The 57,671-nt window shown below is 37.7% G+C and carries 56 protein-coding genes, 1 pseudogene and 3 other annotated features (1 of these 60 running past the window's edge); of the genes and pseudogenes, 52 read left to right on the top strand and 5 right to left on the bottom strand.

Annotated features, from left to right (window positions below; translation table 11 throughout):
* From ACQKIM_RS08770 to ACQKIM_RS08700, 15 genes are all read left to right on the top strand, one after another.
* On the top strand, positions 1–922 hold the 3' portion of the coding sequence (locus tag ACQKIM_RS08770; protein ID WP_427542078.1) for a hypothetical protein. The gene continues 755 nt to the left of window position 1, outside the view; the window shows 922 of its 1,677 coding nt (coding positions 756–1,677); its start codon lies off the left edge, out of view; it ends in the stop codon at positions 920–922.
* Between the two features lie 191 nt (positions 923–1,113).
* Positions 1,114–2,571: an S-layer homology domain-containing protein gene (locus ACQKIM_RS08765; RefSeq protein WP_427542075.1), complete on the top strand. Its 1,458-nt coding sequence runs from the start codon at positions 1,114–1,116 to the stop codon at positions 2,569–2,571.
* A 17-nt stretch (positions 2,572–2,588) separates the two neighbouring features.
* Entirely contained in the window at positions 2,589–5,513 is a 2,925-nt protein-coding gene (locus tag ACQKIM_RS08760) for a VWA domain-containing protein (protein WP_427542072.1), read from the top strand.
* A gap of 197 nt (positions 5,514–5,710) precedes the next feature.
* Positions 5,711–7,075 (top strand): glutamyl-tRNA reductase, encoded by a 1,365-nt coding sequence (gene hemA, locus ACQKIM_RS08755; RefSeq protein ID WP_427542069.1) that lies wholly within the window; start codon positions 5,711–5,713, stop codon positions 7,073–7,075.
* A gap of 203 nt (positions 7,076–7,278) precedes the next feature.
* Positions 7,279–8,106: a cytochrome c biogenesis protein CcsA gene (gene ccsA / locus ACQKIM_RS08750; RefSeq protein ID WP_427542066.1), complete on the top strand. Its 828-nt coding sequence runs from the start codon at positions 7,279–7,281 to the stop codon at positions 8,104–8,106.
* Between the two features lie 18 nt (positions 8,107–8,124).
* The gene (hemC, locus tag ACQKIM_RS08745; protein ID WP_427542063.1) at positions 8,125–9,057 is read left to right on the top strand and encodes a hydroxymethylbilane synthase; all 933 of its coding nucleotides are present in this window, start codon (positions 8,125–8,127) and stop codon (positions 9,055–9,057) included.
* The gene (locus ACQKIM_RS08740; protein WP_427542060.1) at positions 9,047–9,808 is read left to right on the top strand and encodes a uroporphyrinogen-III synthase; all 762 of its coding nucleotides are present in this window, start codon (positions 9,047–9,049) and stop codon (positions 9,806–9,808) included. Before hemC ends, ACQKIM_RS08740 begins: the two co-directional genes overlap by 11 nt.
* A complete protein-coding gene (gene hemB, locus ACQKIM_RS08735) occupies positions 9,805–10,785 on the top strand; it encodes a porphobilinogen synthase (RefSeq protein WP_427542057.1) in 981 nt (326 codons plus the stop codon). Before ACQKIM_RS08740 ends, hemB begins: the two co-directional genes overlap by 4 nt.
* Positions 10,786–12,078, top strand: a complete 1,293-nt coding sequence (gene hemL / locus ACQKIM_RS08730) for a glutamate-1-semialdehyde 2,1-aminomutase (protein ID WP_427542054.1) — start codon at positions 10,786–10,788, stop codon at positions 12,076–12,078.
* A 304-nt stretch (positions 12,079–12,382) separates the two neighbouring features.
* Entirely contained in the window at positions 12,383–12,829 is a 447-nt protein-coding gene (locus ACQKIM_RS08725) for a CoxG family protein (RefSeq protein WP_427542051.1), read from the top strand.
* Positions 12,830–13,028: 199 nt separating this feature from the next.
* Positions 13,029–13,721 carry a valyl-tRNA synthetase gene (locus tag ACQKIM_RS08720; protein ID WP_427542048.1) on the top strand — a complete coding sequence of 231 codons (693 nt, stop codon included), beginning with the start codon at positions 13,029–13,031 and terminating at the stop codon, positions 13,719–13,721.
* 281 nt (positions 13,722–14,002) lie between these two features.
* Positions 14,003–14,269: a binding site (T-box leader), on the top strand.
* Positions 14,270–14,389: 120 nt separating this feature from the next.
* Complete coding sequence (locus ACQKIM_RS08715; protein WP_427542045.1) at positions 14,390–17,035, top strand: valine--tRNA ligase; 2,646 nt, start codon at positions 14,390–14,392, stop codon at positions 17,033–17,035.
* Positions 17,036–17,298: 263 nt separating this feature from the next.
* Positions 17,299–17,697: a hypothetical protein gene (locus tag ACQKIM_RS08710; RefSeq protein ID WP_427542042.1), complete on the top strand. Its 399-nt coding sequence runs from the start codon at positions 17,299–17,301 to the stop codon at positions 17,695–17,697.
* A 177-nt stretch (positions 17,698–17,874) separates the two neighbouring features.
* Positions 17,875–19,167, top strand: coding sequence for a bifunctional folylpolyglutamate synthase/dihydrofolate synthase (locus tag ACQKIM_RS08705; protein WP_427542039.1), 1,293 nt, complete (start codon positions 17,875–17,877; stop codon positions 19,165–19,167).
* Positions 19,164–20,417 (top strand): bifunctional folylpolyglutamate synthase/dihydrofolate synthase, encoded by a 1,254-nt coding sequence (locus tag ACQKIM_RS08700; protein ID WP_427542036.1) that lies wholly within the window; start codon positions 19,164–19,166, stop codon positions 20,415–20,417. The genes ACQKIM_RS08705 and ACQKIM_RS08700 overlap by 4 nt, the downstream gene beginning before the upstream one ends.
* A gap of 172 nt (positions 20,418–20,589) precedes the next feature.
* On the opposite strand, the gene ACQKIM_RS08695 is transcribed toward ACQKIM_RS08700, so the two are convergent.
* Positions 20,590–20,838, bottom strand: coding sequence for a hypothetical protein (locus ACQKIM_RS08695; RefSeq protein WP_427542033.1), 249 nt, complete (start codon positions 20,836–20,838; stop codon positions 20,590–20,592).
* A 456-nt stretch (positions 20,839–21,294) separates the two neighbouring features.
* Complete coding sequence (locus ACQKIM_RS08690) at positions 21,295–21,654, bottom strand: SRPBCC domain-containing protein (RefSeq protein ID WP_427542030.1); 360 nt, start codon at positions 21,652–21,654, stop codon at positions 21,295–21,297.
* A gap of 251 nt (positions 21,655–21,905) precedes the next feature.
* Between ACQKIM_RS08690 and ACQKIM_RS08685 the strand changes: the two genes are divergently transcribed.
* The 20 genes from ACQKIM_RS08685 (at position 21,906) to ACQKIM_RS08590 (ending at position 36,605) form a co-directional block, all read left to right on the top strand.
* Positions 21,906–22,550: a hypothetical protein gene (locus tag ACQKIM_RS08685; protein ID WP_427542027.1), complete on the top strand. Its 645-nt coding sequence runs from the start codon at positions 21,906–21,908 to the stop codon at positions 22,548–22,550.
* An 88-nt stretch (positions 22,551–22,638) separates the two neighbouring features.
* Positions 22,639–23,232, top strand: a complete 594-nt coding sequence (locus tag ACQKIM_RS08680) for a Maf family protein (protein ID WP_427542024.1) — start codon at positions 22,639–22,641, stop codon at positions 23,230–23,232.
* A gap of 34 nt (positions 23,233–23,266) precedes the next feature.
* Positions 23,267–23,938, top strand: a complete 672-nt coding sequence (gene radC / locus ACQKIM_RS08675) for a RadC family protein (protein WP_427542189.1) — start codon at positions 23,267–23,269, stop codon at positions 23,936–23,938.
* A 539-nt stretch (positions 23,939–24,477) separates the two neighbouring features.
* Positions 24,478–25,497, top strand: coding sequence for a rod shape-determining protein (locus ACQKIM_RS08670; protein WP_427542021.1), 1,020 nt, complete (start codon positions 24,478–24,480; stop codon positions 25,495–25,497).
* A gap of 12 nt (positions 25,498–25,509) precedes the next feature.
* Positions 25,510–26,424, top strand: coding sequence for a rod shape-determining protein MreC (gene mreC, locus ACQKIM_RS08665; RefSeq protein WP_427542018.1), 915 nt, complete (start codon positions 25,510–25,512; stop codon positions 26,422–26,424).
* Positions 26,424–26,948, top strand: a complete 525-nt coding sequence (gene mreD, locus ACQKIM_RS08660) for a rod shape-determining protein MreD (protein WP_427542015.1) — start codon at positions 26,424–26,426, stop codon at positions 26,946–26,948. The genes mreC and mreD overlap by 1 nt, the downstream gene beginning before the upstream one ends.
* A 27-nt stretch (positions 26,949–26,975) precedes the next feature.
* Positions 26,976–27,644 carry a septum site-determining protein MinC gene (minC, locus tag ACQKIM_RS08655; RefSeq protein ID WP_427542012.1) on the top strand — a complete coding sequence of 223 codons (669 nt, stop codon included), beginning with the start codon at positions 26,976–26,978 and terminating at the stop codon, positions 27,642–27,644.
* A 1-nt stretch (position 27,645) separates the two neighbouring features.
* A complete protein-coding gene (gene minD / locus ACQKIM_RS08650) occupies positions 27,646–28,443 on the top strand; it encodes a septum site-determining protein MinD (protein WP_427542009.1) in 798 nt (265 codons plus the stop codon).
* A gap of 252 nt (positions 28,444–28,695) precedes the next feature.
* Positions 28,696–29,250, top strand: a complete 555-nt coding sequence (locus tag ACQKIM_RS08645) for a peptidoglycan DD-metalloendopeptidase family protein (protein ID WP_427542006.1) — start codon at positions 28,696–28,698, stop codon at positions 29,248–29,250.
* A complete protein-coding gene (locus ACQKIM_RS08640) occupies positions 29,240–29,851 on the top strand; it encodes a site-2 protease family protein (RefSeq protein WP_427542003.1) in 612 nt (203 codons plus the stop codon). Before ACQKIM_RS08645 ends, ACQKIM_RS08640 begins: the two co-directional genes overlap by 11 nt.
* Positions 29,852–29,896: 45 nt before the next feature.
* Positions 29,897–29,971: a sequence feature (ribosomal protein L21 leader region), on the top strand.
* A 14-nt stretch (positions 29,972–29,985) separates the two neighbouring features.
* Positions 29,986–30,294, top strand: coding sequence for a 50S ribosomal protein L21 (gene rplU / locus ACQKIM_RS08635; protein WP_313373082.1), 309 nt, complete (start codon positions 29,986–29,988; stop codon positions 30,292–30,294).
* A 16-nt stretch (positions 30,295–30,310) separates the two neighbouring features.
* A complete protein-coding gene (locus tag ACQKIM_RS08630; protein ID WP_427542000.1) occupies positions 30,311–30,667 on the top strand; it encodes a ribosomal-processing cysteine protease Prp in 357 nt (118 codons plus the stop codon).
* Positions 30,664–30,963, top strand: a complete 300-nt coding sequence (rpmA, locus tag ACQKIM_RS08625) for a 50S ribosomal protein L27 (protein ID WP_427541997.1) — start codon at positions 30,664–30,666, stop codon at positions 30,961–30,963. Before ACQKIM_RS08630 ends, rpmA begins: the two co-directional genes overlap by 4 nt.
* 465 nt (positions 30,964–31,428) lie before the next feature.
* Complete coding sequence (locus ACQKIM_RS08620) at positions 31,429–31,776, top strand: hypothetical protein (RefSeq protein WP_427541994.1); 348 nt, start codon at positions 31,429–31,431, stop codon at positions 31,774–31,776.
* A 123-nt stretch (positions 31,777–31,899) separates the two neighbouring features.
* Positions 31,900–32,427, top strand: a complete 528-nt coding sequence (locus ACQKIM_RS08615; protein WP_427541991.1) for a Spo0B domain-containing protein — start codon at positions 31,900–31,902, stop codon at positions 32,425–32,427.
* 5 nt (positions 32,428–32,432) lie between these two features.
* Positions 32,433–33,722, top strand: a complete 1,290-nt coding sequence (obgE, locus tag ACQKIM_RS08610) for a GTPase ObgE (protein ID WP_427541988.1) — start codon at positions 32,433–32,435, stop codon at positions 33,720–33,722.
* Positions 33,723–33,746: 24 nt separating this feature from the next.
* Entirely contained in the window at positions 33,747–34,202 is a 456-nt protein-coding gene (locus tag ACQKIM_RS08605) for an ACT domain-containing protein (RefSeq protein ID WP_283868916.1), read from the top strand.
* Between the two features lie 197 nt (positions 34,203–34,399).
* Positions 34,400–35,278 (top strand): prephenate dehydratase, encoded by an 879-nt coding sequence (pheA, locus tag ACQKIM_RS08600; RefSeq protein ID WP_427541985.1) that lies wholly within the window; start codon positions 34,400–34,402, stop codon positions 35,276–35,278.
* A 21-nt stretch (positions 35,279–35,299) separates the two neighbouring features.
* Positions 35,300–35,689, top strand: a complete 390-nt coding sequence (locus ACQKIM_RS08595) for a thiol-disulfide oxidoreductase DCC family protein (RefSeq protein WP_427541982.1) — start codon at positions 35,300–35,302, stop codon at positions 35,687–35,689.
* Positions 35,690–35,822: 133 nt separating this feature from the next.
* Complete coding sequence (locus ACQKIM_RS08590; protein WP_427541979.1) at positions 35,823–36,605, top strand: hypothetical protein; 783 nt, start codon at positions 35,823–35,825, stop codon at positions 36,603–36,605.
* A 49-nt stretch (positions 36,606–36,654) separates the two neighbouring features.
* Here the strand turns inward: ACQKIM_RS08590 and ACQKIM_RS08585 are convergent, their stop codons facing one another.
* The gene (locus ACQKIM_RS08585) at positions 36,655–37,188 is read right to left on the bottom strand and encodes a transcription repressor NadR (protein ID WP_427541976.1); all 534 of its coding nucleotides are present in this window, start codon (positions 37,186–37,188) and stop codon (positions 36,655–36,657) included.
* 142 nt (positions 37,189–37,330) lie between these two features.
* Here ACQKIM_RS08585 and ACQKIM_RS08580 point away from each other — a divergent pair, with 142 nt between their 5' ends.
* From ACQKIM_RS08580 to ACQKIM_RS08545, 8 genes are all read left to right on the top strand, one after another.
* Positions 37,331–38,395, top strand: coding sequence for a LysM peptidoglycan-binding domain-containing protein (locus ACQKIM_RS08580; protein ID WP_427541973.1), 1,065 nt, complete (start codon positions 37,331–37,333; stop codon positions 38,393–38,395).
* Between the two features lie 190 nt (positions 38,396–38,585).
* Positions 38,586–39,263, top strand: coding sequence for a phosphotransferase family protein (locus ACQKIM_RS08575; RefSeq protein WP_427541970.1), 678 nt, complete (start codon positions 38,586–38,588; stop codon positions 39,261–39,263).
* Positions 39,264–39,375: 112 nt separating this feature from the next.
* Positions 39,376–39,996 (top strand): Holliday junction branch migration protein RuvA, encoded by a 621-nt coding sequence (gene ruvA, locus ACQKIM_RS08570; RefSeq protein ID WP_427541968.1) that lies wholly within the window; start codon positions 39,376–39,378, stop codon positions 39,994–39,996.
* An 18-nt stretch (positions 39,997–40,014) separates the two neighbouring features.
* On the top strand, positions 40,015–41,019 hold the full coding sequence (gene ruvB / locus ACQKIM_RS08565; protein ID WP_427541965.1) for a Holliday junction branch migration DNA helicase RuvB: 1,005 nt from the start codon (positions 40,015–40,017) through the stop codon (positions 41,017–41,019).
* A gap of 18 nt (positions 41,020–41,037) precedes the next feature.
* Positions 41,038–42,078, top strand: a complete 1,041-nt coding sequence (gene queA, locus ACQKIM_RS08560) for a tRNA preQ1(34) S-adenosylmethionine ribosyltransferase-isomerase QueA (RefSeq protein WP_427541962.1) — start codon at positions 41,038–41,040, stop codon at positions 42,076–42,078.
* A 57-nt stretch (positions 42,079–42,135) separates the two neighbouring features.
* Entirely contained in the window at positions 42,136–43,281 is a 1,146-nt protein-coding gene (tgt, locus tag ACQKIM_RS08555; protein ID WP_427541959.1) for a tRNA guanosine(34) transglycosylase Tgt, read from the top strand.
* 198 nt (positions 43,282–43,479) lie between these two features.
* On the top strand, positions 43,480–43,743 hold the full coding sequence (gene yajC / locus ACQKIM_RS08550; protein ID WP_427541956.1) for a preprotein translocase subunit YajC: 264 nt from the start codon (positions 43,480–43,482) through the stop codon (positions 43,741–43,743).
* Positions 43,744–43,888: 145 nt separating this feature from the next.
* Complete coding sequence (locus ACQKIM_RS08545) at positions 43,889–44,524, top strand: DUF421 domain-containing protein (RefSeq protein ID WP_427541953.1); 636 nt, start codon at positions 43,889–43,891, stop codon at positions 44,522–44,524.
* Here ACQKIM_RS08545 and ACQKIM_RS08540 read toward each other — a convergent pair.
* Entirely contained in the window at positions 44,521–46,038 is a 1,518-nt protein-coding gene (locus ACQKIM_RS08540; protein ID WP_427541950.1) for a putative polysaccharide biosynthesis protein, read from the bottom strand. The two genes, ACQKIM_RS08545 and ACQKIM_RS08540, sit on opposite strands and share 4 nt — an antisense overlap.
* Before the next feature lie 93 nt (positions 46,039–46,131).
* Between ACQKIM_RS08540 and ACQKIM_RS08535 the strand changes: the two genes are divergently transcribed.
* Positions 46,132–46,440, top strand: coding sequence for a post-transcriptional regulator (locus ACQKIM_RS08535; protein WP_427541947.1), 309 nt, complete (start codon positions 46,132–46,134; stop codon positions 46,438–46,440).
* Positions 46,441–46,770: 330 nt separating this feature from the next.
* Positions 46,771–49,038, top strand: a complete 2,268-nt coding sequence (gene secDF, locus ACQKIM_RS08530; protein ID WP_427541944.1) for a protein translocase subunit SecDF — start codon at positions 46,771–46,773, stop codon at positions 49,036–49,038.
* A 113-nt stretch (positions 49,039–49,151) separates the two neighbouring features.
* On the opposite strand, the gene ACQKIM_RS08525 is transcribed toward secDF, so the two are convergent.
* Complete coding sequence (locus tag ACQKIM_RS08525; RefSeq protein WP_427541941.1) at positions 49,152–50,840, bottom strand: methyl-accepting chemotaxis protein; 1,689 nt, start codon at positions 50,838–50,840, stop codon at positions 49,152–49,154.
* Between the two features lie 319 nt (positions 50,841–51,159).
* Positions 51,160–51,452: a binding site (T-box leader), on the top strand.
* A 101-nt stretch (positions 51,453–51,553) separates the two neighbouring features.
* Here ACQKIM_RS08525 and ACQKIM_RS08520 point away from each other — a divergent pair.
* The 7 genes and pseudogenes from ACQKIM_RS08520 to ACQKIM_RS08490 form a co-directional block, all read left to right on the top strand.
* Complete coding sequence (locus ACQKIM_RS08520) at positions 51,554–52,927, top strand: chorismate-binding protein (RefSeq protein WP_427541938.1); 1,374 nt, start codon at positions 51,554–51,556, stop codon at positions 52,925–52,927.
* Positions 52,927–53,958: an anthranilate phosphoribosyltransferase gene (gene trpD / locus ACQKIM_RS08515; RefSeq protein WP_427541935.1), complete on the top strand. Its 1,032-nt coding sequence runs from the start codon at positions 52,927–52,929 to the stop codon at positions 53,956–53,958. Before ACQKIM_RS08520 ends, trpD begins: the two co-directional genes overlap by 1 nt.
* Positions 53,955–54,746 carry an indole-3-glycerol phosphate synthase TrpC gene (trpC, locus tag ACQKIM_RS08510; protein ID WP_427541932.1) on the top strand — a complete coding sequence of 264 codons (792 nt, stop codon included), beginning with the start codon at positions 53,955–53,957 and terminating at the stop codon, positions 54,744–54,746. The genes trpD and trpC overlap by 4 nt, the downstream gene beginning before the upstream one ends.
* Positions 54,743–55,357, top strand: coding sequence for a phosphoribosylanthranilate isomerase (locus ACQKIM_RS08505; RefSeq protein WP_427541929.1), 615 nt, complete (start codon positions 54,743–54,745; stop codon positions 55,355–55,357). Before trpC ends, ACQKIM_RS08505 begins: the two co-directional genes overlap by 4 nt.
* Positions 55,357–56,568, top strand: a complete 1,212-nt coding sequence (trpB, locus tag ACQKIM_RS08500; RefSeq protein WP_427541926.1) for a tryptophan synthase subunit beta — start codon at positions 55,357–55,359, stop codon at positions 56,566–56,568. The genes ACQKIM_RS08505 and trpB overlap by 1 nt, the downstream gene beginning before the upstream one ends.
* On the top strand, positions 56,565–57,356 hold the full coding sequence (gene trpA / locus ACQKIM_RS08495) for a tryptophan synthase subunit alpha (protein WP_427541923.1): 792 nt from the start codon (positions 56,565–56,567) through the stop codon (positions 57,354–57,356). Before trpB ends, trpA begins: the two co-directional genes overlap by 4 nt.
* Positions 57,357–57,456: 100 nt before the next feature.
* Positions 57,457–57,671 (top strand): annotated as a pseudogene (locus ACQKIM_RS08490) (IS1182 family transposase); the annotation flags it as partial.

Below are 57,671 nucleotides of genomic sequence, written 5' to 3'. Positions count from 1 at the left end.
GGATTTTTCATCAAAGGTGCCAATTTATGTAGGGAATACAAAAGTTGATAAAGGTCAGTTGAAAAACTATATTGGCAGTGAAGCATATTATGCTACGGTTAAACAATTTGGTAAAGAAGTGATTGAGAAAATTGTTGTCTTAAAAAATAACGAACGAACTTACTATGAGCCTATGCTTTCTGTGGATACAAAATATCAATTATTAAAACTTAAATCTGCTGGTACACTGTACTTCCATGATGGCACAATTTTAATTCGCAATGGGCGTTTAATCGAACCTACTGGCTTATTAGCTTATGGAACAGCCTTTGTTATCTCGGACGGTGCTGCACGTGATCACTATGCACAGGTTGTCCAAGTGACAAGTGATAGCTTTATGTCTCCGAACTTAGCAGGTCATGAATTATACTACGGTCGCCTATCTCAAGCGGATGGCTATCTAATTGAAATTGATGATGCAATGAAGATTGACTCAAATGTCTTTAAGAAAACAGAGCATACTGTTTTATCAGTAAGTAATTCAACCAAGGCAATAGTGGATGATGGGAAAAAAGTATATAGTGTTATCCCTGATATTGAGCTTCATTTATTTGAAGGTGATTATGGCTACTTCTATGTGAAAGATGGACATATTCAGGCTGTTCATATCCTTGATAACGCTAAGCCAGTTGCACCATTAATGCTGGCAGGTAAGCTGCAATCAGTAAAATCAACATATCCAGCTGTTATCAATGTAAAGAGTGTCAGTCAATGGCAGAAAGGTCGTTGGTATGAGGCAGGAGAAATGGTTGATATGAATATTGATCAAACTACCCTTATAAAAGCTGGTAAAGTTATTCAACCAGCGGATTTAAAGCCTTCTGATCGTTTAGTAGTATTATCAGATCGTTTTGGCAAAGCTCATTTTATTTTAGTAGATTAATTCAATAAAATTTGTGAGTCTCTTGTGAGTAGAATAGATGAAAGATAGGCTATATGCGTTGAAGTGAGTGTATACTTATTCTTTTATAATGATACTTGCAGGAGACATGCGGATTTTAAGCTTTTTTATGCATGATTTTTGGCAGCCCCTATATAGACGTGCATGAAATGAAAGAGAGGGACAAAAAACGAATGCGAAAACATTTATCTAAAATAATGTTAGTAGTTTTTGCGATAGCTGTATTTGGCGTTACCATCCCGCAAAATACATTAGCTGCTTCATTAGAAACTACAGGTGCTGTAAAAAATGAATATACATATGAAGAAGCTGTTTTCATTACAGGAACACCAATTATTTTTAAAGGGACAAGTAAAGATATTAAAATTACTGAAAAAGAATCAAAAGGAAAATTAACAGAGACCTATAGCCTTAAGCTGATAGCGAGTAATGGGGCTACATTAACACGAAATATTGCCTACGAATCAGATGTTGTCGATTATGCAACGATTGGTCAAAAAACGTCCAATGGTGTTGTGAAAAAGTATGCTGAAAAAATCGTGATTGGTAAAACTACCTATACATTAGTAGATTACCAATTTTCTCAAGGTACGGTGACGGACAATCGTGCTGCTTCGGATTATTATTCTGGTAATGTAATTTCTAGAAAAACCTATTCCTTCCAGTCAGGGACGGGGAAAAATGCAGTTCAAAATACAGTAACCATTGATACTGATAGTCGACATGCTGGTTATGAAAATTTCTGGGGAGCAACAGAAACACAAATTACAGAAGCGGTTTATTCTTTTAGCGATGGCAAAACAAGCCATGTGAAAAATCGATTATCTACAAGTAAATCACGTGTATTAAACTATGAACAAAATCTAGGAAGCTTAGGCAGTTTTGATGGTGGATATGCAGTTGTAAGTGAAAAAGATGTTATTTCTGAATATACGTATAATTTAGCCTCTGGACAAAAGGGAACGTTAGACTTAGATACAGAATATATGCCAACTATTGAACGATTAATCATTCCTAAGTTTAGAGATTTAAACAATCATTACGCGAAGGAAGCTATTGATAAATTATACTCTTTAGGTATATACACAGATACAAGTAACTTTTTCTCTCCGAATACACCAATGAAGCGTTTTGACTTTACAACAGCGATTGGTAAAGCGGTTGATTTACGTGTTATGCAAGAAAAAGAAAATAAATCGAAAAAAACTGCATCTACAAGTGTTTTTAAAGATGTGAAGCGTACTGTAAAGGATTATGCCTATATTGAATCAGCTGTCAAGAAAGGAATTATTAAAGGAGTTACACCTGAGTATTTTAAACCAGATAGTCCGATTACACGTGGTCAAGCTGCGACGATATTTGTGCGTGCCTTAGGACTTGAAAACAAAGCACCAGACCCAGGCTATGTAACTAAATTTACAGATGATGCTCAAATTCCAAATTACACAAAAGACGGAATTTACATTGCTAATGAGTTAGGCTTAATGACAGGTGACCCTGTAACAGGTAGATTTAACCCTAACCAGCCATTAACGCGGGCGCAAGCATCAGTAGTGCTGGAACGTTTCTTGAATTATTTAGAAAATGATCTAAAACAAAACTATCGTGATGACATATTATTCTTCAATTAAAGAAAGGACTGAACTACATGGCACATGCTAAAAAAGCATTGTTATCACTGCTTTGCTTTGTACTAGTATTTATGTCAGCAGCTCCTGCTGTTACTTGGGCAGCCACGACTATTCAGGATGTACCGACGAATAATAGTAAATACAAAGCTATATCATGGGCAGTTGATAATGACTTACTATCATTGAATGGCGCTAATAATTTTTTACCAGATGAACAAATAACTGAACAAGAGCTTGTAGTTATGCTCGCAAAGCTTGATCGTAATTATGCATTAACGTATAACGAAAGTGTAGCATATAACTTCTATAGTGATTTCTATTTACCTTTTAATGGTACACATGCAACAGCGAATCGTTCCAAAGCAATAACACGTGGTCAATTTGCACGGGTATATGCAGCCTTTAAAGGTTTAGATTTAGATGAACCTCAAGCAGTACAATATTTATATACAAATGATATTTCAACAGGTAATACAGGAAAGAAAACATTTGCTGATTTTAATCCCTCTACAAAATTAACTCGTGGGGATATTGCAGTATTTTTATATCGTGCTGTACAAAATGGTTCCTTAAGTGTTCAAGGATTAAAACGTGCTGCTGCTGGCCGTGATAATGATAAAGTTACTTTACCAGCAGGCTTTATGGGCTCAGGTAGTGCAGATTTTGAAGAACCAAAGGATAATTCTAATGATTTTACTGGACCAGAATATGTAAATAATGCTTTACAAAGCATCGATGTTGAAAAAACAGATTTAGTTGCAAATGGAGTTGACTCAACGCTAATTACAGTATCGTTAAAAGCTTGTAATGGTGATCCAATTGCAGACGATAAATCTTATACATTCCGTGTAACTTCATCATATGGTGCAACAATTGTGGATACAGCAGGCGATCCAGTTAGAAACGTACAATCTGATGGCTCTACAGTGACAGCTATAGTAAAAGCACCAGCATTAACAAAGTCTGTCCGTGACACTATTTCTTTCGAGTTGATTAACAATACAGATCCAGGTATGAAATGTCTAGTAGGTGAAAAATTAAATGCACAGGTGCGTTACTCACCTCAACCAGAGATGCGTATTGATTACCAAGTGTATGATCCAGCCAATACCGATGATGATAATGGAAATGTTACACCTCCATTTAAACCTTACGAAAAATTGCCTGAGTTCTTTACGGAAAATATCATTGATGTTTACAATCCAGTTCCTTTAGACAAAGATGCAGATAAAAAGCTGTTTAGTATTGGTCAGCAAACGAATGTAACAGATGCACTTGGAAATGTGCAAAATACGTATTTAAGATATGGTGGTTCTGATCCAAAATATCCTGCTTTAGGTTATGAGAATGCCATTTTACAGTTTGAAAACTATGATATTTCCGTTTATTTATTTGAAGAACTATTAAATCGACGTTTGAAGGATTCCGTGACAACACCAGCTAAAACAGAAATTATGTATATGATTTCTGATGATGGTCGTCCTATATATCGTGTGCAAGGAATTGACGATGCAATTGCTTCACAGGTAGAAAATATAAATCCGGTTGGTTCCATTATTCAGCTGATGAATCATATGCCAGAGGAAAAGAAATTAACATTAGAGCATTATGATAGTGTCATGAAAATATATGCTATTCTTACGAATTTGAGTAACTATGATCGAACAGTTCTATTAAAATATCAAGGCGGTAAATTACTTGGTCAGGTAGAGGCTTATAAAAAGCGTGTAGAAGCATTAAAAGAAAGCGCAGAGGCAGCATCTAGACCATCTGGTAAAGATCGTTATACAAAAGTAATGGTTACATTAGTAAGAGCAGGTGGGGAACCAATTACTGATTATCAAGGAACTGTAAAAATTAAATTCGATGGTGTAGAAAAAACGGCTTCATTTGTGACAAATACCTCGGATTATTTAGACAAAACAGGGGGACCTGGAACAGCAGTAGCTTACTTTGATTCTATTATTTATGGGAAATCTAAAGTAGAAGCAACCCTAGTCAATAAAATTGATCCGCGTTATACCACAATATTAAAAGACCTGACGGATAAAACGATTACTAAGGAAATTTTCACAAATCCGTATTTCAGTAAAAATTCTTGTTCATTAGCAACAGAGGTCGCATTTGTGGTGGATTACTCAGCATCCATGAAAGCCGCTGATCAAACAAATTTCCGTGGTAAGAAAACGTTGGAAGCTATAAATCAAATTAAGGCAAAAAATAATATAGTGGTTGAAACAAATACAAAAGCTACTGTACTAGCAGAAGGCAGTACGGAGAATGTATTGAAAAAAGATCTCTATAAAACATCGAAAGAGAAGGGTGCTACTGACATCTTTGCTGGCATTGAATTAGCCCTTACGAAATTCTCAAACGATGCGAAAACGTCAAAAGCAATGGTTGTTATATCTGATGGCAAGACAAGTAAATCGAAAATGACAAAAGTGCTGAATGATGCGAAAAAGCAAGGCGTTAAAATTTATACAGTAAGTATGGGTAAAAAATCACAAGTCAATGATGCCATTTTAATGCAACTGGCTTCAGAAACTGGTGGAACTTATTATCATGCAATCGATAATTTACAGTTACATCAAGTATTCCAAAAATTAATTGATGCGATTTTATGTAAAACAACTTCTTCAAGCTGTATAAACCCTGATAATCTATTTGAAGAAGCATCTGTTACATTACGCAAAGGGAATATTACAATGAATGCTAGAATCGATGGTAATTGTTCAAATGTTGCGAAGGTAAATGTGCGCTTCACCTCTGTAAGCGGAGATGTACAATTTGAATTAAAGAAACGTAGTGATAATGTTTATATGCTGACAAAAACAGTTCAAACTATGCAAGACTTCAAGGTGAACAACGAAATAGAATTTGTAGCATATGATAAAGAAGATAAAATCATCACGTTAAAGACTGTAACAATCACTAATTAATAGATAAAACTGCTCCTACTCATGGGGCAGTTTTTTAATTTGAAACAGGACGTATAATTTGTTACACTTAGTTTATAATAATTCTAATGTAGATGACGAATTACAGTTCTTCATGACATGTTCACAAATTATAGATGAACTTCTGTCGAACTGTGCTATAATGAGATTTGTGAATTAGAACGTGTGAGGTGTTATTCATGCATACCATCGTAGTAGGCTTGAATTATAAAACAGCGCCTGTTGAAATTCGTGAAAAGTTATCATTCATAGAGAGTGAACTGCCACAAGCAATGGAAGCGCTGCAAAAACAAAAAAGCATATTAGAAAATGTTATTGTTTCAACATGCAACCGAACAGAAATTTATGCTGTAGTGGATCAAGTGCATACGGGACGTCATTTTGTAAAACAATTTTTAGCAAATTGGTTCGATTTACCGACGGAGACATTTTCTTCTTATCTAACAATCCGAGAAGAAGATGAGGCAATCGAGCATTTATTCAAAGTGACTGCAGGAATTGATTCTATGGTTCTTGGTGAAACGCAAATTTTAGGTCAAGTAAAGAAAAGCTTCTTAAGTGGACAAGAGATTGGAACAACAGGAACGGTTTACAATCAGCTATTTAAACAAGCAGTGACATTTGCGAAGCGTGCACATAATGAAACGGCTATCGGTGAGAACGCGGTATCAGTTTCTTATGCAGCAGTTGAATTAGCGAAGAAGATATTCGGATCCTTACAGCGTAAACATGTAGCCATTTTAGGTGCTGGAAAAATGGGGGAACTTGCTATTGAAAATCTTTACGGTAGCGGTGTAGGAAAAGTAACCGTTATTAACCGTACATTTGAAAAAGCAGAAAGCCTGGCAGCTAAATTCCATGGTGAAGCAAAATCGATGAAAGAGCTGCAATGTTCTTTACTGGAAGCGGATATTTTAATTACGTCTACAGGTGCAACCGATTATGTAATTGACTATGAACTAATGCAATTTGTTGAACGTTTACGTAAAGGTAAACCATTATTTATGGTAGATATTGCAGTACCACGTGATATTGATCCACGTGTTGGAGATTTACCAAATGTTTTCTTATATGATATAGATGATTTACAGGGAATTGTAGAAGCAAACTTAGCTGAGCGTGAACGTGCGGCAGCTGACATTACTACAATGATTGGCAAAGAGGTTCTTCAATTTAAAGACTGGGTTGCAACTCTTGGTGTTGTGCCAGTGATCTCGGCGCTACGTAAAAAAGCTAATCATATTCAAGAGGAGACAATGATTAGCATTGAAAATAAAATGCCTGATTTAACGGATCGTGAACGTAAAATTTTAAGTAAACATACTAAATCTATTATTAATCAGTTGTTAAAAGAGCCCATTTTACAAGCAAAAGAAATGGCGAATTCACCAAAAGCAAATGAACAGTTACGTTTATTCCAACAAATTTTTGGTATTGAGGAAGCTGTAGAAGCTGAGGTACATGCAATGACAATGCAAGAGCTTGATCGTAAAGAGCGTGTGCAATCATCACAAACTTCTACTGAACCAAAGTACTCTTTCTAAGATGTCTATACGTTCGTATTGAAGCATGAACCAAATCTAGGATTGAGCAAATCCATGATTTTCTCACGAACGAGATTTTCTACTGATATTACATGAGGCGTTTTCGTATCTGTGTGGTAAACTAAGGATACGAAAACGTTTTTCTTTTCTAGGCTAAAGTTGAATACTTCTTTAGCAATTTCGATACAAAGAAGGGATGTCTATTGGCTGATTTGACAATGACAAGGCTTTATGAAGTTATGATCGTCTTGTATGCGATCAGTCTAGTATTTTACTTTACTGATTACTTTTATAAACAAGTACGAGCAAGGCGAATTGCTTTTTGGCTTGTTTCATTTGTATGGGTAATACAAAGTGCCATAATTTTATTAACCTTTGTGGAAACCAAGCGTTTTCCGATTTTATCCTTGTCTGAAGGAATTCTATTTTATTCCTGGCTGCTCGTTACATTATCTATTATTCTTCACTGTATAGCGCGAGTAGATTTACCAGTATTTATTATTAATATACTAGGGTTTTTATTCGCTAGTATTTTTACTTTTATGCCTAAAAGACCAACCGGAGCAGTTAGTGATACTCTAATTTCGGAAATGCTTTTTATTCATATATCATTTGCAATTTTATCCTATGCAGCATTTACGCTAACATTTGTTTTTGCGATATTGTATTTAATTTTATATCGATTGCTTAAAAAGAAAAAATGGTCATATTTATGGACAAGGCTGCCATCTTTGCAACAAACGAGTAGCTGGATGAATATATCATTTTTTATTGGAATTCCTATGTTATTTATAAGTTTAGTTTTAGGGTTTGAATGGGCACTATTAACGTTAGAGAGTCTTTCGATTTTTGATGCAAAAATCATTGGTTCCTTCATTATCTTAATTTTGTATTGCTTGATATTGTATGTGAATCGCAAAAGTAAGCTAACAGGTACAACTTATGCATGGGTACATATTTACGCATATTTATTAGTTGTTGTGAACTTCTTCCTAGGAAGTAGTTTATCGCGATTCCATTTATGGTATTAGAAGAAAGGTTGGAGACTGTTGAGAAAAATTATTGTAGGTTCTAGGAGAAGTAAACTGGCATTAACACAAACAAATTGGTTTATTAATGAGTTAAAGGCAGCCGGAGTATCATTTGAATTTGAAGTAAAGGAAATTGTTACAAAAGGCGACCAAATTTTAGATGTGCAGCTTTCAAAAGTTGGAGGGAAAGGGCTTTTCGTTAAAGAAATTGAACAAGCATTGTTTGATAAGGAAATTGATTTTGCTGTTCATTCGATGAAGGATATGCCCGCAGTACTACCTGAGGGATTAGTGATAGGCTGTATTCCACCACGTGAAGATGCACGTGATGCATTTATTTCAAAAGGACATGTGAAATTTGCTGACCTCCCTGCTGATGCTGTAGTGGGAACAAGTTCACTTCGACGTAGTGCTCAGTTGCTAACAGTCCGCCCTGATATAGAAATTAAATGGATCCGTGGAAATGTAGATACACGTTTGGCGAAACTTGAGACAGATGAATATGATGCCATTATTTTAGCGGCTGCTGGACTAAAACGTTTAGGCTGGAGCGATGAAGTGGTGACTGAGTTTTTACCTGTTGAGGATTGTCTTCCAGCTGTAGCGCAAGGTTCTCTTGGGATTGAATGCCGTGGTGATGATACTGAACTATTAGCTGAATTAGGCAAATTAACTGATAGCATTACTTGGCAAGAAGCACATGCAGAACGTGCTTTCCTTGCAGCTATGGACGGTGGCTGTCAAGTACCTATCGCAGGATATGCTAAATCGAATGGGGAAGAAATTACGATAACTGGCCTTGTTGCTGCACCAGATGCCTCGGTTGTTTATAAGGAGACAGTAGTTGGCTCTGATGCGGAAGCAGTTGGCAAAGAGCTTGCTGAGATTTTAACGAAGCAAGGTGCCTTTGAATTAATTCAACGCGTAAAGGCAGAGCAAGATGCAAAGTAATTTACCTTTAGAAGGTAAAACGATTATTTTGACAGGTACATCTAAAACGACAACAATTATAGATGATATTTCAGCTTTAGGTGGATATGCTGTTATTGCCCCATTGATTGAAACTTGCGAGTTGATTGATAGAAATGATGATATACAAATAGAGTTTGCGCGTCAATTTGAATGGCTTATTTTTACAAGTCAAAATGCTGTAGATGCTTTTTCCAGTAAAATGCAACGATTTAATTTAAGCGCAAGGCATTTCCAAGGGAAGATCGCTTCTATTGGTACTAGAACAACTACAGCACTAGAAAAGCTAGGATTCCATGTAAGTTTTATGCCTTCCATCTTTAGTGCAGATGTATTTGTTAAAGAATTTCCTGAAGTAGTAGGCAGTAATCCTAGTTGTCTATTTATTCGTGGAGAAAAAGCGAAAAGCACACTGAAGGAAGGTCTGCCCTTTAAAATAAAGGAATGGACAGTGTATGAAACGATTGAGCGTCATGACCAAAAACAAAACATTATAGAATGCATTCGTGAACATAGTGATGTCACTGTGATTTTAGCTAGTCCTTCCGCTGTTGATGTCTACGCAATGGATGTAGCTTCGGTCATTGGGTGGGAGGCAGCACGTGTTGCAGCAATTGGTCATATTACAGAAGCGGCTATATTAAATCATGGTGCAACTGTAGATGTTAAGCCCAACGTATATACTATGCATGCAGTCATCGAGGAAATAATGAAAGTAGGGAATAGAAAATGACAAAATTACAATTTCAAAGACATCGTCGTTTGCGTGCAAATGCAGCGATACGATCAATGGTAAAAGAAACTTACTTACACAAAGAGGACTTAATCTATCCTATTTTCGTTATGGAAGGCGAAAATATTAAAAACGAAGTACCTTCTATGCCAGGTGTTTTTCAATTTTCATTAGATAAACTTGAAGCTGAGATTGATGAAGTTGTAGCATTAGGAATACCAGCAGTTATTTTATTTGGCTTACCTGCTGAAAAAGATGCGGTTGGTACTGGAGCATTCCATGACCATGGTATTGTGCAAGAGGCAACGCGTCTTCTTAAAGAACGCCACCCAGAGCTTTTAATCATAGCAGATACTTGTTTATGTGAGTTTACAGATCATGGACATTGTGGCTTAATTGAAGGTGATCAAATTTTAAATGATCCGTCTTTAGATGTTTTAGCGCGTACAGCTGTGTCACAAGCAAAAGCAGGAGCAGATATCATTGCGCCATCGAATATGATGGATGGCTTTGTTGCTGCAATACGTGCGGGCTTAGACGAGGCAGGCTTTGAACATATTCCAATCATGTCATACGCAGTTAAATATGCATCTAGCTACTACGGACCATTCCGTGATGCAGCTGACGGTGCTCCTCAATTTGGCGATCGCAAATCATACCAAATGGACCCATCAAATCGTATAGAGGCATTCCGTGAAGCCGAGTCAGATATTGCAGAAGGTGCGGATTTCTTAATTGTTAAGCCAGCACTAAGCTATTTGGATATTATTCGTGATGTGAAAAATAATTATACTTTACCGATCGTTGCGTACAATGTCTCTGGAGAATATGCAATGATCAAAGCAGCAGCTATTAATGGCTGGATTGATGAAAAAAATGTAGTGCTTGAAACATTATTAGGCATGAAGCGCGCAGGCTCTGATTTAATCATTACGTATCATGCAAAAGATGTTGCACGTTGGTTGGAGGAGAAATAAATGACACGATCTTACGAAAAATCAAAACAAGCGTATGCAGAAGCAATTAATTTAATGCCAGGTGGTGTCAGTAGCCCAGTACGTGCATTCAAATCTGTTAATATGGACCCTATTTTCATGGAATCTGGACATGGTGCTATCATTAAAGATATTGATGGCAATGAATATATTGATTATGTATTATCATGGGGCCCACTTATTTTGGGTCATACCCATCCCGAAGTTGTTCAAGCAATTGCAGATGCAGCGGCGAAGGGTTCTTCATTTGGGGCGCCAAGCTATACAGAAAATCGTTTAGCTAAATTGGTATTAGAGCGTTTACCAGGCATGGAAATGATTCGTTTTGTATCTTCTGGTACAGAGGCAACAATGTCTGCACTCCGTGTCGCTCGTGGAGTAACAGGACGAGATAAAATTTTAAAATTTGAGGGTTCTTATCATGGTCATGGAGACTCATTACTGATTAAAGCTGGCTCTGGTGTAGCTACATTAGGCTTACCTGATAGCCCTGGTGTTCCAGCAGATGTTGCACGTAATACATTAACAGTAGCGTACAATGATCTAGAGGGAGCAAAATTAATTTTTGAAAAGTTTGGAGCTGAGCTTGCAGGTGTAATTGTAGAGCCAGTAGCTGGAAATATGGGTGTCGTGCCTCCGCAGCTAGGCTTTTTAGAAGGCTTACGTGCATTAACGAAGGAATATGGAGCACTGTTAATCTTTGACGAGGTTATGACTGGCTTCCGTGTAGATTATAGTTGTGCACAAAGCTATTTCAATGTGACACCAGATATTACAACATTAGGCAAAGTAATTGGCGGTGGACTACCTGTAGGTGCTTATGCAGGGAAAAAGGAAATTATGGAGCAAATAGCACCAGCAGGTCCAATCTATCAAGCTGGCACACTCTCAGGAAATCCATTAGCCATGACTGCAGGCTATGAAACATTATCGCGCCTCGATAAAGGTTCATATGAATACTTCAAAAAGCTAGGAGATCAATTAGAGGCTGGTTTCCGAGAAGCGGCAACAAAATACAATATACCACATACTGTCAATCGTGCTGGTTCTATGATAGGATTCTTCTTCACTAATGAGAACGTGATTGATTTTGCTACAGCGAAAACATCTGATTTACAATTATTTGCTGAGTACTTCCGTCTAATGGCAGAGGAAGGAATTTTCTTACCACCATCTCAATATGAAGGATTATTTATTTCCACTGCACATACAGAGGAGCATATCGCTAAAACAGTGGATGCCTTCCATAAAGTTTTTGCTCAATTAGCTAGATAAAACTTAATGGCATGCTAGATTATTTTCTGGCGTGCCATTTTTATATTGTTTGAAAAACCACTTGCTATAAAGTGTTGTTTTTTGGCAAGCTTGATATAAAGTTAAGAGCATGTCCACTCTAGATAACCGATATTTATTCACTTCAAAACATATCATTGTAATTTATTGCGTTTATTATTATCAACGATAAATTTTTGTTGGGTAAAGGACCTGATTTTGTAAAAATTATATCTTTCAGCATAGTCAATTTGTAGGCAAAATCGTTTATAATATAGCTATTCATAAAAGAAAGTAGTGAATTGATATGGCAACAGGCACACATATAGTCGAAGTACCCGTAGGAATTGATCATGTATGGGATTTCGTCAGTGATATGGAAAAATGGGCAAAGCTTGTCCCAGGTTATAACGCGCATGAGATGATTGATGACAAACATTCAACATGGACTTTTAAAGGCAATGTTGGAGTTCTGAAAAAAACAGTTCAAGTTGAAATTACTATTTTAGAATGGGCTGCTCCTAGTAAAGTAACATTTGAATTAAAAGGTCTTTCTGATAATTTTACAGGTAATGGATATTTCCTTGCAGAAAGCATCGATGCAGAAAATACTAAAATGACAGGCTTTTTAGAAGTAATAGCAGGTGGATTAGCAGGTCCTGTTTTAAATCCAATCTTTAAGCCAATCGTACCAAAAGCAACACAAATGCTAACAGATCGTGTAGCAAATAAAATTAAATTGGTACATGTATAATTTCATTTGTTCATCAGTAAAATGGCATGCTAGAAACTTTTCTAGTATGCCATTTTTTAGTGAAACCATCATATCGTTGTTTAAAGTTTGAATCTAAAATTATTTTTTCATTCTGCCTTAATTTTTCAATAGCATACCTGCCTTACTCGCTTCATATGATGCAAGGGGAGGGATTATTATCGAACACAAAACTTGGAATATGCGTGAAACTTTCTGTTTTCCTGGTTACGGCTGCCCAACAGAAATAGCAGCTGTGCAAATTAAGCCTCAGTGGCAGACAATGCAATTAGAAGATTCATTGCGATTAATGGGTATTTATCATATTACAGCACATGTTCGCTTTGATTTTCAAGATATGCAGGCTTTTAGTGATGAAGATGAATTAGTAAAAATTGATGCGCTTGATATTCAAGGGGATACTGGTTATTTTGAATATGCAGTCCCATTACATGTCGATTTACCTAAAGACTCAGCTCTCGAGGATTTAATGGTAAAAGATGTTCGACCAACACTTACTAATCAAATGTGTCAGCTTGAATGGACTGTTACAAGTATTTTTAATGAGCCAGAACTGGTCTTAGAAAATACTTGTGCTTTTGACCAACAATCGACCACAGCTAAAGCTGAAAAAGCAATTATTGTAGGAGAAACAGCACCTCTAAAGCAACATGTAGCTGTTTCAGCCCAAAAAGAAGAACGGGCTGAAGTGAAAATTGCTCCAGCGAAACTTGGCAAACTTACAGCGAGTGAACAAAAAACTGTATTAAGAGAATCTTCAAGTCATATTGTGGTTCGTGAGTCCAGTTCCTGGCAAGAAGTTCCGTCAATGATCTGGGAATTAGAAGAAGGTTATACACCGCTAAAAGTTCGTGTTTCAAATGATATCATTTAAGAGTAAATAGCTTAGAAGTAGTAGAAGTAGTAAAAAGATGAAGTCTCCAGATGTTGGAATAATGATTACACGTATAAATTGAAACGCACAAATTGGCACAATAATTGTTCTACAATAAAAGCGAAATTGTCTTAGCCATGGTGGTAAAAAACAGGGATTATACTTACGTCGTCGCATTTAAATATTCACTTCCTTTTCTATTTCCTTTATTGTGAACACTAAAAATGACTAAATCACTTGAAAGATTGCACGATTTTGCGGTACAATGTGTAAAAATTGATATAGATGCTATGACAGGGAAGAGTAAATTATTCGTACATTTTTAGAGAGGAAACGGTAGCTGAAAAGTTTCTATCTGTGCCTAATTGAATGTAGCCCTTGAGCAGCTTTAGTGAACTAACAGTAGTTAAAGCCGGTTAAACACCGTTACCGAATTAAGAGCCAGTAGTAAAAAGGCTTAAGTAGTGCTATTTCTATTCATAAACACTTACTTTACCTCTACTGGAATTAAAGGTGGTACCGCGAACTAAAACTCCTTCGTCCTTTTTGACGTTAGGAGTTTTTTTATTTTCAATTTATTTCTGATGAATGTCTTCTGAGCATGAGTCATGGAATGATTGGAGCTTTTCGATGTTTGCACAAAATAACACACAACAGGAGGAGTCAAAATGACAGAAAATATTTCAATGCCAACTAAATATGATCCACAGTCCATTGAAGCTGGTCGCTATGAATGGTGGCTACAAGGGAAGTTTTTCGAGGCGCAGCCAGAAAGTGGGAAAAAACCCTATTCAATTGTTATTCCACCGCCGAACGTAACAGGTAAATTACACCTAGGGCATGCTTGGGATACGACTTTACAAGATATTTTAACGCGCATGAAGCGTATGCAAGGATACGATGCCCTTTGGTTACCTGGTATGGACCATGCAGGGATTGCAACACAAGCAAAAGTCGAAGCAAAGCTACGAGAGGATAATATTACACGTTATGATTTAGGACGTGAAAAATTCCTTGAAAAAACATGGGAGTGGAAAGAAGAATATGCAAATCATATTCGCGATCAATGGGCAAAGCTTGGTCTTGGATTAGATTATACACGTGAGCGCTTCACCCTTGATAAAGGTCTTTCTGATGCTGTTAAAACTGTTTTTGTTGATTTATATGAAAAGGGCTTAATCTATCGTGGTGAACGTATTATTAACTGGGATCCTGCAGCGAAAACAGCTTTATCAGATATTGAAGTTATCTATCAGGATGTTCAAGGTGCATTCTATCATATGAAATATCCACTAGCAGATGGCTCGGGGCATGTAGAAGTTGCCACAACACGTCCTGAAACGATGCTTGGTGACTCAGGAGTAGCTGTTCATCCAAATGATGAACGTTATAAGCATCTGATCGGTAAAACTGTAATTTTACCAATCGTTGGTCGTGAAATCCCGATTGTAGCCGATGATTACGTAGATATGGAATTTGGTACTGGGGTTGTAAAAATGACACCAGCCCATGATCCGAACGATTTTGAGGTTGGTAACCGTCACAATTTAGAGCGCATTCTTGTAATGAATGAAGATGGCACAATGAATGAGCTTGCTGGCAAATATAACGGTATGGATCGTTTTGAATGCCGTAAGCAAATTGTCGCTGATTTACAAGCAGCAGGTGTATTAATCCGTATTGAAGAGCATATGCATTCAGTAGGACATTCTGAACGTTCTGGTGCCGTTGTAGAGCCATATCTCTCAGCGCAATGGTTCGTTAAAATGCAACCACTTGCTGATGCTTCACTTGAGATTCAAAAAGACGAAGCAGGTAAAGTAAACTTTGTACCAGCTCGTTTTGAAAACACATACTCTCGTTGGATGGAAAATATTCGTGATTGGTGTATCTCTCGCCAATTATGGTGGGGTCATCAAATCCCAGCTTGGTACCATAATGAAACAGGCGAAATTTACGTAGGAAAAGAAGCACCAGCAGATGCAGAGAATTGGACACAAGATGAAGATGTTTTAGATACATGGTTTTCTTCAGCGCTTTGGCCATTTTCTACAATGGGCTGGCCAGACGAGACAAATGAAGAATATAAACGTTACTACCCAACAAGTACATTAGTAACAGGCTATGATATTATTTTCTTCTGGGTATCTCGCATGATTTTCCAAGGTCTTGAATTTACAGATCAGCGCCCATTCAAAGATGTATTAATTCATGGTCTAGTACGAGATGGTGAAGGACGTAAAATGAGTAAATCACTTGGCAACGGTGTTGATCCAATGGACGTAATTGAGAAATATGGTGCAGATTCCTTACGTTACTTCTTAGCAACTGGATCATCTCCTGGTCAGGATTTGCGTTATACAACAGAAAAAGTTGAAGCGGTTTGGAACTTTGCGAATAAAATTTGGAATGCCTCTCGCTTTGCCCTTATGAATATGGATGGTATGACATATGAAGAAATCGACTTAACTGGTGAAAAGTCAGTTGCCGATAAATGGATTTTAACTCGCTTAAATGAAACAATTGAGCGTGTAACATCCCTCGCAGAACGCTACGAATTTGGTGAAGTAGGTCGTGAGCTTTACAATTTCATTTGGGATGATTTCTGTTCATGGTATATTGAAATGGCTAAATTGCCTTTAAATGGTGATGATGAAACAGCTAAGAAAACGACTCGTTCTATTTTAGCTTACGCATTAGATCAAACAATGCGTCTATTACATCCATTCATGCCGTTCATTACAGAAGAAATCTGGCAGCACCTACCGCATGAAGGTGAATCTATTACTGTAGCTGCGTGGCCAACTGTACGTACGGATCTTCAATTTGCTGAAGAAGCAGATAACATGAAGCTCCTAATGGATATTATACGTTCAGTACGTAATATTCGTGCGGAAGTTAATACACCAATGAGCAAAAAAGTACCTTTATTTATCTCAGCAAAAGATGCAGCAACTGTAGCTGTCCTTGATGCAAATAAAGCATATTTAGAAAAATTCTGTAATCCAGAATCATTAACAATTGGTGAAGGCTTAGAGGCTCCAGGTCAATCAATGACAGCTGTAGTAACAGGTGCTGAGCTATTCTTACCACTTGTTGGGCTTATTAACCTAGAAGAAGAGATTGCTCGTCTTGAAAAAGAATTAGAAAAATGGGCAAAAGAAGTGAAGCTAGTATCAGGTAAATTATCGAATGAGAAGTTCGTGTCAAAAGCACCTGAAGCGTTAGTGAATGCAGAACGTGAAAAATTAGCTGACTATGAAAGTAAACATGCAGTTGTATTAAAACGTTTAGAAGAACTGAAAAATATGTAAACTTGAAACAGTGGATGGCAATAAAGTCATCCGCTGTTTTTCTTTTTTATGCATCAAAAGATATGTATTGTATTAGGGAAAAATATATAGTAATATTTAAAATAATTAATATAATAGGTTAATTAGTCTTGTTGTATTGTAGGTATAAAAAACTATTGACGAATAATGAAAACTTGTCGGCACTTTAAATGCAAAGTTAATTAATTTTGACTGTTCAATGTGAATGGTCTTTTTTACGGTGATAAACTGGATGGAGGTAAAGTATGACTGGAAATATTACTACAATTATTGCAAAAGTCAACAAGGCATGTGATGAATTAGATTTTGTCAGTGCAAGAGTATTGATTGAAACCAATCTTCTGAAATTATCAGAGGCAAAACATTATCGTTTGTTGAATTCAAATGGTCGTGTACTTATAAAGCATGTGCTAGCAGATAGTAAGACAGAAGAATCAGCGAATAAATTAACACGAAACGATTTATTAACCATAAAAAAAATTAACGAGTATTGCTCAAATTTTGATATTTCTATGCTAAAAAGAACTTTAAAAAACTCCTTTGATTTAGTGCAAAGAGCTGATGTCCTGCCATTGTTAAACAATGATGCTAAAATTATATTAGATAATATGGGAGCACTATTTGGTGCACACCAGCTTCAATAACTCGATATGAAATTGCTTAAAAACACACAGAACCTCACTTATAAAAGTGCCTTTCTGTGTGTTTTTAACGTTCATAAAAGAGTAGTTAGCTGGAATGAGCGCTTTTTACGAAATGTATGCGCAATATGCAGTACTTGTACTAAAATAGAGATATTGTAGTAAGAGGGAGTGTTTCTTTTGTTTAAAACAATGAAAGAGTGTACAGATTTTATTTTTACATTAAAGGCAGTAGACCATAAACGTGCTCCGCTTGTCCTGATGCGGGAGGTGCTTACACTTTTAGATAATCCTCAGGACAAATTTCGTGCTATTCATTTGGCAGGCTCGAATGGGAAGGGTTCCACTGTCAATGCGTTAAGAGAAATTTTGCAACATGCTGGCTGCAAAGTAGGTGCCTTTACTTCACCACATTTAGAGCAAGTGAATGAACGTATGACGATTGATGGTATTCCGATTGAGGATGAGGATTTTTTACTTTATATGAATAAAGTAGCCGAGCAGATTCAATTACATTATCAAGGTGAGTTTCCAAGCTTTTTTGAAGTTGTTACTTTAATAATGTTCCAATATTTTGCAGATCAAGCTGTAGATATTGCACTTATTGAAACAGGACTTGGAGGACGTTTAGATGCTACAAACGTCATTACACCTGAACTTTCAATTATTACTACCATCTCACTAGAGCATACTGCGTTTCTAGGTGACACTTTGGCGAAAGTAGCATTTGAAAAGGCAGGTATCATTAAAGATGGTGTACCAGTGATAGTGGGCGTAAAAAATGGTGAGGCACTTACTGTTATTCAGCAAATTGCAGAAGAACGTCATGCACCATGCCTTGTGTTAGGCAAGGATTTTAGTGTTGCCAATATAACGCAAGGTGCTAATTTGCAGCATTTTCATTATAAAAAGTCAAATAATGAGATGACAGATGTCCCATTAAAGATGGCAGGATCTCATCAAGTCAATAATGCGAGTCTAGCGATTACAGCTATCTCCACATTGAGAGAAAAGCAAGTACTTAACATTTCTAACGATTCAATACGTTATGCATTGGCAAATGCTCAGTGGGCAGGTCGTTTTGAGCAATTGCAGGGCAATATTGTACTAGATGGTGCCCATAATTCTGAAGGTACAGCTGCGCTTATTCAAACTCTTAAAGAGGTTTATCCAAATCAAAACTATCGCTTTATCTATGCCGCCTTATCAGATAAAGATCATGCAAACAGTATTGCTATGATGGATCAGATTGCTAAATCTATCTTCTTTACACAAATAGATTTACCGAATGCCATGCCTGCTGAAAAATTAGCTGAGCTCTCTATAAATAGGGAAAAAGAATTTCATTTAGATTGGAAGGAAATGGTGCAAAAAGTGCTCCGTCAACGAGATGAGAAGGACATTGTAATTATTACAGGCTCACTGTATTTTATAGCAGAAGTACGCCAATGGCTTCAGGAGGGTGAACGATGATTCCTAATCTAAATCGTTATAAAGAAAAATGGAACGTTAAGAGCGATGATATTATTAAACCTGGTCTTGCTGCGATTGAAGAGGCATTAATAAAAGTCGATAATCCAGAAAACGAGTTGCGGGTTGTCCACTTAGCAGGGACGAATGGTAAAGGCTCGACGCTCACATTTCTTGAGTCAATAGCGAAAGCGCATGGCTTGCGTGTAGGTAAATTTATGTCCCCTTGCATTGTCGATGTACATGACCAAATTCAAGTGGAGGGTCAAGCAATTACTGAAGTGGAGATGGATCAAGTATTCCAACAAATGCAGGCAGCTGGACTTAGTGAGAAATTAACGGATTTTGAGCTTTTAACGATTGCAGCATTTTTACATTTTGCTGCTAGTAATATCGATATCGCTCTTATTGAAGCAGGTATGGGTGGCTTACTTGATAGTACAAATGTAGTGACACCGATAGTATCGATTATTCCAAGTATTGCTTTAGAGCATACAAATTTTTTAGGCAATACCATTGAAAGTATCACCCATCATAAAGCTGGCATTATGAAGTCATATAAACCAGTAATAATTGGTGATTTACCACAAGAGGCAAAGGAAATTATCTATAAGAAAGCTCAGGAAAAACAGTCATCTGTACTTGAACTGAATCAGCAATTTTATGTAGAACAAGAGAAGGATGGAGAGGTATATGATTATAGTAAGCTGGGCTTCCGTATTTCAAAGCTATCACGATCTATGAAGGGAGTACATCAGGCGAATAATATGGCTTTGGCGATAACGGCCTTTTTTGAAGTGGCAGCTGCACTAGATATAAATGTCAATAAAAATGCTCTTCAAAAGGGAGTGAAAGAAGCAGCCATTTTAGGGCGCTTTGAAGAAATTTTGCCCTTTGTAATTTTAGATGGTGCTCATAATCCGGCAAGTGTTGAAAAATTAATTGAAACGATAAAATATGAGTTTCCCGATGAGCAAATTACTTTTGTAATTGGAATACTAGCAGATAAAGATGTGCAAGAAATATTGCAGCTACTTGAGCAGGTAAGCGATCAATTTTATTTTGTTGATTTTAATAATCCTCGTGCAATGAGTGCTCAAAACATGTTGAAGCTATCTACTGCTTCCTATAAAGAAGTTATAGTAGACTATGCTTCATTTTTACAACATCAGTCTGAAAGAAAGTTGAGAACCATTGTAACAGGCTCTTTATATTTATTAACAGAAGTACGGAGTGAATTGAAAAATAGATAGCATTTAGTGGTATCAGTACTCATTTTTTATGGGTACTGATGCGCATTGGTGTTTTTTCTTGAAGCGCTCGATAGCATTGTTGCATATGTCTAAGGAGATAAGCTTGGTTGTTCAAGGGTATAAAACAATTTCGCTTTATGACCTAGAAGATGAAATAACTGATTCTCAAACATTATGAACAACATGAAACAGCTTTATCAACGTCTTTTGCACCTACATACACGGAACCCTTAGTATCTATTATATAGTCGATATTATTTTCTTTTAATTTTACTAATAATAATTCTCGTAACTCTTCTGATAAATTTTCTTTTCTGGCAAAAGATATGTAAGTTCCCTCAATAGAATCCCCATTACTACATCCATTCAGTAAACTCAAACATAAGATGATAGAAAGCAAACATCTAAATTTTAACTTCATAAAATCTCCCCTCTATATCACCGCATAGTTCTAAAAAGGCACGGAAAATCAATGTTTCTAATAATCAATTTCACGCCCCTTTAAAAGTTTATACAGTTAGTAGTATAAAATTCAAAGCGAATAGCTAGATTCATTCTTCTCTATTATTTTTTAGTTAATCGCTCACCTATTATTTCCAGGATAGTTTCCCAGTATTTTTTCATTTCTTCTCTAACATACTGATCTGATAGTTTCTCTTGATGAAAGCTAATCGTTGTTTTATCTTCATTCAGCAGAAGACTCCCACCTCTACAGGTGGTGAGATGAATGCGGTTTTGTTTCCTTTTCAGTGGGTGTCCAAACACCTACTGAATGAAGATAAAGCCTCTGGCGGATGTCACGGAATCGGAAAGGAGTTAATAAAGGATGTTAGCCTAAAATCATCGCATCCCTGCGATAACGGCTAACTGACCTGCTTCATGCAGGCCTAAGCACAAAGCCGATTCTGGACGCAATTATGCCGAGGCATAATTGATTGTCTGCTTTTGATAGAACGCGAATTTGAACTGTTGATGGCTGCTCCCATCCTTCCTTTTTCCACGTCAGACGAAGCTGTTGTAACGGTTTAACAATCCGAATTTCTCCTGACCCCAAATTCGTCATGTATGTCTGACCTGGATTAAGAATAATGCCAGTGCTTTCCCCCAGCCAAAGATTTAATCCATCTGGCGAGGTGAGGAGATTCCAAGCATCCTCTGAAGAGATAGAAAATGATCTTCTTACACCTACTTGAAAGCCAGCTCCTTTTGTTTGCCCAATAACTCTATCGTTAGCCATCTTGGTTTCACTCCAATAGTTTTATTTTGTCTATAAAATGTTATTCGATTTTTCCTTCATGATTCCCTTTTCTATATAGCAAAATAGATTGTTTTTGAAGGTGGAAATAGCAGTTTTTTAAGGTATATCTTCTGTAAAACTACTAAATCAAAATATAGTAAATTAGCATTTACAGCTGCTTTTTTACATATACTTATATCAAATTGTCGTCGATAGCAGTCCGAGATGTTGAAGGAAGAGGTGATGAATGAATGAAAATTGTCAGTCAGGTAATGAAAAAACAAATATTTCGAGCAATGATTATTGGAGGAATAGTCGGGCTTTTTGGTGTAGCAATTTTTCTAGGTATTCTTCAGGCGAGTACTCAATTATCTTTAAAAAATGATAGCAACGAGGTAGCAAACAGCAATAATAAGGATGCAGACTCTGAAACAATTCCGACAGCGGGAGGTGCCGCAAAGTCATCCATGTTTTTTGCGAGTCAAGCAGGGGTTTATTCAAATTATGAAAGTGCCAGCTCCTTTGTCTCCGAGCACCCTTCATTAAAAGAAAGTGCCATTGTTGAAGTGGATGGGAAATTTTATGTTTGGACAAGCATGGTAACAGATGAAAGCCAGCTTACCTTTTTAGAAGATCCTGCTACTTTTAAAAAAGCATTTAATGTAAGCAGTGATAGCTGTAAGGAGGCAACAATTGCAGAGCTTCCATCCGTGTTAGCTGATAAAAAAGCAACAAAATTAAATTTTAAGGAAAATTCAAAGGATTCTACACTTCCTGCTGATTGGCAATCGATTGGAGCTGCAGCCACTTCTATTTCAAATGATGTTAGCATTATTCGCCTACAGGTTTTTGCCCATTACAAATCGAAAAATGCTTGTCTTCAAGTAAAATTTTAGCATGAAATCAGCATTATCTTGATTATTAGAAAATTTTCAAATACCAATTTCTCCTTTATGATAGCTAGTAAGGAGGAATGGTTAAGTTATGTTTAAAACAAATCATAACCTTGTGCTTGCTTCTGCTTCACCTAGACGAAAAGAATTACTAGCTATGTTATCACTTTCTTTTGACGTTGTTACGAGTGAGGTAGAAGAGACAAGTGTTCAGGCAACAACAATGCAAGATTATGTGAAAGGTGTAGCTCTATTGAAAACACGTGATGTCGCAAAAAAGGCTCCAAGTACAACTGTTATTGGTGCAGATACGATTGTTGTTTATAATAATGAGCTACTGCATAAACCAAAAACTCGTGAGGAAGCAATTTCTCACTTAAGTCGCTTATCAGGCAAACATCATGCGGTCATGACAGCTGTTGCCATAATCGAACCTAATGGTAATGAAACAGTGTTTATTGAAGAAACCACGGTTGTCTTTCATCATTTATCACAGGAGCTAATCGAAGTATATGTAGATTCGGGAGATCCATTTGATAAAGCAGGCGGTTATGGCATTCAAACGGCTGGAACCCTTTTAGTGAAGAGAATTGAAGGAGATTATAACAATGTTGTCGGCTTACCACTTGCAGCGTTGTTTACGCAAATGGTAGCACTCGAGATAATCCAATTTGCGAAGGAGTGAGGCTTGATTGCCGAATGATGTTTTACTTAGTATGATGATACGAGACGTGAATATTGAAGATCGTCCGCGTGAGAGATTATTGCGACAAGGTGCAATGAGTTTATCGAATCAGGAGCTACTTGCTATTTTACTTCGAACAGGCACTAAAGAGGAGTCTGTTCTTGTTCTAGCAAATCGTGTATTAAGTGTTTTTGAGCGTTTGCACCATTTAAAGCATGCGACTATTGAAGAAATGGTTGCGATTAAAGGAATAGGCGAAGTGAAAGCCATTCAATTATTAGCAGCCATTGAGCTTGGTAGACGTCTTGCTCAGAAGCAAAGTGAAGAAAAGTATACAATCCGATCTCCAGAAGATGCTGCTGCCTATTTAATGCCCGATATGACCTCGCTAAGTCAGGAACATTTCGTTGCTCTTTTCTTAAATGTAAAGAATCAAATTATTCATAAGCAAACGATTTTTATAGGTAGCTTAAATGTTTCTATCGTTCATCCAAGAGAAATTTTTCGCGAGGCTGTTAAAAGATCGGCAGCTTCTATAATTTGTGCACATAATCATCCGAGCGGAGTACCAACACCTAGTACGGAGGATATTGAAGTGACAAAAAGATTAGTAGAAGCCGGTTATATTATGGGCATTGAATTAATTGACCATGTCATTATAGGGGATCATCAGTTTATTAGCTTAAAAGAAAAAGGTTATTTTTAACTCTGCATATATTTTGCAGAGTTTTTAATGTGTTTACTAGTTTACATAATCGACTTAATATAGAAGTTTTGAATGATGAGTCATTGTATTGAAAATAATATTTTGTATTTTTTTGCGATATATTGTAAAAGAAAGCGAACCTTTTTTTAGATTAAACGTTATTGTATTCGTAGAAATATCTAGTATATTCACAAAAATTGGTAGCCTAATACACGTTGTCTTATAACCATAAAAATTATATTCTAATCTATACGTACTATTTTAAGTTTAGGAGGGAATTAAAATAGTATCTTTTCCGCAAGAAGAGGCATGTAGCACTATAAATTCTTGCGTTTTTCCGTTATAATGAAAGGTATGATTTTATCTTTATGCAATAGACGGTTCTCACCTCAATAATTGGTGAGAAGAATGAGTATGTCATTTTTTCAGTGCGTGTTAAACACCAGCTGGATGAAGGTAAAGCCTCTGAATGCAATTATGGACAGAGGTATAATGGATGTCAACGAAAGTATGGCTTAAATAGAAAGGGAGTACACAATTTGTTTGGACTAGGAAGCAAAGATGTCGGGATTGACCTCGGCACAGCGAATACATTAGTGTTTATTAAAGGAAAGGGCATCGTTTTACGAGAGCCTTCAGTCGTAGCAAAAAATACAAAAACAGGAGACATCGTTGCCGTTGGTAATGATGCGAAAAATATGATTGGTCGTACACCTGGCTCAATCGTAGCAATCCGTCCAATGAAAGACGGTGTTATTGCTGATTTTGATATAACTACAGCGATGATTGAATATTATTTAAAAGAAGCCTCTAAAAATTCTGGTGGCAATTGGAAAAAGCCAAATGTAATGATTTGTGTGCCGTATGGTATCACGTCCGTTGAGCAACGTGCTGTAATTGATGCTGCTCGTCAAGCTGGGGCTAAGGAAGCATTTACAATTGAAGAGCCGTTTGCAGCAGCTATCGGTTCGAATTTACCAGTATGGGATCCCACAGGGTCAATGGTTGTTGATATCGGTGGCGGTACAACAGAAGTTGCAGTTATTTCATTAGGTGGTATTGTAACAAGTGAATCTGTTCGTGTTGGTGGGGATGCGATGGATCAATCTATTATTTCGTATATTCGTAAATCCTATAACCTAACAATTGGTGAACGTACTGCAGAGGCTGTAAAGATGGAAATTGGTACAGCGTTAGCAGAAGGTCCAGAAGAAAAAATGGATATTCGAGGACGAGATTTACTAACAGGTTTACCAAAAACAATTGAAATTTCATCAAAGGAAATTTCTGAGTCTTTACGTGAAGCGGTATCATCAATTATTGATGGTGTTCGAAAAACATTAGAGCAAACACCTCCTGAATTATCCGCAGACGTAATGGAACGCGGTATTGTGCTAACAGGTGGGGGTGCGCTATTAACGAATTTAGACAAAGTAATTAGCCGAGAAACAAATATGCCAGTTTTTATTGCGGAAGATCCGCTTGACTGTGTAGCTATTGGTACAGGTAAGGCGCTAGACCATATTGATTTAATTCGTCAACAACAAGTTAAAGGGTAGGAGGTTTAGGCAATGCCACATTTTTTTTTCAATAAGAAATTAATTTTGCTGCTCGTAGGCATGGTTTTTCTTGTGGCATTGATTAGCTTCTCATTACGTGATCGGACGAACGCAACTCTACCAGAGCAAATTATTAAAGATACTGTCGGCGTCGCACAATCTATTGTTGCGAAGCCGGCGAACTATATTACAGGTATTTTTAATAAAATTGACTCCCTCTTAAACACGTACGAAGAAAATAAACGTTTAAAAGCACGCTTAGAAGATTTTGCGGTTGTACAAGCTGAAGCAGCGGATTTAAAATTAGATAATAAAAAGCTACAAGAGCTTATTGATAAATCAGAGAGCTTAAAAGATTTTAATCCGATTCATGCAACAGTTATTGCTAGAAATCCAGACCAGTGGGAAGAGAAAATTATTTTAAATAAGGGATCTTCACATGGTGTAGAAAAAAATATGGCAGTTATGACAGCGAAAGGTTTAGTTGGTAAAATTATTTTAGTGACACCTTTCACATCTGAGGTAGAGCTTTTATATACAAATAATCCAAACTATCGTGTTTCTGCGATGGTATTAGGAGATAAAGAAGCATACGGTTTAATCGAGGGCTTTGATAAAGAACGTAATGAACTCATTATGAAGCGAATCGATTCTAGCTTAACAGTTAAAGAAGGCCAGCAAGTAGTTTCTTCAGGTCTTGGCGGTATTTTCCCTAAAGGGGTGCCGATCGGAGAAATAACAGAAGTAAGTACAGATGATTTTGGCTTAACAAAAATGGCCTATGTAAAACCATCTGCAGATTTTTCAATTTTAGACCATGTTGTGATTGCGAAACGCACATCGACAGTTATTGATGGGTCAGATGGCAATGCAACCAATGAGGATCTATCAAATCCACCAGAGGCGAATGAAGAGGAGGAAAAATAATGGTTCGATTTCTCATCCCCTCTGTGGCGGTTTTACTTTTTTTACTAGAACCAGAGTTTGCGATGCTTTCACCAATTGAAGTGAAGGGGCATATCTACTATTTAGTTCCACGATTTTTAATCTTATATTTAATTTTTATATCCATCTATTACAGCCGTCAGCGTGCGGTAATGTATGGACTTTTTTTTGGTGTCTTGTATGATGTGTTTTACATTGATATTATTGGATTATATTCAGTGCTATATCCGCTTATTTGTTTTTTAGCAGGGTCTATTGTGAAAGTGATTCATCAGCACTTAGTTGTGACAACGTCAATCTCAGTTATTTTAGTAGCCATTTTAGAATTTATACTCTATCAATTTTTCTATCTTATCGATTTTACAGCAATCCCATTATCGGATTTCTTACGTTCACGACTACTTCCAACAATCATTGCAAATGCTTTATTTTTAATGATGCTTGGTTGGGCTTTCAAATATTTAATTAATGCGCGTGTCTTACAGAGAGCACGTGAAGTTTCTTAACAAAGAGCAACGTGAGGTGAGGCATTCATGAAAAAACAGTTAGTGAATATGAAGGGGACAAAGGATGGTTTTGTTCTTCGTTTAGATGATCAATGCGCATATGTCGATTTAGTAGAAGAATTAAAGAAAAAGGTTTCAGAAAGCGGTATCGATGGCAAAGTGGATGTCCAATTATATTTAGGCTATCGATACTGTTCAGAAGATCAAATGAATGAGCTAATTAAAATTGTGCAGGAAACAGAGCAACTTATAGTTTCAAAAGTGCAAAGTGAAGTACTGACTATCCATGAAAGCAACCAGAAAATGATTGAAAGTCAACAAGATACATATATAGGCGTGGTCAGATCGGGACAAATTGTGCGTTCGGCAGGTGATATTATCGTTGTTGGAAATGTCAATCCAAATGGACGTGTTGAAGCTGGTGGTAATGTGTATGTTCTAGGTAGACTTAAAGGTATTGTACATGCTGGTCTTTATGGTAATAAGGAGGCAATCATTGCAGCATCCCGCTTTGAAGCAACACATATCATGATTGCTGATCAGGTTCAAGTGATGTCAGACGAACATGTAAAAGCAATTAATCAGGCAGAAATGACATGTGCATTTATCGGCTACGATGGGCGTATTACGTACGATCAAATTCATGTGTTAAAAAATATTCGACCATTGTTAAATGTGTCTAAGGGAGGAAGCTAGTGTGGGAGAAGCGATCGTCATAACTTCAGGTAAAGGCGGTGTCGGAAAAACAACGACAGCGGCTAACCTTGGGACTGCATTGGCTCTACAGGGTAAAAAAATATGTTTAGTAGATACTGATATTGGTCTACGTAATTTGGATGTAATATTAGGTCTTGAGAATCGAATTATTTATGATTTAGTTGATGTTGTTGAAGGACGTTGTAAAATTCATCAAGCATTAATAAAAGATAAACGGGTAGATGAGAAACTATTTTTATTACCTGCTGCTCAAACGACAGATAAAAATGCTGTTAATCCTGAGCAAATGAGGAGCTTAATAGAAGAGTTAAAAAGAGATTATGATTATGTATTAATAGACTGTCCTGCTGGTATTGAGCAGGGTTACCGTAATGCTGTTGCTGGTGCAGAGCATGCCATTGTAGTAACAACACCTGAAATCTCTGCTGTGCGTGATGCGGATCGTATTATTGGCTTGCTTGAGCAGGAAGAAATCACAGCACCTAAACTCATTATTAATCGTATTCGTCAGCATATGATGAAAAATGGGGATACACTGGATGTAAATGAGATAACTACACATTTGTCTATCGACTTATTAGGTATAATTGTAGATAATGAAGATGTTATTTCATCATCGAATAAAGGTGAGCCAATTGTCATGGATCCTGCAAATAAGGCATCCTTGGGTTATCGTAATATTGCCCGTCGAATACTTGGTGAATCTGTACCACTTATGGCGATTGAAGATGAAAATAGGGGTGTATTTTCAAAACTGAAAGCGTTATTTTCGAGATAGTCTTTTAAGTCTTTTCGTGCATTTGTGCGAGAAGGCTTTTTTGTGGCTTGATGGATAGAAACCTCGAAGTGATGGATAGAGGAGCCAAAGTGGCGGATAGAAACCTCGAAGTGATCGATAGAAGAACCAAAGTAGTGGATAGAATCATCACAATCCAGAATTCGATGTCCTACTTGGATAGTTGACCTGTTCAAAACTTTTTCTGCATGAATGGACATGCAATCTCATATAGTGTGAAAAAAGGATGAGGGCTTGTTTAAAAAATGGAAATGGATGGTCACAATCTTACTTGTGGCAGGAATTATGCTGATGATTCGTCTAGAAGATCAGGGGGTGCTAGATACACCTGTGCGAAAGCTGGTGACAACATCAGAGGATTTAACTTATTTAAGCGAGCTAGGGCAAAGCTGGTTAAACAAAGAGGATGAAACCATTTTAGTATCGAGCGATGTTGGGCAAACTGAACTTTTAGCGTTTGCAAATGCTCAAGTTTTTAAGGAAGGCTTTTTATTGCAGTATGATATAGGTTTACCTATCTATGCTGGACAGAATGGTCTAGTTGTTTTTACAGGTCATACAAAATACACGGGTAAAACGATGACGATTACTTATGATGACGGCACAACAGTTTCCTATGGTATGCTGGATAGTTTAGCACAGCTACCCTATACAACGGTGCAGACAAATGATTTAATCGGCATGAAAGAGGCTGGACAACTCTATCTATCAATTGAAAAAGATAAAACACATTATAATTTAGAACAGATTGTGCAATGGCTGGAATCAACGACAGCAGATGAAGATTAAATTACACCTTCTTTGTATCCCTCTTGTATTGTTAATGATTTTTAGTGGCCAAATTGCCTACTATGCTATTATTTTAACTTCCTTACTTTGGCATGAAGCCGGGCATCTATTAGCCGCAATGCTTTGCGGCGTTAAGGTCAAATCATGTGTTATTACACCATATGGAGGGGAAATCGAATTTGAAAATCCAGCGGTTGTGCCAGCATCGTCACTCCTATGGATTGCCCTAGGGGGACCAATCGCTACAATTATAGGGATTGGCCTCGCTTTTTTTATGCCAGAAATTCTTGCCAATAAGCTTATCAATGTTCAGCTTGTCCTTTTAGCTATTAATTTATTACCGATTATTCCGTTGGACGGTGGTCGAATATTTATGGCGTGTTTATATTTATTTTATCCAAGTGTTCATGCGTTTGAATATTACTATTGGCTTTCTCTCATAATAACATCTATCACATTTATTTTAACGTTAACTAATCTCCCACATTCTATTTTTTTAGCTATTCTTTGTTTATTTATTTGGCTTCAAGCAATAAAAGAATGGAACTATCGAAAATATCGCTTAGCATTTGAGAAATATGTGATGAATAGATTGACTTAAAAAAAAGCGTGTGGTAATATTTTAATGTTATTGTTTGTAGCACCTGTGCTACTACAACCGCTCTGGAAAGGTTTAAGTATCTCTGATCACCTTTGTAAACAGGCGAGTCTGAGTCTAAGAGGAGGTGCAGTAAAATGTACGCAATTATTGAAACTGGTGGTAAACAAATCAAAGTAGAAGCTGGTCAAGAAATCTATGTTGAAAAATTAGGTGTAGAAGCTGACGAGGTTGTAACTTTTGATAAAGTATTATTCGTTGGTGGCGAAAACGTTAAAGTTGGCGCTCCATTCGTAGAAGGTGCTACTGTAACAGCTAAAGCTGTGAAAGAAGGCCGTGCGAAAAAAATCGTTGTTTTCAAAATGAAAGCTAAAAAGAACTACCGTCGTAAACAAGGTCACCGTCAACCTTACACAAAATTAGTTGTTGAAACAATCAACGCTTAATTGTGAGGTGTAGCGAATGATACAAGTTACGATTCACCATGATGAAAATAGACATGTGTCAGCATTTGAATATTCAGGACATGCTAATTATGAAGATTCGGGTAAAGATTTAGTATGTGCTAGTGCTTCTACTATTGCAATGTATACTGTTAACGTAATTTTTGGACTAACTAATGTTGAGCCGAAAATTGATCAAGCTTTAGAAGGAGGAGGCTACCTAAAAGTAGACCTACCAACTGATTTGCCACAAGAAATTGATATGCAAATACAGCTAGTCCTTCAGGTTATGACTGCTCAAGTATATTCAATTGTAGAAAAGTATCCAGAATTTATTCGAGTTAAATACGAGCTAGTAGGAGGTGGAACGGAATGAAATTATTATTAACTTTAGATTTACAATTTTTCGCATCGAAAAAAGGGGTAGGTTCTACTAAAAACGGACGTGACTCTGAGTCTAAACGTCTTGGTGCTAAACGTGCTGATGGCCAATTCGTAACTGGTGGTTCAATTCTTTACCGTCAACGCGGTACAAAAATTTACCCAGGTACAAACGTAGGTCGCGGTGGTGACGATACACTATTTGCTAAAGTTGACGGCGTTGTTAAATTCGAACGCTTAGGTCGCGATCGCAAACAAGTATCTGTATACCCAGAATCACAAGAAGCTTAATTATTAAAGGACTGCTATTAAAGCAGTCCTTTTTTTACTGCCTCAATATAATATAATACATATAAAGACTTTTTACTAAGTAGAGTTGATATAGCGAAAACAACCCCTATAAACAAAATAATAGATTGTAATAGAGTAATAGATAGGGTAATGAGATGAGATAAGTACTATATTGGAGTGATGGAATGTTTAACTTCTTTCAGCAGAAGTCTCCCACCTCTATAGATGGTGAGATGAATGCGAATTTAAGCAAAACTTGAGGATGCCATCGTACATGTAATTGAACAATCTTTGAAAGAATATAGAGACATATACGATCATTTGTATATAGTATCCCAAGACTGTTGTGGAGATATGAGCTCAATAGTTAGATTGCTAATAAAGAGGCTTATTTAGCAGAAAAAAACGATATGAATACAGAGGAATATGGGCATTATAAGTAGTGTGAAGAAGGTTGGAGCATTTTTGAAACATTTTGATATGTATAATTATATGAAAAAGATGCATGTATCTGATGACTATAAAGCGGATAAATTTGATAACCATCGTAATAACATTATTGCTGCTTGTAAAAAAGCACTTTGCCGGCTCGTCTCCTATCCTTTCTATCAAAAATATGCTGCTATCTTGTTAACCTTTAATATAAGAGAATATTTGGAACAAGAAGAGCGCATAGCTTTATTTGAACTGTTTAATGGGAAAACAATGACAGCAGCAGAATATACTGGAACATTAAAGTCCTTGTATAAAATAAAGTTCCATATAGATAAAATGAAAACAATCTATAGAAGCACTAAAAAGCAAAAGCAGTAAAACTCTAAAAGGTTTACTGTTTTCTTTTATTGGTAGTGCATGATAAAATTCGATGAAGAATTAAGGGAAAAATACAGTAAAACTTGTTATACTAGTAAGGATAACTTTATTGGAGTGAATGGGATGAACAATCAATCACTAACCATTAGTGAAGTATTACGTTTTGCAAATCATGATTATGTGAATCAACTTCAATTGATTCGCATGAATTTAGATTTAGGTAGAATTGACGAATCAAAAAAACTTATTCAAAATTATTCGGAACAATTACGAAAATTTTCTATCCTTAATCGTCTACAATTACCACAAACAATTGAGTGGCTGCAAACGGCAGGTTGGCGCTATCCTTCCTTGTCATTAGAGCTTAGCGGTGAGATAAACAAGCCTGTTACCAATAATATTGATAGGGAAATTGTAGATACCTTAAACAAAACAGTTATGCATGTTTATGATACATTAGATCCATTTACAGAACAAAGCTTAGCGCTTGATGTACGTGTTGACGATCATACATTTGCCGTGACATTCACGCTAAATGGGCTATGGAGTGCTGATGCATTCACCGAAAAAGGTTTGAAACAATTAGACATTCAAACAATTGAGCAGACAACAACGAGCTGGCGATATGTATTGAGTGCAAGTAGGGAGTGAATTAAATGTTTGTCGATCACGTCAAGATTTATGTAAAAGGTGGCGACGGTGGGGATGGAATGGTAGCCTTCCGTCGTGAAAAATTTGTACCGAATGGTGGTCCTGCTGGTGGCGATGGTGGTCACGGTGGAAATGTTGTGTTTCAAGTTGAAGAGGGCCTGCGTACGTTAATGGATTTCCGCTACAAACGCCACTTCAAGGCTGACCGTGGTGAGCATGGTATGAGTAAAGGAATGCATGGTAAACGTGCAGACGATTTAATCGTTAAAGTACCACCAGGCACAGTCGTAATGAACGAAGAAACAGGCGTTGTTATTGCCGATTTAGTCGAGCATGGTCAACAGGCGATTATCGCAAAAGCAGGCCGTGGTGGACGTGGTAATTCTCGCTTTGCAACACCAGCAAATCCAGCTCCAGAACTTTCTGAAAAAGGTGAGCCAGGACAAGAATTAAATGTTATATTAGAGTTAAAAGTTTTAGCAGATGTGGGACTAGTAGGATTCCCAAGTGTTGGTAAATCTACACTTCTATCAGTTGTTTCTGCTGCTAAGCCAAAAATTGGTGCTTATCATTTTACAACAATCGTTCCGAATTTAGGCATGATTGAGACAGAGGATCATCGAAGCTTTGCGATGGCAGATTTACCTGGTCTTATTGAAGGAGCACATGAAGGGGTGGGCTTAGGTCATCAGTTTTTACGTCATATCGAGCGTACACGTGTTATTGTTCATGTGATCGATATGTCAGGGATGGAAGGTCGCGATCCATATGAGGATTATTTAACAATTAATGAGGAACTAAAACAATATAATCTTCGTTTAACAGAGCGTCCTCAAATTATTGTAGCCAATAAAATGGATATGCCAGAAGCAGAAAATAACTTAGCGGAGTTCCGCCAAAAAGTAGGAGAAGATATTCAAATCTTCCCGATTTCTGCGATTTCGCGTCAAGGTTTAAAAGAATTATTATTTGCCATTGCAGATTTACTAGAGGTAACACCAGAATTCCCTCTATATGATGATTTAGAGGAGCAATCAGAGGCAACAGTCATGTATAAACATGAGGCAAAAGGTGAAGATTTTGAAATCACTCGTGATGATGATGGAACATTTATTATTAGTGGTTATGCAATTGAACGCCTATTCAAAATGACTGACTTTAGCCGTGAAGATGGAATTCGCCGCTTTGCTCGTCAATTACGTGCAATGGGCGTAGATGAAGCTTTACGTGAACGAGGAGCGCAAGATGGCGATACAGTTCGTCTACAAGAGTTTGAATTTGAATTTGTCGATTAAGACAAGAGTTTTAGGGGGAAGCGTATGAAGAATGTTGCGAATCAGCGATATTATTTAGTTCGTGAAGATGTTTTAACGGATGCTATGCAAAAAACTTTGGAGGCGAAGCACTTACTTTCAAGTGGATCAGTTTCATCCATTTGGGATGCGGTAAAGCAGGTGGATTTATCGCGAAGTGCGTTTTACAAATATCGTGATGCTGTATTTCCTTTCCACTCAATTGTGCAGGAACGCATTTTAACAGTCTTTTTACAGCTTCAAGACCGTAAAGGAACACTTGCAAAGCTTCTAGAAACAGTAACAAACACACATTGCAATGTGCTAACAATTCATCAAACCATACCTATTCAAGGGCGTGCTAATGTTACTTTATCATTAGATGTAACAAGCATGACTTGTGAGCTTGATGAATTAATACAGCAACTAAAGCGTTTAGATTTTGTAGAATCAGCGGAAGTTATTAGTTCTGGAGCATTGTAATATCTGTTTTGAATTGCTGCTAAGATAGAAGACGGCAAATAAAGCTTTAAGAGGAGCGTCTCATTAGAAATGGTATCTGATGGGACAGCTCCTCATTCTTATCATTCTAGAAACGAATAGGATATTAGTGCAGGTGTCAAAAACATATATGTAAAAATAATTTATAAACTACAATTGTAGTGAAGGAGGTAATTGCAATGACAGAGCAGCATTGGGAAAAACGAATCGCATATTTAGGACCAGAAGCATCTTTTACATACTTAGCCACAAAAGCAATCTTTCCAACCGAGTGGCTCGTTCCATGTGCAACAATTCCAGAATGCATTGAGGCGGTAGCTGAGGGGAAGGTAGATTTAGCAGTTGTTCCTATGGAGAATGCTCTAGAGGGCTCTGTAACACTGACACTCGATTATTTATTCCATGAGGCAATCTTATACGTTACAGGAGAGCTTCAGCTAAAAATCCAGCAGCATTTAATGGTCAATAAAGCCCAAAAGGATCATTGGGAATCAATTGAGGGTGTTTATTCACATCCACACGCATTAGCACAATGTCATAAATACTTATTCTATCGCTTCAGCCATGTACCATTACAGCAAACAACTTCAACTGCCGCAGCGGCAAAATATGTATCCGAAAATCCAAACGAGTGCATTGCAGCAGTTGGCAATGCAGCAGCGGCAGAAAAATATGATTTGGAAATCGTTCAACCAAATATTCATGATTTCCATTTTAATCATACACGTTTCTTCGTATTATCAAAGCAAAATATACGGCTCCCACAGGAATTATCAGATGGACAGGCAAAAACAACTTTTATGATCACCTTACCTACTGACCGTTCAGGGGCATTACATCAAGTGCTATCTGTATTTGCATGGCGGCAGTTAAATTTAAGTAAAATTGAATCCCGGCCATTAAAAACGGGCTTAGGTGACTATTTCTTTATGATTGATGTCTTAGCAGATGAAAAAGAACCTATGATGCGCGGGGCAATGGAAGAGCTAGCTGCACTTGGCTGCAAGGTAAAGTCACTTGGTACTTACTTTACGTATTTGACGTCAGATGAATCTTAAAAACGGGCTAGGAGGCTTAGTATGGGCGGCATTATTTTGTTTGATGGGATCTGTAATTTTTGTGATAGCAGTGTGCAATTTATTATTAGGTATGATCAGGCAGCGTATTTTCAATTTGCGTCCATCCAAAGTGATGTGGGACAAGCACTCCTTGCAAAATATAATGTGTCAGAGAATGTTGACAGTGTCATATTAATCGAACATGGAAAGGCTTATGTTGAATCAACAGCTGCTCTTAGAATCAGTCGAAAATTAGATGGTTTGTGGTCAATCTGCTATCTTTTCATTATCGTACCATCATATTTACGAAATATTGTGTATCGAGCAGTGGCGAAAAATAGATATCGTCTTTTTGGTCAAAAAAAAATTTGCCTTTTGCCTACATCTTCCCAGCAAAAAAGATTTCTCTAGCTATGAAGCTATCCAATTTATATTGGATAGCTTTTTTTGTCAAAAAATGACTAAAATTGCTGAGTCGATTTCCTCCTTAAACATGTTACACTAGTATTAATAGTATTTATTTGGTAAAAAAGGAGGTAAAAGTATGTTTTTGGTGGATATTCAAAAGGAGATTAAAAAAATTGCACCAGCAATACAACTGAATAAAGAAAAAATAAAGATACTTTTTGTGGAAAAATTACAGAACAATGAACCAGATTTCCTACATATGTTTCAAGATGATGTCAACAAAATAGAAGAATTTGCAATGTCATTAATCGATATGGTTTTTGGAGCTGTGATGCAAGAATCTTTAAAACAATTTATCCCATCCATAAAACCAATCGTACATCAGTACCAAAGCTTGGGCCTTTTACCAGACCATTATAAAAATTTAGGTAAATATTTAATAATTTCTATTCGCGAAGCATTAGAGGAAAGTGTTACACATGAAGAAATTATTGCTTTTCAATTAATATTCTATCGATTAGCAGAAATAGCCACTCGGTTAGAAAAAAATGACTACAAAAAAGTGAAAATAGGTATGCAAACTTGGTTTTTTAAATCATTTCGTGTTGTAAAAAAAGTACAGGAAAGCGATTTAGTCGTGTTAATTTATATTGTACCAATAGATGGTACAATTGCACCTATAGATGGAACAGATAACTATGTTTCAGTGCGTTTAACAATGCTGAATGAAGCACCTTCTCTTCAAAAAAATTTCCCACTAATTGAAAAGACAGGTCATAAAGGATATGTAATGACCATCAGTCGAAGTGCTAACATCCAGAAAAATGATCCCCTGACGGATTATTTATTTAACCAGTTAACTGAAGGGGATACAATTGAGATTACCTCACCAAAAAGTAATAAAAAATATAACAGATAAAAAGCAGCTGCTAGTCTTTTTGTAGAGAAGGCTAGCAGCTAAGAAAATACTATTGATCTGCAATTAAATAGCCTTTATTTTCTAATGTACGCTCAATCAAATTTAATATTTCTGTTGAAGGTGCAGAAATAACATGTAGATGTGTACCTCCAGTGAGCTCGGATAAATAGCTTGCCTGTGTTTCGTTAATACGTTCAATAAATTGTTTAACCTCATGCCGATTAGATACCATGAGGGACGCAGTAATTTCACCATAAATTGGATGTTCAACGATAACATTTTTTACTGTGCCTCCACAGTCAACGATGGTCATCAGCTCATCTTCAGCATCCACTGATGTATGGAAACAGGGGATTGTCCGTTCTACAGTATGCTGCAAGTGTTCCTGGTGCATATAGAGATAGCCTTGGCTAGTTGCAATAATAGGCTCATTTCTAGCCTTTAATAATGTCATATCATTGACAATGACTTGTCTAGATACATTGGCAAATTTAGCTAGGTCTGTGCCTGTTATAGGTGTTGTACTATTTTTTAATTGTGCCAGAAGATACAATCTGCGCTCCTCGCCTAACATTTTTTTCATAAGAGATCACCTCTGCCTGTAATAAAGGAAGCAGTTTTCCTTAAAGCCTAGTGTACCATGAAGCATTTCTAACATGCGTGAATTTTTTGTATCCAAATGAAACATTGAACATATGATACGTAGAGAGGAAGGGAGGAAAACATTGCGTATTCATATTGTTCAAAAGGGAGATACGTTGTGGAAGATTGCCAAGGAATATGGCGTTTCGTTTGAAGATTTAAAGAGACTGAATGCCCATCTTGCTAATCCAGATTATATTGTTCCAGGCATGGAAATCATTTTGCCTGAAAAAATAAACAAAGAACCGCATAGAGAAGGGCATAGAGAAGGGCATCGAGATGGGAACAGAGAGGGACATAGAGAAACAAACTGGGGAACACATAAAGAGGGACATAAGGAAACACAAATGCACAAAGAATCACCTACAAAGCCAGTTAAAGAAAGTGTTAAAAAAGAGGTACAAAGACCAATGCCACCACCTGTTGTGGTGCCACCACCACCGATGCCAGAACCACAGATGATACCAATACCTTATCCAATGCCGATGCCAATGCCACAACAACCGATGTTTGTACCACAGCCTGTAGAGCTAAGCTGGCACCAGCAAGTAGTTATGCCGCAGATAGAGCAAACACAAAACGTTGCTCCACCACCAGTACAAATTCAACCGCCACCTGTTATACAACCAGCACCGCCACCGCCAATGCCACAACCAATTTATATCATGCCACCACAAATGCCAGCAGTACCACATTGTTCTAGCTGTCATCAGCCAGTTCATCATCATATGTGGTGGCCAATGCCAATGCAGATGCCAATGCAGATGCCAATGCAGATGCCGATGCAAATGGAGCCACAAGTAGAAGCCTATACAATGCCACAGCAACCAACATCTTGTGAAATGAAGGGTAGTCATGTAGCTGGAATGGAGAATTTCTTAGAGTCAAGCACATCACCGTTCTTCCAAAAACCTGAAGCATATACGCAGCCTCAGTTCCAACCTATGCCAGAGATGAATATGGGGCAGTCTTGTGGTTGCAATGCTCAACCAATGATGCCGAATTGGCAAATGGACCCATGTCACTGCCCACCGCCATGCCCACCACCGCCACCATGTCCATCGGCTTGCCCACCGCCATGCCCGACATGTGGACCATGGGTGTCACCGCACTTATACCCAGGCGGGATGACGCCTTATCGATGGTGAAAAAGCATATATTATTGAGGAGTTAAAGCCTAATATTTGGAAATATAAATATCGCTCCAAAACCTATTTTGTCAAACGTGCAAAGCAATTAGAAATAACAGAAAAGGTAAAGGCAATCCATCGACAGCTTGGACGGCTTACGCCTTCGTTAATTTTGCCTATAGTGAAGAGTGATGATGAAAATTTAATTGTGCAAGTATGGCAAGAGGATAGCCACAGTGCTAATTTTACTCATAAAAAGGACAGAATAGAATCTCTTAAGCTATTAATTGCTTTACATGATACCCATAAAAAAATATCCTGGAAAAAAGTACCGGGTTTACACACTTATTCACAGCTTTTAAAATGGCAAATGCGTTATCTACGTTTTAAGAGCAGACGCAATGAATTCCGCGCTTTTTTAACAAAAGAAGAAATAGATCAAATTTTACACTATAGTGATAAATCCTTACAGTTAATCTCTATGGAGGATGTACCCGAAAAAGATATTACACTTTTACATGGAGATGTTGTACATCATAATTTTTTAAGGTGCTCTGATGGCGAATTAAAGTTAATTGATTTTGATTTGGCACATCTTGGAGAAGCAGATGATGAATATATTTTATGGTTACATCGGGTATTACCAGCGGTAGATTATGACCTTACTAAAATTTTTTCAGAGCTACCAGAGCTGAAACGATTAGATAAAAGAAAGCTACATCGTTTAAAATATCCAAATGAACTATTACGAGAATGGCTTTTTGCAGTAGATTTACCATTAGAACAGCAGCTAGTATTTTTAGATTATTTAGTACCGTTTACAAAACGTGCCCTCACATACTGGCCAAAATTGTGGTACGATATTGATAGAATGATGAAAAAATGACCGTCTTTTGGCGGTCATTTTTGTGTGGGTGCAACTACTATACTATTTCTTATAGTCGAGCATTCGTTCGCTATATGCTATAATCGAAGACGATGAATGTGAGGGATTATAGATGTATGACTATTTAAAAGGACAAATAACACGTATTACCCCTGAGTATATTGTGCTAGAGCAGCAAGGAATTGGCTGGCAGCTAAACACACCGAATCCATTTGCGTTTAGAACATCAGCCCTTGAACAACAAATTTTTGTACACTTACACGTACGTGAAGATGCGCAAGTTTTATATGGTTTTCCTAATCTGGACCAACGAGAATTATTTCGTAAGCTCATTTTAGTTTCAGGAATTGGGCCAAAAGGAGCGTTGGCTATTTTAGCTACAGGTAACCCACAGCAGGTAATTAGTGCTATTGAAAGAGAAGATGAAACTTTTTTAGTAAAATTCCCTGGTGTAGGAAAAAAAACAGCACGTCAAATGATTTTAGATTTAAAAGGCAAGCTTGGTTCCATACTGGACACAATTGAATTGCCTAGTACTGAGGATGAGTTACCACTGTTCGGTGTAAACCCGTATAAACATGAGCTGGAGGAGGCAATTCTTGCTTTATTGGCACTTGGTTATTCTGAAAAAGAGCTTGAAAAAGTACGTCCACAGCTTGAGGAAAATGAAAAGCTGCAAACGACAGATGCCTTTATGAAACAAGCGTTACAATTGCTACTTAAGTTGAAATAGTGAAAGGGGGAAAAGTACATGTCTGAACGTATGATGGCTAGTGAGGCAGGCAGCTATGATGAGCAATTTGAATTATCTTTAAGACCCCAGCGATTGGCACAATATATTGGACAGCATAAAGTAAAGGAGAATTTACAAATTTTCATTGAAGCAGCAAAGCTTCGTCAGGAAAGTTTAGATCATGTGCTATTATATGGACCTCCTGGACTTGGGAAAACGACACTAGCTGCTGTTATTGCCAATGAAATGAATGTCAATGTGCGCATGACAAGCGGACCTGCAATCGAACGTCCTGGAGATTTAGCAGCTATTTTAAGTTCATTAGAGCCTGGAGATGTACTATTTATCGATGAAATTCATCGCTTGCCACGTGCTATTGAAGAAGTACTTTATCCAGCCATGGAAGATTTTTGCTTAGATATTGTTGTTGGTAAAGGGCCTGAAGCACGTTCTGTCCGTCTTGATTTGCCACCATTTACGCTCGTCGGTGCCACAACAAGGGCTGGCGCATTATCGGCACCTTTAAGGGATCGCTTTGGTGTACTGCTGAGGTTAGAGTATTATGATGATACATCACTTGCTGAGATTGTCGTGCGTAGTGCACATTTATTTGATGTGGAAATTGAGCAAGTAGCAGCAGGTGAAATGGCTAGACGCTCGCGTGGAACACCTCGTATAGCAAACCGCTTGTTGAAGCGGGTGCGAGATTATGCACAGGTGCTTGGAGATGGTATGATAACAGAGAATCTTGCAAAGCAAGCATTAGAGCTGTTACAGGTCGATCCTAGAGGACTTGATCATATAGACCATAAACTAGTAACCAATATGATTGAGCGCTTTAAGGGAGGTCCTGTAGGCTTAGATACATTAGCTGCATCCATCGGTGAGGAGCGGATTACAATAGAAGATGTCTATGAGCCGTATTTAATGCAAATTGGCTTTATCCAGCGTACTCCACGTGGAAGAGTCGCTAGTCATTTAGCCTACGAACATTTTGGATATGATTATCCCCAACAAACATAGAAGAAGGAAGTTTTTTTCATGCGTGTAGAAGATTTTGATTTTGAATTACCAGAGGAGCTTATAGCCCAAACGCCGCTTGTCGATCGAACAGCTAGCCGATTAATGGTTGTGACGCCAGGCTCAAATGTAGTGGAGCATCATCATTTTGCACATATTTTAGATGAGCTACATGCTGGTGATTGCCTTGTGCTAAATGATACAAGAGTACTGCCAGCGCGTTTAATGGGCATAAAAGAGGAAACAGGTGCCCATATAGAAGTATTGTTATTAAAGCAAATGGCTGGTACGGATGAATGGGAAACACTTGTGAAGCCAGCAAAGCGTGTAAAAGTCGGTACAATTGTCACATTTGGAGATGGCTTACTGACAGCTACTTGTACAGGAGAGCTTGATCATGGCGGACGTACATTTGAGTTTAACTATAATGGGATTTTTTATGAAATTTTAGAACAGCTTGGTGAGATGCCCTTACCTCCATATATTCGCGAAAAATTAGAGGATAAGGATCGATACCAAACCGTCTATGCTAAAGAACGAGGCTCAGCTGCAGCTCCAACAGCGGGACTGCATTTTACAGAAGAATTACTGAAACAAGTAAAGGCAAAAGGTGTGGAGGTTGTCTTTATCACGTTACATGTGGGACTCGGAACTTTTCGACCTGTCAGTGTAGATTCCATTGAAAATCACGAAATGCATGCTGAATTCTATAGTGTGACAGAAGAAGCTGCTTCAACGATTAATCGTATAAAGCGTAATGGTGGCAAAGTGATTGCAGTTGGGACAACTTCTACACGAACACTAGAAACTATTGGCTCTAAATATAATGGAGAAGTGCGAGCAGAACAAGGCTGGACCTCTATTTTTATTTACCCAGGTTATGAATTTACAGTGGTAGATGGCTTAATTACAAATTTCCATTTGCCGAAATCTACCCTTGTCATGCTTGTTAGTACGCTTGCAACAAGAGAGACAATTTTAAGTGCCTATCATCAAGCTGTAGAGGGAAAATATCGCTTCTTTAGCTTTGGTGATGCTATGTTTATTCGTCCGAAGAGATAATTAAGGATAAAATCGGAGTACTGTTTTTACTTCAGATAAGAGAGGAATATTTATTTTATGACACAACCAGCAATTCGTTATGAACTACTTCATACTTGTAAGCAAACAGGAGCACGTCTTGGTATCGTGCATACACCACATGGCTCCTTTGAAACACCGACCTTTATGCCAGTAGGGACGCAAGCAACCGTTAAAACAATGTCTCCTGAGGAGCTAAAGGAAATGAATGCAGGTATCATCCTATCTAATACGTACCATTTATGGCTTCGTCCAGGCAATGATATTGTCAAGGAAGCAGGGGGCCTGCATAAATTTATGAACTGGGATCGCCCAATTTTAACAGATTCAGGTGGCTTCCAAGTATTCTCACTTAGTCAATTCCGAAAAATTGAAGAAGAAGGGGTTCACTTTCGCAATCATTTGAATGGAGATAAATTGTTTTTAAGCCCAGAAAAGGCAATGGAAATTCAAAATGATTTAGGTTCAGACATTATGATGGCCTTTGATGAATGTCCGCCATACCCTGCAACTTACGACTATATGCTACAATCTGTTGACCGAACAACTCGTTGGGCGAAGCGTTGTAAAGAAGCACATAACCGTCCAGAAGAGCAAGGGCTGTTTGGTATTATTCAGGGTGGAGAATATGAGGAATTACGCCGTCGTTCAGCAGAAGCATTAGTCGAGCTAGATTTCCCAGGATATGCTATTGGAGGGCTGTCCGTTGGTGAACCAAAGGATGTCATGAATAGAGTTTTAGAGTTTACTACACCATTAATGCCTGCAAATAAACCACGTTATTTAATGGGGGTTGGTTCACCTGACTCATTAATCGACGGGGCAATTCGTGGTATTGATATGTTTGACTGTGTACTGCCAACACGTATTGCACGTAATGGTACACTAATGACTTCTGAAGGACGTTTAGTAGTGAAGAATGCAAAGTATGCTCGTGATTTTGGCCCAATTGATCTGAATTGTGATTGCTATACTTGTAAAAATTATTCACGTGCTTATATTCGACATCTTATTCGTACTGAGGAAACGTTTGGTATTCGTTTAACGTCATACCATAACTTACACTTCCTATTGAAATTAATGGAGCAAGTACGTGAGGCAATCCGTGAAGATCGTCTAGGTGATTTCCGAGAAGAGTTTTTCGAGAAATACGGCTTTAATGGCCCAGATGCTAAAAACTTTTAATTTTAAGGCAAAAAGATATGCACAAAAAATAGTCAAAAGATAATGTGAATCACTGTGAATAGTGTATATTTCTAGCAAAATATTGTCTATTATAGAAAAAATATTAGTAATATAGAAAATTTTTGGGCTTGTCCATCGCTTTTTAATGGTGGAATAGTCTATACTAAAAAAAGTGATAATGGAAAGGGGGCAAGAATTATGAATTCGTATTTACAATTTATACCGATAGTGTTGATGTTCGTTGCAATGTGGTTTATTTTAATCCGCCCTGCTAAAAAGAGACAGCAGGAAACACAAAATATGCAGAGCAATTTGCAACGTGGAGATAAAGTAATTACAATAGGTGGCTTACATGGTGTGATTGATTCGATTGAGGATACAGCAGTAACATTGAAAATCTCAGAAAATGTACGTGTAAAATTTGATCGTCAAGCAATCGGACGCATTGTAAGTGAAAAATAACTAAACTTCGATTTAAAGGTGTTGTCCAACATAAATTTGGATAATGCCTTTTGTATTTCTTATCGCCATTTCAATTATTTTTGACTAAGCATTTCTGTATAAAATGCAACATACACGGTCACCTTGTTAGTATGGGGGTGACTGTATGGAAGAATATTTAATTATTATTTTTAGAACATGCTTTATCTATGTGTTTATTCTAATCATTTTTCGTTTAATGGGTAAACGTGAGGTTGGTGAATTATCTGTCATCGATTTAGTGGTATCCATTTTAATGGCTGAGGTTGCCGCATTTGCACTTGATGACTTTGAAACTCCTTTAATGCATGCCGTTTTACCAATTATCATGTTGTTTTTTATTCAAATAGGAAGTGCTTATTTATCATTAAAAAATAAAAAATTTCGTGATTTAGTGGATGGTGATCCAGTTTTACTGGTTAAGGATGGTGTCATTTTAGAAAAAGAAATGCGCAAGCAACGCTATAATTTAGATGATTTGTGTCAGCAATTGCGCGAAAATGGCACTGCCTCTGTTACAGAAGTTGCTTACGCTTATTTGGAGCCCACTGGGAATCTTTCTGTTTATGAGAAAGATGAAAAGGCATTTGTATACCCACTGATAATCGATGGCGATATTCAAGAAAGACATTTGAAACTTCTGCATAAGGATGCTGAGTGGCTAATAGCTGAGTTAGCCAAAAATAATATTACAAATTGTAAAACTGTATTTTTTTGTATTTGGGAAGATAATCGACTCCATATTCAACTGAAAGAATCTTAAACTTTTTTCACTAATTTCCGTAGATACTGGACATCCGTAAAACGTAGCTGATTCGAGAAAATTAAAAAAGTAAATAGTAAAAATAAAGTTACACAACTACTTAAAATAAAAGGTAAAGACATGATGGGTATTAAAAAATATTGAGTGACGCAAACCCCAATAAAGCAACTATAAGGTACTACAAACATTCTAAAGCCTGCACGTAAATTTTTGCGTTGTCTGACTGTTGCGATATGCAAGAACGAAGTAAGTAATACACCAAATCCAATTGCCACAACTGCCCCCTTTTCCTGTATACCAGGCTGAGAAGCGAGCACAAACATGACAAATAGCTTTCCTAGACCACCGTAAATGGAGTTCATCATGGCAGCGCGGGCCTCGCCTATTGCCTGCAATATCGAGTGCAATGGACTTTGAATATAGTAAAAGTAAAAAATAGGGGCTAATATTTTCACATAACCTCGATTTTCTTGTAGATGAAAGAGCTTCATCGCTAGTTCATCACCGTGAACAAAAAAATACGTAGCGGCAATACATCCCACTAAAGACGATAATCGCAACGACACGGAGATACGTTCCTGTAAAAGTGGTGTATGCTGACGAGCTACAGCATCGCTAACAGCCGGAATTAGGACAATTGACAGTGCAGTGGATACAAAAGCCGGAAATAACAAAAGCGGCACTAGTACGCCCGAAATAACACCATAAAGAATCGTTGCTGCGGAGGCTGTCAATCCAGCCATTGTTAGAGCCTTTAAAAAGATAATCGGCTCTAAAAACCATGTAAAGGAACCAAATAGCTTGCTTCCAGCAGAGGGGAGGGCTACTCGTAACATGGGTGAGGAAGGATATGCCTCGATTTTATTTTTTCTTGTCAATAATTTTTTCTTTGAAATAATATAATGCATCCACAAATATAAGAAAGCAATGACTTCGGCTAGAAGCGTAATCCCCATGGCAGAGGCTGCTGTTACAGAAGCATTATTATAATTTGCTACATATGGAAGCATAAATGTGATAAAGCCAATACGTACAAGTTGTTCAAGCATTTGAGACCAAGCTGTTGGTGTAATTTTCGCGATACCCTGTAAATAAGCGCGCAATAGCCCAGAGCCAACTGACACAGGCACCGCAAAGAGCGCAATCCAGAGCGTAAAGGTTGTATGTTCATTATGTAATAGTGTAGTCGAGATATATGGTATTGCTAGTGCAACAATTGGCATAAAGATGATCATACCAATAAATGACCAAAGTATAGCGGTTTTCATAACACCAAAGATGTTTTCACGTTTGTTTTTTGCTAGTAGCTCTGCTACAATTTTTGCTACAGCGATAGGTAGTCCAAGTTGAATGAGTGAGATAAAGAAAATAAAAGCAGGATAGACGGTCATATAAATACCGACTGCTTCTTCACCAGCGATCCGCATAAACTGCATTCTATAAAAGAAGCCAAAGAGTTTCGATAAAAAAATCACGAACATCAAAAATAGTGTACCTCGTACAAAAGAACTCATGCCATCCGTCCCTTCTCAAGCCGCAAAAATTCATTTACACTATTTGTATGCAAACATGTCTTACGATACAACTTTGATTGGAGATGATTCAAAATGAGTGTGCAATATGAGCAACTATTTGAAAAAATTCGTCCGGCAATTGATAGTAAGATAGGAGAGTTTCAGCATTTTCAATACGATGCGATTACAGCAGAAGAACTTTGGCGCTATTGTATAGAGAAAAAATGGCGTAAAAAAAATATCGAACAATTACGATTACATCAGATTATCGCTACTATTTTTTCTGTATCTCCGTCGGATATTGTATCTTTTAATCAAGTAGAGTTTTTACAAAGTAATAATTGGTTTTCAGAATTGAACGCAGAAGAGTTAAAAATGCTACTTGGACCAGTTAAAGTTTAAGAACTGTGTAAAAATTGTCAAATAATAAAAGAATACTAAAAGTGTTGAATTGACACCAAGCGCAACCTGTTTCATAATGAGTGTGTTGCGCTTTTTTTATTGAAATAAGTATTTTTACTGTTATACCTCTAATAGCTGTTATGAAAAGTAGAGGTTAAAAAGATAAATTTGCGCGTTATGAACGATTGAAATAAGTAGAGCAACCTTTTTGAAGCACAGGCTACATTATTCTACAGGAAAAGGAGGAATAGACGTTTCAAAAGGTCTTGCTATTATACTTGTTTGTAGTGTAAGGAATGCTCTTACACCCTATTCGAGGAGGATTTATAAATGAAACTAAAAAGTCGTATAGTTGCATTCGTATTGATTTTGGTGCTCTTTACAGCAGCCATTAGTACGACTGTAAACGGCGTCTTAAAGGACATTAAGCTTGGTCTTGACCTACAGGGCGGGTTTGAGGTTCTTTATGAGGTAAAAGAATTAAAAGAGGGACAAGAAGTTACACCGGGTGTTTTATCGGCAACTGCAACAGCACTTGGTGAACGTGTAAATGCTATCGGGGTAAGTGAACCGAGTATTCAGGTTGAAGACAAAAACCGCATTCGTGTGCAATTAGCCGGTGTTGAAGACCAAGAATCAGCACGTAAATTATTGTCTACTTCTGCAAATTTAACATTCCGTGATGTCGATGATAATTTACTATTAGATGGTGATGACCTAAAGCCAGGTGGAGCAAAGGATTCCTTTGACCAGCAGAATCGCCCAATCGTTTCATTAACATTAAAAGATGCGAAAAAATTTGCTGATATTACAAGTAAAATTGCCGCTAAACCAGCAGGTGAAAATTTACTCGTTGTATGGTTAGACTTTGAAGAAGGTGTTGATTCATATAAAACTGAATCACAAAAAGCGAAGCCTCGTTATGCATCTGCTGCAACAGTTAGTCAAACATTAAATACAACAGATGTAATGATTAGTGGGAACTTCACAGTTGAAGAAACAAAGAATTTAGCAGGTATATTAGATGCTGGTGCACTTCCAGTAAAGCTTGATGAAATTTATTCTACGTCAGTTGGTGCACAGTTTGGTGACCAAGCACTGAAAAGTACCGTTTTCGCTGGTATTGTGGGTGTAGTATTAATTTTCTTATTTATGCTATTCTACTACCGTTTGCCTGGTTTTATTTCTATCATTACACTTGCCATTTTCACTTTCTTAGTACTTGTGGTTTTTGATTGGATTAATGCTGTTTTAACACTTCCAGGTATTGCAGCGATTGTGCTCGGTATAGGTATGGCTGTGGATGCCAATATTCTAGCGGCTGAGCGGATTCGTGAGGAACTACGAGTTGGTCATTCAGTAAAACAAGCATTCCAAATCGGCTCGAAGCAGTCCTTATCAGCGATTATTGACGCACAGCTTACTACATTATTAGCTGCTGCTGTATTATTTAAATTCGGGACAAGCTCTGTTAAAGGGTTTGCAACAACATTAATTATTAGTATTTTACTAAGCTTCCTAACAGCTGTTTGGGGATCTCGAGTATTACAAGGATTACTTGTAAATAGTGGCTATTTCAACAATCCTGCGTGGTTTGGTATTGCGAAATCGAAACAGCATAGCTTAGATGAAAATATCGGAACATTAGATTTATCAACAAAATTTGATCGTTTTGATTTTGTACACAACCGTAAGAAATTCTATACATTCTCATTAGCTATTTTAGTGGCTGGTTTAGTGGTTCTTGGTATATTCCGTCTAAACCTGGGTATTGATTTCTCAAGTGGTACGCGTGTGCAAATTGACTCAGATCAAACTTTAACTAAAGAAGAAGTATCTAAGTACTTAGATAGTATCAACTTCTCATCTGAGGATATCATTTTAGCAGGAGAAAAGAGTAACTCTGCGGTTATTCGTTATAAAGAAGATCTATCTCAAGCGGATATTTTGAAATTCAAAAAAGAAGCGGGCGAAAAATATGGTCATGAGCCTGGGGTAAGTACAGTGTCGCCAACTGTTGGTAAAGAGCTTGTGATTAACGCAATCAAAGCTTTATCACTGGCAGCTCTTGGTATTGTTATTTATGTAGCGATTCGTTTCGAGTGGCGCATGGGTGTTGGGGCAATCGTCTCTTTATTACATGACGTATTCTTAATTGTTGCGGTATTTAGCTTTATGCGTTTAGAGGTTGATATCACATTTATTGCGGCTGTATTGACGATTGTTGGTTACTCCATTAATGACACAATTGTTACGTTTGACCGGATGCGTGAAAACTTAGATCGATATGATACGATTCAGGACCGTGAAGTGTTAGCGAATATCGTTAATAAATCATTACGTCAAACGATGGGTCGATCTGTGAACACCGTGTTAACGGTTATTATCGTTACAGTGGCACTTCTTATTTTAGGTGCACCATCGATTCAAAACTTCTCAATCGCGTTATTAATTGGTTTAATAACAGGTATGTATTCATCAATCTGTATTGCAGCACAAATCTGGTATTCATTAAAAATTCGTGAAATGAAAAAATCAGATGGTCAGATTCACAAAAAAGAGAAGAAGCAATGGGGTACTGACGAGCCTGTTGTTTAAAATATGACTTTAAATTTGGAGCAGGGAAGGAAATTTTCTTTCCCTGTTTTTGATGATAAAAAAGAATCTGCATGCTTTCGTTGGAAAGTTGCAGATTCTTTTTGTTTTGTCCATTAAAGTCTAAATTGTTGGAGTAAGGCTTGTAGCTGCTGGGCGTTGTCACTTAGCTCCTCAGCTACTGCATTGACCTGCTGCATTGTAGCTACTTGCTCTTCAACTGCCTGGGCAATAATTTGGGAGTTATCTGCTGAAATGCCTGCACCAGTGGCAATTTCTGTTATAGAGGCGGCTACTTCTTGAGCGCCAGCTGAAATTTGTTCCGAAGTAGCTGAAATATCTTCAATTTGGTCTGTGAAGTCTTGAACAGATGATGAAATAGCGTCAAAGGCATCACCTGCCTCATATATTTTAGCTACACCATCCTGAACAGATGCTAAACCTTCATTAACAGCATCCTCGACATTTCTTGTATCCTTTTGAATCTCATTTGTAATTGCGACAATTTGACTCGCAGATTGATTTGATTCATCTGCTAGCTTTCGCACTTCATCTGCAACGACTGCAAAGCCCTTGCCGTGTTCACCAGCTCTTGCTGCTTCGATAGCGGCATTCAATGCCAGTAAATTGGTTTGCTCCGTAATGGCTGTGATTACTTTTGTAATTTGGCCAATATCTTCAGATTGCTTACTAAGTTTTTTTGTTAAATCAGCAATACGTATTGTAGCTCCAGAGATTGTATCCATCTGATCTTTAGCAGTTAAAATGGTTGCACCACCTGTATTGGCAAGATGTGTCATATTGAGAGCGTTGTGATGTAAGAATTGTGTAGCCTCAGCTATACGCTGTACACCAGATGCGGTTTCATCCATAGCGATTGTACTTTGCTGAGCTGAGCTGGCTGATGCAGTTAAGTGATTCGTTGTTTCTTTTACACGGTGTGCAATATCGCTTGACGTAGCTGTCACTTCCTCAGTGCTTGCAGAAAGCTCTTCAGAAACAGCAGATAAATGTGTGGCACTATCTTGAACACTTCCTATTAGCTTAGATAAATTTTGTTTTAACGTATTTACTGCTGTAGCAAGAATACCAATTTCATCTTTTGAGCTATAGTCAAGTTGGGCGATTGTTAAATCACCTTGCGCTAATGCATCAGCTGCAACGATTACCTGTCGCAGAGGTTGTATGATAGAATTTTTAACAAAATTCATAAAGTATAGTCCTACAAAAACACTTACAATAAGCAAGACAATGGAGAAAATGATAGCTCTTGATACAGTTAAATCCACATTATGCTCAACCTTTTGCAGTTGTTCATTATGATATTCTAATAGCTCTTTTGTCAAAGCAAAGATTTCCCTATTATATTTTGTCACATCATTATTTATGTAGGATAATGCTAAATCAGGGTCGCCATTAGTAAAAGCTTGCATCGCCTTTTCGGAACTAGACAGTAAGTCATTTTGTAATGCAGTTACTTGCTCCATAATACCCTTTGTATAATCTGAACGAACGATACTTGTCAGTTCTTGAATCGTCTCAGGCAATAGCTTTTCATATCTTTCTAAATTAGCTTTCGCCGTTTCATCTTTACTATTTAAAATATAGGAACGTAAAAATAGGCCTTGAGAGGCAATTTGTTGCTGTATTTTTTCTGTTAATTGCATTTGAACAATTCGATGATTTAATGCCTCATCTATATCTCTCTTCGCTACTTTAAATTGCAGAAATGAGAGAATACTCAAAATCAGTAATAAACAAATTAATGAAATAAATCCTATATTTAGTTTTTTGCGAACGGACATTTACGTTCCTTCTTTCCTTCATAATATTAGAGAATCAATGTTCTGAAATTACTATAACTTGATATTTTTGCAAGGTCAATACTTGGAAAAAGTTTAAATTTAGGTATTTTTACTTCCTTTTTGTTGAATAGATAAAAGCGATTTTTACTAGTAATGCTTTTCATCATTTCATTCGTATTTTTTCTTTTTCTCAGAATTGATTGACAATTTTGTTGGTTTGGCATAGAATAAGGCTAACTTTTTGTTCGAACAATGGTAGAAGGTCTCGGGAGCGAGGCTGGCCATAGAACAGATGAGCTGAGTTTAGATAAGAATAGCTGAGAAATTGTTGAATAAGAATAGTAGTGTAAGTGTGCAATCTAGAGAGTCAGTGGATGGTGTGAACTGATTTGCAGCTTATGTGAATGGACTTATGAGAGTCGCTTATAATAAAAGCGAACGGCTTCCCCACGTTATAGGGGGTGCTTTAACTTTAATGACCATGCAGGTTAAAAAGTTAAAAGTCTTCGGACTATCTTTGTGTGATGGATTTCATGTCATGCTAGGACAGCACATAAGGGAGAGCAATATGCTCTAATATGAGGTGGCAACGCGGTCTTAATCGTCCTCTGCAATTAGGAAAAATCCTTTTTGCAGAGGGCTTTTTTTATTTTCAGCAACTATTTAAACAGTGATTACATTCAGGGGAAATTTTGAAAAGGAGCTTGGTACTTATGCTATCTACGAGTTCAAGAACAAAAATGAAAACAATTAATGGTGATTCTTTAACGCCGATTTTAATTTTTAGACGCTTACAAGGTAATCATAAATTTTTGCTAGAGAGTTCAGCCCAGCATGAGGGTGCAGGACGTTTTTCTTTTATTGGTGCTAACCCTAGAAAAACATATAAAGGTCAAGGAGATGAAATTCAAGAGTATTCCTATAAAACGGGAAAAACATATACACATAAAGGTGATTTATTTGTGTTATTGAAAAGATTAATGCCTCGCGTTTCCAATACTACGCAGTTCCCATTTTCAGGAGGCGCTGTTGGTTATGTAGGTCATGGGGCAACGTCAATTCCTTCTACTGTACAGGTGAATATGGAGCTGCCTGACGTGCATTTCCATGTTTATGAGACAGTTATTGTTTTTGATCATGTAACAGACGAAGTTACACTAATTCATACAAATATAGATGCAGAAAAAAAAGAACCAAATTTAGAAGAGCTAGCACAACAGCTTTTAAAAGGTAAAGAGGCTGAGGATACAAACTGTCACTATGCTCCAAAGGAATACTTAGCGAATGAACATTTTGAGAGCTCTCTTACTGCTATTAAAAATATTTTGGATGAAGAGACGGTAAGGGTTGTGCTTTCAAAGCGCTTAATAGCTGATTTACAAGGAGATGCTTTCGCTTTATATCGTCAATTACGGAAGGAAAATCCGGCACCCTATATGTATTATGTAGAATTTGAGGATCACATAGTATTAGGAACATCTCCTGAAAGCCTTATTCGAGTTAAGGGTGAGCGGGTTATTGCAACCCCAACAGAAGGAACGCTTCCTAGAGGTAAAACTAAGGGTGAAGACTTGGAGCAAGAACGAAAACTAGTGGAAAGCACAGAAGTGAGAAAATCTCATGCGGTACTAGTTTCCGCCATTCAGCAAGAGCTGCGGTCAGTGTGCTTCCGAGATTCGATTCAGGTGATTGAGGCGATGAAAATTGAGCGTTCTAAGCAAGCTTTACACATGACATCTAGGGTTGAGGGTCAAATTTTACCGATGCTTCATGGACTTGATGTCTTAGCTGCTACATTACCACCTTTTGCATCAACAGAAATTCCAAAGGCACAGGTCAAGGATTATTTGGATAAATTTAGTCAGGCTACAGGTATTTTTGGCGGTGCCCTTGGGTTTATTGGCTTCAATGGTCATCTTGATTTTGCTTTAACAGGAAAATCAATGGTGATAGCCAATGAAACAATGCATATGCAAACAACTGTAACGGTTACGAAATATACAAATACCAACGAAATTTTGAAACAGTCAGAAGAGGAAGAACGAGATTTTTTACGGCTACTTGAAAAAGAAGGAGGTCAACATTAATGGAAGCTATTCAGCAAAAAGTACAGCAGCGCGAGCATCTCATATATGAAGAAATGCTGCAGGCAGCAAATTGGATATTCCAGGATGACACACCGAAGGAGGAAATAGCTAGCTTTCTAACAGCATTATCAACTAAGGGTGAAACAGCACATGAAGTAGCAGCATTGGCAACTGTTATGCGGTCATTTGCGCTTGATGTACCTGCAAAAGCAGGTGTATATATGGATAATTGCGGTACAGGCGGCGATGGTTTGAATACCTTTAATATCAGTACAGCATCTGCTTTCGTTTTGGCTGGAGCAGGTGTTCAAATGGCTAAGCATGGTAATCGCAAAATTTCCTCAGCATCAGGAAGTGCGGATGTTTTAGAAGCGCTTGGTATTCATACCGATATTACAATTGAGCAAACTGTTGAACTGCTAGAGACAGAGGGGATTGCCTTTTTATATGCGCCAAATGTACATCCAAAATTAAAGCGGATTGGAGAGGTGCGTCGTGCTCTGAGTAAACCAACAATTTTTAATCTTGTAGGTCCTCTTACAAACCCAGTTTCATTATCAACGCAATTTACGGGTATAAATCGACCTAATTTTGTCATGGAGTACGCTTCGGTTTTACAAATGCTTGGACGTGAACGAGCGATGGTCGTTTCAGGACCACAGGGGCTAGACGAGGCGTCATTAGCTGGGCAAAATACCTTTGTCTTAGTGGATAAAGGAGACTTAATACCTTTTTCATTAACCGCAGAGGATGCAGGGCTTAGCTATGCGCCGCTAGAGTCAATCCGAGGGGGAAATGCGGATGAGAATGCCGTTATTATGCGAAAATTATTAGCTGGTGAACAAAGTGCCTACTTTGACACAGTATTATTAAATGCTGGTATTGGACTATTCAGTTATGGAAAAGCCGAAACAGTTAAAGAGGGCGTAGACATGGCGAGGGATAGCATTTTTAGTGGGCGGGCATTACAAAAATTAGAGGCAGTCGCTGCTTTCAGCGAGAAAATTAAAGAAGTGGGGGTTGGACAATGAATATTTTAAATAAAATTATTGAACAGAAAAAAATAGAGGTATGTGCATTACTTGAACAACCTGACCCACTTGCTTATTTTACAGAAAAGCCGCGATCATCATTATTTGAGCAATTACGAACATCGGAAACATTACAGGTTATTTCTGAGATGAAGCGTGCATCACCTTCCAAAGGGCTTATCGCAGAAGGAGCAGATCCAGTTGCTCAAGCAAAAATATATGAACAAGCAGGAGCAGCCGCTATTTCTGTACTAACAGATAAGGAATTTTTTAAAGGATCCTTTGAGGATTTAGCTTCAGTTGCCGATGTTGTTCAAACACCTCTTCTTTGTAAGGATTTTATGATTGATCGTGTACAAATTCGATTTGCCAAAGCATCAGGTGCATCGATTATTTTATTAATCGTCGCTGCATTAACAGATGAATTATTACGTGATTTATATAACTATGCAACAGGTTTGAATTTAGAGGTATTAGTTGAAGTGCATGATCTTCAGGAGCTTGAACGAGCTTTGGCAATAGGAGCTCAACTGATTGGCGTTAATAATCGGGATTTACGTTCCTTTGAGGTGAGCTTAGAACGAACGCGTGAAATTGCAGAGGCTTTCCCATTCGACGAGGAGCATGTGTTAATCAGTGAAAGTGGCATTTGGAACCAGGAAGATGCTAAAACGGTGGCAGCAATGGGGGCCAGTGGTGTTCTTGTTGGTGAGTCCTTGATGCGTAGTGGTGATGCAGGAGCCGCACTAAAAAGTTTACAGGTAAGCAAGGTGGAGGCATCCGTATGACAAAGGTGAAAATTTGTGGATTGAAGGAACAGCAGCATGTACGAGCTGCAGTAGAGACAGGAGCAGATGCAATTGGATTTGTTTTTGCCCCAAGCAAGCGCCAAGTTTCTATTGAACAGGCACATCAATTAGCCAAATATGTACCAAAGGGTGTTTTGAAAATAGGAGTCTTTGTTAATCCAAGTGTGGAGGAACTGCAAGCCGCTGTAGAAGGTGTGCCATTAGATTATGTGCAGTACCATGGAGAAGAGACACCCGAATTTATCAGTCAGCAAGGTTATCCAGCTATTAAGGCACTTTCAGTTCGTGATGAAGAAGATGTTCGTGCGGCAGCTAATTATAATGTTGATTATTATTTATTCGATGCACCCGGCACCGATTTTAAAGGTGGGAGTGGTCACACGTTTGATTGGACACTTCTAGCAATGGCAGGGATTCCGCGAGAGAAATTAATTTTAGCAGGTGGTTTAAAAGCTGAAAATATTGCTGAGGCTGTTTCTCTGGTGTCGCCCTATATGGTAGATGTATCGAGCGGTGTGGAGACAGATGGTATAAAGGACGAAGCAAAAATAAATGCATTTATACAAGCTGTAAAGAAAGGAAGAGCATAATGGTAAATTCAATTGCAAATAGTGTACCGACAAAGGAAGGTCGTTACGGTAAATTTGGAGGACAGTTTGTTCCAGAAACATTAATGACGGCCTTGCAGGAACTAGAGTTAGCTTATGATGAGGCAATGAGCGATCAGGAATTTACGGATGAACTAGCCTATTATTTACAACAATATGTTGGGCGTGAGACACCGTTGTACTACGCAGAAAACTTAACACAGAAGCTGGGTGGTGCGAAAATTTACTTAAAGCGAGAAGATTTAAATCATACAGGCGCCCATAAAATCAATAATGCCATAGGTCAAGCACTGCTGGCTAAACGCATGGGCAAAAAGAAAATTGTAGCGGAAACAGGAGCAGGGCAGCATGGTGTAGCCACTGCAACAGCATGTGCTCTTTTAAACCTAGAATGTGTTGTCTTTATGGGTGCTGAGGATATCAAGCGTCAACAGTTGAATGTATTTCGCATGGAGCTACTTGGTACAAAAGTGGAGTCTGTCGAAACAGGTTCCAAAACATTGAAAGATGCTGTTAATGCTGCACTTCGCTATTGGGTGACAAATGTTGAGGATACGCATTATATTTTAGGCTCAGCTTTAGGACCACATCCATTTCCAAAAATCGTCAGAGACTTCCAGCGTATTATTGGTATTGAAACGAGACAGCAAATTTTTGAAAAGGAAGGACGTTTACCAGACGCAGTTGTTGCCTGTATCGGTGGTGGCAGTAATGCAATTGGTATGTTCCATCCCTTTGTCGATGACGAAGCTGTAGCGTTATACGGTGTAGAGGCTGCGGGAAGTGGTATTGAAACAGGAAAACATGCAGCGGCTATTGCTGGTGGACAGCTAGGTGTATTGCACGGAGCATTTATGTATTTATTACAGGATGATAATGGCTTTGTACAGGAGGCTCACTCTATATCTGCTGGGCTAGATTACCCAGGAAAGGGTCCAGAGCATTGCTATTTACATGATATTGGTCGTGCTCATTTTGATTCGATTACAGATAGTGAGGCACTAGAAGGCTTACAGTTATTAAGCCGTACAGAAGGTATACTTCCTGCGTTAGAGAGCTCTCATGCTATCGCCTATACAGCAAAGCTAGCAAAAACGATGTCTACAGATGACATCATTGTCGTATGCTTATCGGGCCGAGGCGATAAAGATGTTCATACAGTCCGTAAAGCATTAGGAGGGGATATATCATGACAACATTACAGCAGGCAATTGAACAAACAAATATTGCTGGTCATAAAGCATTTGTGCCGTATATTATGGCAGGAGATGGTGGGCTAGAAACATTAAGACCAACAATTCTAAAGCTGCAGCAATTGGAAGTTACTGCTATTGAGGTCGGTATTCCATTTACAGACCCTGTTGCAGATGGTCCAACAATAGAACGAGCAGGTGAACGAGCTTTAGCAGCAGGTGTGACATTACGAAAGGTGTTAGAAGAGCTGACCTCCTTTAGAACTGAGATTCATGTACCATTAGTGGTTATGACTTATTTTAATCCTATTTTAGCTTACGGCTTAGAGGAGTTTGCAAAAGCTTGTGTGGCAGGAAGAGTAACAGGATTAATCGTTCCTGATGTTCCACTTGAGGAAAGTGCTATATTACAGGAGGCATTAAATCCTCATGGTATTGACATAATCCAGCTTGTATCATTAACAAGCCCACCTGAACGAATTACGCGTATCGCGGCTGCTAGTCAAGGCTTTGTCTATGCTGTGACAGTCAATGGCATCACGGGGGCTCGCTCAAGTTTTGCAGATGATTTAGCTGGCCATTTTGCTCGCTTACGTGAAGCAAGTGAAATTCCGGTTCTAGCAGGATTTGGTATTTCAACACCTGAACAGGTGGTCAGTATGGGGGCACTTGGAGATGGTGTCATTGTCGGCAGTGCCATTGTGACGGCATTACACGAAAATAATTGGCATAAGATTGAATCATTGGTGCTCGCTTCTAAAGGCGTACTAGAGAAGCCTACTCTTTAATAGAGTAGGCATTCTGTTGAAAAACAAAATCGTCTATAGACAAAATGTGAACATTCCAATAAAATCCTCTCATTAATGAAATAAGTGAGGGGATTTTTTTATGTACGTTACATACTCCAGAAGAGAGATTGAAGAGAATCGAAAGTTCTACGAGATGATGTATGATCCCTCGCATCAGTTAGTGAAGATGGATCAAGTGATGGACTGGAATTTTGTATCAAAACAATTGGAAGTTTTTTATCCATACAGCATTGGTCGCCCAACAAAAGATCCGATCATGTTGGTGAAAATCTTATTGATTCAGTATTTAGAAGG

The sequence above is a fragment of the Lysinibacillus sp. NPDC047702 genome (assembly GCF_050272555.1).
Lineage (GTDB): Bacteria > Bacillota > Bacilli > Bacillales_A > Planococcaceae > Lysinibacillus.
This window is presented reverse-complemented; position numbering and strand designations above follow the sequence as displayed.

Excerpts from the sequence above, each read along its gene's own strand:
- ACQKIM_RS08680 (WP_427542024.1), top strand. The coding sequence starts at position 22,639 with ATGTTTAAAACAAATCATAACCTTGTGCTTGCTTCTGCTTCACCTAGA.
- mreC (WP_427542018.1), top strand. The coding sequence starts at position 25,510 with ATGCCACATTTTTTTTTCAATAAGAAATTAATTTTGCTGCTCGTAGGC.
- ACQKIM_RS08720 (WP_427542048.1), top strand. The coding sequence starts at position 13,029 with ATGCGTGAAACTTTCTGTTTTCCTGGTTACGGCTGCCCAACAGAAATA.
- ACQKIM_RS08505 (WP_427541929.1), top strand. The coding sequence starts at position 54,743 with ATGACAAAGGTGAAAATTTGTGGATTGAAGGAACAGCAGCATGTACGA.
- hemB (WP_427542057.1), top strand. The coding sequence starts at position 9,805 with ATGACAAAATTACAATTTCAAAGACATCGTCGTTTGCGTGCAAATGCA.
- trpA (WP_427541923.1), top strand. The coding sequence starts at position 56,565 with ATGACAACATTACAGCAGGCAATTGAACAAACAAATATTGCTGGTCAT.
- ACQKIM_RS08520 (WP_427541938.1), top strand. The coding sequence starts at position 51,554 with ATGCTATCTACGAGTTCAAGAACAAAAATGAAAACAATTAATGGTGAT.
- ACQKIM_RS08765 (WP_427542075.1), top strand. The coding sequence starts at position 1,114 with ATGCGAAAACATTTATCTAAAATAATGTTAGTAGTTTTTGCGATAGCT.
- ACQKIM_RS08690 (WP_427542030.1), bottom strand. The coding sequence starts at position 21,654 with ATGGCTAACGATAGAGTTATTGGGCAAACAAAAGGAGCTGGCTTTCAA.
- ACQKIM_RS08695 (WP_427542033.1), bottom strand. The coding sequence starts at position 20,838 with ATGAAGTTAAAATTTAGATGTTTGCTTTCTATCATCTTATGTTTGAGT.
- obgE (WP_427541988.1), top strand. The coding sequence starts at position 32,433 with ATGTTTGTCGATCACGTCAAGATTTATGTAAAAGGTGGCGACGGTGGG.
- ACQKIM_RS08535 (WP_427541947.1), top strand. The coding sequence starts at position 46,132 with ATGAGTGTGCAATATGAGCAACTATTTGAAAAAATTCGTCCGGCAATT.
- ACQKIM_RS08630 (WP_427542000.1), top strand. The coding sequence starts at position 30,311 with ATGATACAAGTTACGATTCACCATGATGAAAATAGACATGTGTCAGCA.
- trpC (WP_427541932.1), top strand. The coding sequence starts at position 53,955 with ATGAATATTTTAAATAAAATTATTGAACAGAAAAAAATAGAGGTATGT.
- queA (WP_427541962.1), top strand. The coding sequence starts at position 41,038 with ATGCGTGTAGAAGATTTTGATTTTGAATTACCAGAGGAGCTTATAGCC.
- ACQKIM_RS08595 (WP_427541982.1), top strand. The coding sequence starts at position 35,300 with ATGGGCGGCATTATTTTGTTTGATGGGATCTGTAATTTTTGTGATAGC.
- ruvB (WP_427541965.1), top strand. The coding sequence starts at position 40,015 with ATGTCTGAACGTATGATGGCTAGTGAGGCAGGCAGCTATGATGAGCAA.
- ACQKIM_RS08710 (WP_427542042.1), top strand. The coding sequence starts at position 17,299 with ATGACTGGAAATATTACTACAATTATTGCAAAAGTCAACAAGGCATGT.
- trpD (WP_427541935.1), top strand. The coding sequence starts at position 52,927 with ATGGAAGCTATTCAGCAAAAAGTACAGCAGCGCGAGCATCTCATATAT.
- ACQKIM_RS08605 (WP_283868916.1), top strand. The coding sequence starts at position 33,747 with ATGAAGAATGTTGCGAATCAGCGATATTATTTAGTTCGTGAAGATGTT.
- tgt (WP_427541959.1), top strand. The coding sequence starts at position 42,136 with ATGACACAACCAGCAATTCGTTATGAACTACTTCATACTTGTAAGCAA.
- ACQKIM_RS08590 (WP_427541979.1), top strand. The coding sequence starts at position 35,823 with ATGTTTTTGGTGGATATTCAAAAGGAGATTAAAAAAATTGCACCAGCA.
- ACQKIM_RS08740 (WP_427542060.1), top strand. The coding sequence starts at position 9,047 with ATGCAAAGTAATTTACCTTTAGAAGGTAAAACGATTATTTTGACAGGT.
- minC (WP_427542012.1), top strand. The coding sequence starts at position 26,976 with ATGAAAAAACAGTTAGTGAATATGAAGGGGACAAAGGATGGTTTTGTT.
- hemA (WP_427542069.1), top strand. The coding sequence starts at position 5,711 with ATGCATACCATCGTAGTAGGCTTGAATTATAAAACAGCGCCTGTTGAA.
- pheA (WP_427541985.1), top strand. The coding sequence starts at position 34,400 with ATGACAGAGCAGCATTGGGAAAAACGAATCGCATATTTAGGACCAGAA.
- radC (WP_427542189.1), top strand. The coding sequence starts at position 23,267 with ATGATACGAGACGTGAATATTGAAGATCGTCCGCGTGAGAGATTATTG.
- ACQKIM_RS08685 (WP_427542027.1), top strand. The coding sequence starts at position 21,906 with ATGAAAATTGTCAGTCAGGTAATGAAAAAACAAATATTTCGAGCAATG.
- rpmA (WP_427541997.1), top strand. The coding sequence starts at position 30,664 with ATGAAATTATTATTAACTTTAGATTTACAATTTTTCGCATCGAAAAAA.
- ACQKIM_RS08585 (WP_427541976.1), bottom strand. The coding sequence starts at position 37,188 with ATGAAAAAAATGTTAGGCGAGGAGCGCAGATTGTATCTTCTGGCACAA.
- ACQKIM_RS08700 (WP_427542036.1), top strand. The coding sequence starts at position 19,164 with ATGATTCCTAATCTAAATCGTTATAAAGAAAAATGGAACGTTAAGAGC.
- ACQKIM_RS08525 (WP_427541941.1), bottom strand. The coding sequence starts at position 50,840 with ATGTCCGTTCGCAAAAAACTAAATATAGGATTTATTTCATTAATTTGT.
- ACQKIM_RS08725 (WP_427542051.1), top strand. The coding sequence starts at position 12,383 with ATGGCAACAGGCACACATATAGTCGAAGTACCCGTAGGAATTGATCAT.
- mreD (WP_427542015.1), top strand. The coding sequence starts at position 26,424 with ATGGTTCGATTTCTCATCCCCTCTGTGGCGGTTTTACTTTTTTTACTA.
- ACQKIM_RS08715 (WP_427542045.1), top strand. The coding sequence starts at position 14,390 with ATGACAGAAAATATTTCAATGCCAACTAAATATGATCCACAGTCCATT.
- ACQKIM_RS08760 (WP_427542072.1), top strand. The coding sequence starts at position 2,589 with ATGGCACATGCTAAAAAAGCATTGTTATCACTGCTTTGCTTTGTACTA.
- ACQKIM_RS08615 (WP_427541991.1), top strand. The coding sequence starts at position 31,900 with ATGAACAATCAATCACTAACCATTAGTGAAGTATTACGTTTTGCAAAT.
- secDF (WP_427541944.1), top strand. The coding sequence starts at position 46,771 with ATGAAACTAAAAAGTCGTATAGTTGCATTCGTATTGATTTTGGTGCTC.
- trpB (WP_427541926.1), top strand. The coding sequence starts at position 55,357 with ATGGTAAATTCAATTGCAAATAGTGTACCGACAAAGGAAGGTCGTTAC.
- ACQKIM_RS08545 (WP_427541953.1), top strand. The coding sequence starts at position 43,889 with ATGGAAGAATATTTAATTATTATTTTTAGAACATGCTTTATCTATGTG.
- rplU (WP_313373082.1), top strand. The coding sequence starts at position 29,986 with ATGTACGCAATTATTGAAACTGGTGGTAAACAAATCAAAGTAGAAGCT.
- ACQKIM_RS08540 (WP_427541950.1), bottom strand. The coding sequence starts at position 46,038 with ATGAGTTCTTTTGTACGAGGTACACTATTTTTGATGTTCGTGATTTTT.
- ACQKIM_RS08640 (WP_427542003.1), top strand. The coding sequence starts at position 29,240 with ATGAAGATTAAATTACACCTTCTTTGTATCCCTCTTGTATTGTTAATG.
- yajC (WP_427541956.1), top strand. The coding sequence starts at position 43,480 with ATGAATTCGTATTTACAATTTATACCGATAGTGTTGATGTTCGTTGCA.
- hemL (WP_427542054.1), top strand. The coding sequence starts at position 10,786 with ATGACACGATCTTACGAAAAATCAAAACAAGCGTATGCAGAAGCAATT.
- ruvA (WP_427541968.1), top strand. The coding sequence starts at position 39,376 with ATGTATGACTATTTAAAAGGACAAATAACACGTATTACCCCTGAGTAT.